Source organism: Lysinibacillus sp. BF-4 (genome assembly GCF_000743635.1).
Classification (GTDB): domain Bacteria; phylum Bacillota; class Bacilli; order Bacillales_A; family Planococcaceae; genus Metalysinibacillus; species Metalysinibacillus saudimassiliensis.
Genome location: NZ_JPUW01000024.1, coordinates 1 through 40,479, shown reverse-complemented (window position 1 = coordinate 40,479; position 40,479 = coordinate 1). Strand labels below are relative to the sequence as shown.

Here is a 40,479-nt window from a genome sequence, read left to right as displayed (position 1 = left end):
AGTCGTGGTTTTTTAATTTGCCAGCATGGCTTTGAGCGTTTTCTTTTTCCAACCAAAGTGGAAGTAAGCAAACTGCATAATGAAGTTAACACAAAATGCGATAGGGTATGCCCACCAAACGCCATTTAGTTCAAGCGTAGTAAAGTGTGAAAGCCCATAAGCAATTGGTACTTCAAATACCCAAATTGTAATAACTAAGAAAATAGTTGGCCATAACACTACACCTGTAGCGCGCATAGTAGCAGAGACAGTTTGCGTATGTCCAAAAACAATATAGCTCCAAAACGAAATATATAAATAATTTTTAGCAATTTCAAGCGTTGCCGCCTCATCAATAAATAGACCAAGCAATGGTTCTGCAAAAATATACATTAGCGCAATAATGATACCACCAAGTACGTAGTTAATGCGTACACCCATTTGACGAATTTTTTTAATCATTTCGGTAGAGTTAGCGCCAAGTGCCTGTGCCACAAAAACAGAAGTAGCAATGGCAATACTCATCGCAGGGATTTGAGCATAGCTTGCGACTTGGTTAACGACACCATAGGCAGCCGTTGCATTAGAGCCGTACACATTGACGAAGCCAATAACTGCAATTTCGGCAACCGAAATTGCGACCATACTAATGCTTGCAGGAATGGCTAGCTTTAATAGCGATGCTAAAATATCTTTTTGTAACGAGAAGTGCTTTAATACCGTTTTATCCAAGCGTAATACATGATTGGTTTTATGCAAATAAGCGAGCAATAAAACAAGTGTTATAAAGTTAGAAAGCACTGAAGCATAAGCTGCACCGTTTAAACCAAAGGCAGGTAAGCCAAACCAACCAAATAATAAGGGTGGAATAAAGCTAATATTTAAAATCACACTCACAAGTAAAAATAAAAAGGGTGTTTTTGAGTCGCCCACACCACGTAAAAAAGTAGTGTAAACAAAATACCAAAACATAATTGGTAATGTAAAAAATAAAATACGCGCATAACTAACACTCATATCAAAAATATTAGCTGGCGTATGCATAAAGCGTAAAATATGTTCAATAAAAAAGCCGCCAAAAATTGCTACAGCAATTGATAGCACAGTTGTGAAGGCAAGTGTCACTCCTACAACCTGCTTCATTTTGTCGAAATCTTTTGCCCCGTAGGTTTGCCCAACTAAAATAGAGCTACCTGAGCCAATGCCAATAGCAAAAGCCATTAGGAAAAAGAAGAAAGGAAAGAAGGCAGAGATTGCGGCTAGTGCATCTACGCCTAAATTTTTACCAACTAAAAACATCGCAAAGATTTGCCCAAGCGACTGTAGGACGTTGGCAAGCATAACGGGCATCAAAAAGGCAAAGAATGCTTTTTTTAGTGCCTGTTCATCCTGTAGTAAGTTATCGTTCATATTAGTAGCCCATTTCTTTTAAAATACGAGAGAGCGTGCGCAGACGTTCGCCAATTAACTCGCCGTCCTCGTTTAATGCTTGTTGAAATAATTGAATGTCTTCTTTAATCTGTTCGTTCTCTGTACAAACTTCAACCGTCATAGCATCGCCTTGTAGACCAACGCGCTCAATTACAGGATTTGCTGGGTCATATAAATCTTTATAGCGATAGGCATCCTTAAAATAAAGCTCTGATTGGCAAACTAAAATGGTTAAATCAAGGACGCGATGAAGCGGTAATTCTTCTGATTGACGTGACCATTTGCCACCAGTATGTCGCCAAACTTTTGCTGAAATATCCACCTTACCGCGATCATTCCACTGTGCTAGACCTAGTGACAACCCTTCAGCATCGCCCTCATAAGCCGTGCGACCATCAATATTTTTATAGTTTTCCGCTACAATAACAGGTTTGTGTTTTAAATGTGTTGGGATTTTCATTGTAATTACTCCTTTACTAATTTACTAAATTACTGCGTTAGTAAATATACTGCGCACAAAGATTAATGTCAACAAAAAATAGTACTACACTAACGAAGGAAATGACATGAAGAAAGTTTGAAGTCGAGATAACTTGGAAAAATACTAAGTAGGACAAAAATTTTAGGAGGCATTTATTATGAATATCGCAATTATTGGAGCAACAGGTCATTCAGGACAAAAAATTTTAGCTGAGGCAATAGAGCGTGGGCATATTGTGACGGCAATTGTGCGCGATGAAACAAAGCTAGAGCAAGATGTCAAAGTAATAGAAAAAGATTTATTTGATTTAACTACAGCAGACATCGAGCCATTTGATGTTGTAATTAGTACATTTAATGCGCCTGCTGGTAAAGAAGAAATGCACGTTAGCGCAAATCAACATTTAATTAGCATCTTTGAGGATGCACCACAAGTACGTTTAGTAGTAGTTGGTGGGGCAGGTAGTTTATTTATGGATGATAGTAAAACAACACGTCTAAGCGAAACAAAGGATTTTCCTGCAGCTTATTTACCAACAGCAACTAATATGTGTAAAAGTTTAGAGGACTACAAAAAATCTAGTGCGACGTGGACATATATTAGCCCAGCAGCAATGTTTGATTTAGCAGGTGAACGTACAGGTCATTATACGCTAGGTGGCGACGTCTTCCATACGAATGCTAAAGGTGAGAGTTATATTAGCTACGCTGATTATGCTATTGCGTTAATGGATGAAGTAGAGAGCGGCAAACATGTGGGCGAGCGTATCTCTGTAGTGAATTAAACGTAAAAATTCGGTACAATGAAGTCAAATTGTAACGATAAAGGATGAGCAAAATGGCTTCAGCAACAATTACACGAAAGCAAGTAACAGAGCTACGCGAAGAACTGACACGTTTTTCGATGGCATATAAATTTGCACTAGACGAAATTACGACACGCGTTAATATTTTACAGGAGGAGTTTCGTTTAACTCATGAAAATAGCCCAATTGAGCATGTGAGCGCACGCGTTAAATCGCCTGAGAGTTTATTTAAAAAAGTGTATCGTCAAGGCGTGCCACTTAATTTACAGCAAATTCGTGAGAGCATTCGCGATATTGCGGGCATACGTTTAGTATGCTCATTTGTATCAGACATTTATCGTGTCATGGAGATGTTTGCGCGTCAAAGTGATATTGAAATTGTTGAGGTAAAGGACTATATAAAAAATCCGAAGCCAAATGGCTACCAAAGCCTCCATATTATTATGAAGGTGCCTGTCTTTATGTCAGCACATACCGAAAAAGTATATGTAGAAATGCAAATCCGTACCATTGCGATGGATTTTTGGGCAAGCTTAGAGCATAAAATTTATTATAAATACAATAAGCAAGTACCAGAGGCGTTGACCAATGAGCTACACGAGGCAGCTATTGCAGCAGCGCATTTAGATAAAAAGATGGAGCGTTTAAATAATGAGGTTAATGTATTAAAGGCGCATGACCGAGAAGATGATTTATTAGTTGGACGCGAGGACCTTGGGCAAGTAATGGTGGAGCTGATGGAAAACATCGGCATGTATACAAAGTAGGCGGGGCTAGTTCCCCGTCTTTTTGTATGCGCATTTTTTTTCGTGTTATACTAAAGGACGTGAAAAAAGCAACTTGTTAGCAAAACAAACGTTAGCATAATAGACATATTTATAAAAAGGATAGGTGAAATCGTGGAAATTATTGAATTAGTTAAGGCCCTCATACTTGGCTTTGTTGAGGGGATGACAGAGTTTGCCCCAGTATCTTCTACAGGGCATATGATTATTGTGGATGATATGTGGTTAAAATCCGAAGAATTTTTAGGAAAGTACTCAGCTAATACATTTAAAATTGTAGTACAGCTTGGCTCGATACTTGCAGTAGTCGTAGTCATGTGGAAGCGCTTGTTTAGCTTGATTGGTCTTTATAAAATTGATGGTAAACCAATGATGCAACGCTTTAACTTAGCACATGTAATTATTGGTATGTTACCAGCAACTGTAATTGGTTTTGCTTTAAAAGATTTTATTGATGATAATTTATTTTCAGTAGAAACCGTAGTCTATGCTTTAGTAGCAGGTGCCATTTTAATGTTAGTGGCTGATAAATTTGGACCTAAAAAACCAAAGATTACATCGCTTGACCAAATGTCATATGGTTTAGCCTTTAAAGTAGGCTTAGTACAATGTTTATCATTATGGCCAGGCTTTTCACGTTCAGGCGCAACGATTTCAGGAGGCGTGCTGTTTGGCATGAACCATAAAACAGCCGCAGACTTTACCTTTATTATGGCTGTACCAATTATGGCAGGAGCTAGTTTAGTGTCTGTGTTAAAAAACTGGGATCAAATTTCAATGGATCATATGAGCTTTTATATTGTTGGCTTTATTAGTTCATTTGTATTTGCTTTAATTTCAATTAAATTTTTCCTTGCTTTAATTGATAAAGTGAAATTGACACCATTTGCAATTTATCGTTTAGTGCTAGCCGCAGTCCTTGCATTTGTTTTATTCTTTTAATGAACAGGCAGTTGAGTTTTTATACTCAGCTGTCTTTTTATTTTTTGAAAAATTAAATAATTGTGCGTATTGTAGAAAAAATGGGTTATAATAAGGGGGAATATGTCATGAGTAGTTTTGAAGGGAGATGGAAACAATGAAAGTTATTTTATTAGGTGCAGGTTTCATGGGTAAAGCAATTGCGAAAGACTTGGTACGCAGCGAAGGGGTTAATGACATTGTGCTAGTGGATGCAGATTGTGTCAAAGCACAGCAAGTTGCGGCAAGTATTGCGAGTGATAAGCTTCGTTCGGTGGAGCTTCGTTTTGAAAATGACGAAGCACTTAAAGAAGTACTACAGCAGGGTGACGTTATTATTAACGCCATGTTCTATTCTCACAATGAACGTATCGCACGCTTAGCTATTGCAGCAGGTGTGCATAGTATTGACTTAGGTGGCTCTATGGCAGGAGCAACGGATGCAGTATTTGCATTACATGAGGAGGCCAAGGCAGCAGGTATTACAATTATTCCAGAGCTCGGTGTTACCCCTGGGATGACAAATATTTTAACAGGTTATGGTGCCTCAAAATTAGATAAGGTAGAAGAAATTAAATTATATGCTGGTGACATCCCTGTAGAACCAATCCCGCCAATTGATTATATTGAGGTATTTTCGATTGAACGTATGTTTGACTATTACAGTGGTGAGGCGAAGGGCATTTATAAATGGAAGGAACAAGAGTATCCTTCTATGTCAGGCTGTGAACCTATTTATTTTGACGAGTTTGGTGTACTTGAAGCATTTTACACAGCCGGTGGGATTTCGACATTAGCTGCTAGTTACCCAGATGTAAAAACATTAACGTATAAAACAGTACGATATAAAGGACATGCCGAAAAAATGAAACTGTTAGTGGACTTAGGCTTGTTTGATATTGCGAATAGTGTAAAAATTGATGGTAAAACCATTAATGTAAGGAAGGTTATTCGCGAGGCATTAAGTAAAAAGCTAGAGGCTGGTAAAAAAGCAGATGTATTATTAGTACGTGTACTAGTGTCTGGTGACCAAGCGGAGCAACAAGTGACAAATGAGTATGAGCTTGTACTAAAACGTAGCGCAGAAAGTGAAGAAACAGCCATGGCTAAGGCAACAGCAAGCTCTGTTTCGATTGTGGCTCAAATGGTAGCTAATGGTACGATTACAACACGTGGTGTATCAGCACCAGAACAGGTTGTACCAGGTGAAGTATATATTGAGGAGATGGCGAAGCGTAACATTCGTATTAAAGAAACAATTCACCGCTCGTCAATGATTGTTAAAGGGTAAAATAAAAAGCCTGCATTCAGCCGAATGCAGGCTTTTCTATGTTATTTTTGACTTGTTAGTTTTTCCATTTCAGATACTGTAATAAATTCATAACCTTCAGCACTCAAATAAGCAAGTACGCCATCTAAACCATCAGCTGTTGATTGGTGGATGTCATGCATTAAAATAGTAGCGTGGTTATGCATTGCTTTTTGCACCATTGGCAATAGTTGACTTGCATTGCGGTGCTTCCAGTCTAGTGTATCAATTGACCATAAAATTACAGGTGTCGGAATTTGTGCCTTCACTGTATCATTTACAGCACCATAAGGTGGGCGGAAAACAGTCGCGCCTTGACCAATAGCATTGCGGATGGCTTCCTCTGTACGATTAACCTCTTGTTGAACTTGTGCCACACTTAGGTTCGTGAGTACAGGGTGACTCCATGAGTGGTTACCAATCTCATGTCCACGTTTTAATTCCTCTTGTACTAATTCAGGGTAATATTGTACACGATTACCTAGTAAGAAGAAGGTTGCTTTGGCATTATATTTATCCAATACATCTAAGATTTTTTCAGTTGAGCCAGGCTCAGGACCATCATCAAATGTAAGAGCTACATATTTACCGTTTGGATCAAGCTCACGTACAGGTGGTGATAAAATGTTTTTAGCACTTGTATTTTCTACTTGATAAGCTTCAGCTAAAATTGGGTTAATAAAGTTAAGTGGTACAGCAACGACAGGTGTTGAAGCTGCGCTCGCTGTTACCTCATAATCATCGAAGTAAAATTCAATTGCGTCACCACGAATAGCAAAGCGTTCGAAATTTTCGAATTTAGGTGTAGTAGCTGCCATAACATTGTCTGTAATAATAGAAGCTTGTAGCTCCTCGTTTGTTAATAAATCATTTTGTACATATTCTGCTAATTTATTTAGGTATTCTTTATTATTACCTAATAGCTCAGCAGCTGTTACTTGTTGTTTGTTAACATTGTCGTAAAAGTACGTTTTTACCATTGATTTTTCATCCGCGCCACCTGTATATGTAGTGTTTGTTAACACGAAAGAAAAATAATGTTCTTTAAACGGCACAGTTTCTAAATCAATATTTAATGAAGGTACAATATCTTCATCCTGTTGATCTAGTGACTCTAACTCTGCTAAATAAGCCTTTTTAGCTGTTGTTACATATGCACGAACCTCTTTATTAAAGGCATCGTTCTCTGTTTTAGGGTAGTGTAAGGCATAGGGTACTTTAGGGTTGTTTGATGTGTCCGTTGCAATACTTATACCTTCGAAGGCAGAGTTTTCTGTGGAAATATGGTTGGCTTTTTCTTTCGGTTCATTGGCTTGATTTTTACTGCTGTCAGATAATACGAAAAATACAACAGCTGCTGTTAGAGACGCCAAAACAGCAATTAAAATAAAGTCAATCATGGGCTTGCGTCTACGTTTTCTAGGTTGCATAATGGGTGAAACTCCTTCCTTCTCAAATCGTTATATAAGGTTAGACGTGAGTACTATAAAAAAAGTTGTGAAAAACATAAAATAGGAGGTTAGGTCAAAATAATGAATGAAGCAAAAACCAATGAATTTGCCTTGGAATGCTTGTTACTAGCGGGTCGCATTATGATTGAAAGTGGTGCGGAGATTTATCGTGTAGACGATACGATGCAACGTATGGCAAAATCACAAAATATTATGAATGTACAAAGCTATGTTACATCTACTGGTATTATTTTATCGTTAGGGCCTACACAACCGACACGTATCACATCTATAGCTAGACGCAGTACTGATTTAAAAAAAGTCGCGTTAGTTAATGCTGTTTCCCGAAAATTATCCAATCAAATCATAACACTAACAGAGGCATATGACGAGTTGCAAAAGATACAATCTACCAATTATTTTTTGCCTACGTACATACAGGTAATTGCTGCGGCGATTGCTAGTGGTAGCTTTTTAATTATGTTTAATGGGCAATGGTCAGATTTTGTTGCAGCAATGATTGCAGGTGGCATGGGCTACCTTACGTATTTAATTGCACATGATTTAACGCGTGTACGATTTTTCTCTGAATTTACGGCATCGCTAATTGTTGGGATATTAGCTTTTGCGGCAGTGCGCTATGGTTTTGGTACTCAACTGGATAAAATTATTATTGGCTCTGTGATGCCGCTTGTGCCAGGTTTGCCTATTACCATTGCGGTACGTGATTTAATGTCAGGGCATTTACTTTCGGGTCTCGCTAAAGGAGCTGAAGCGTTTTTAACAGCTTTTGCGATTGGCTCAGGTATTGCCATTGTTTTATCATTTTAAGGAGGCACAATTATGGATTATGCAGTTCAATTACTTGTTAGCTTTGTAGCAACAGCTTGTTTTGGCATTATTTTTAATGTGCCTTTAAACCGTGTGATTTATTGTGGTGTTGTTGGGGCGATGGGCTGGCTCGTTTACTATGAATGCACGTTACGCGAGATTGATCCTGTGCAGGCATCCTTTTTAGGCGCCTTTGCAGTTGCGATTGCTGCACATGCCTTAGCACGTAAGTATAAAACGCCAATGATTGTATTTAATGTGTCTGGTATTATTCCATTAGTTCCTGGGGGCATTGCTTATAATGCGATGCGTAGTGCCGTCGAAAATGATTATTTAATGAGCTTACAGTACGGCTCAAAAGCATTTATGATTTCAGGTGCGATTGCTATGGGGTTAGTTTTTGCTGAGGTGCTGATGCAATTAGTTTTTCGCGCGTTACGCGCAATGCGCTATAAAAAAATTACCTAATAAAAACGAGAAACCAGCGCTGGTTTCTCGTTTTGTCATTTATAGTAGTTCACTCACTGCTTGTGCTGTAATTGGTTTGCTAATCACATAGCCCTGAAGTACATCACAATCAATGGATTGTAGATAGGCTTGTTGTTCATGTGTTTCTACACCTTCAGCAACAACACGTAGACCTAAGTTTTTGCCGAGTTGCACCATACTGTGTACAAGTCGATTAGCCTTCTCTGATTTATTAATAGTATGGATGAATGTTTCATCCACTTTAAATGAATTTACAGGAAGGATCTGCATATATCTAAATGAAGCATAACCTGTGCCAAAATCATCAAGTACAAATGATACGCCTGCTTGCTCTAATTGTTCAAGTTGCATTTGAATCGACTTAGCAAACTCCGCTTCAAGCGCAAATTTTTCGGTTACTTCAAAATGCAATAAGGATGCTGGGCAATTTGTTTCCTTTAATATAGATAGAACACTCGTCGCCATGTTTTTATCACGGAACTCGCGGACAGAGCTATTTACGCTAACATTAATTGGTGTACCAGCAGCTGACCATTTTACTGCTTGTAAACAAGCTTCACGTAAAACAAATAAACCAATTTGGTGGATGAGCCCTGTTTCTTCTGCTAACGGAATTAGCTCACCTGGAGATACTGTACCCACGACTTCATCATGCCAGCGTACGAGCGCCTCTACACCTACAACTTTTTGTGAGGTACTGTCGATTTGTGGTTGATAAAGTACTTGTAAGTTTTTTTCGTCGAGAGCTTTTAATAAGCGTGTTTCTAGTAAAGATTTTCGATTTAATTGTCGGTGATGTGCGGGTGTTAATGATACAATTTTATTGCCGCCTTCACTACGCACCTTAGCGACTGTTGCTGTTGACGTTCTCATCAGCTGAGTATAGGTCGTAAAGGCTGACGGGAAGCGTGTGATGCCACCGCTAATTGAGATAGGCAATGCAATGCGCTCGTAGTAGATTGGGTTTTTTTCGAGGTAATGTAAAAAACCTTCGATAAACCAATCACTTAATGAAGTGAGTAAGGCAAAATCAATTTCATTAACGCGAACGATAATACTATCTTGGAAATACGTCTCTAAGCGCTTTTTAAACATAGAACCTAATGATTCATGCAATTCGGAGCTATGTAATTCTTTGATGGTATAAAATTTATCAATGCTTAAATAAACAAAGGAAAATTCTCGTTGCTCCTCCATTAATTTAGGTAGTTCATTTTCTAACCAATAAGAATTATGTAAGCCCGTTTCGGCATCAACATATGCATATTTTTGCAATTTCATTAGCTCATTTTTTGTGCTTGAAATATCCTTGCATACTAAAATCGTATGCTGTACTTTACGGATAGGGCAGTAGGTTGGGATGGCTGTTAAATCTGTCCAGTAGGTTGTGCCAGCTTTTGTTAGCTGTTCGACCTCGCCATGCCACACATGACCTTGTTGAAGTGTGCGCCAAATTTGTTCAGGAATAGATTGACTGACATCTTTTTCAGGAAATAGCTGCCAAAAAGATTTACCAATGATGCGTTTTGGTGTCCAAAGGCTGGCTTTTAAAAATGCTTCATTTGCGGCTAGTATAAAGCCTTCACTATCTAAAGTTACGAGCATTTGTGTTTCTTCTAAGGCTAAACGAATATCCACAAGCTCTTTTAATAAAATAGCGCCATCTACGCTAGTATTATCAAAGATTAATGCACATAGTAAACTCTTTTGTTGCTGGTATGTACAAGGTTGCGTTACTAGTTCAGCCATTTGTAAAGTATGGTCAGCCATTTGTACAGAAATAGCCGTAAACTGTTCTGTTTTAGGCTTAGCAATTAAATCTGCAAAGGCAGAAGGTGAGAAATCACCTGATAAAAGTGTTGTTACTGTAGATGCAGGCTGTGCCAGCATCGTGTTTTTTTTGTATCCCAATACAGCTTCAGCTGTCGATGACCAACTGATTATAGTACCATCCTCACTTATTATGAAGGTAGGGAATGGGAGTAATTCCGCATAACTAGCGTCTATAATGTTGTTATTTTGATTTCTACTCATTGTAGTGGCTCCTTAAATTAATAGCGATAGATTCATTATAAAGAATAATTATAAGTTCGTCATTATTTTCGATTTAATAGTTTGAATAACTATTCATAAGTATAGGAAGGAAGGGAGATAATTGCAAAGACTAAAAGGGATTTTAATGATTGTTACAGGCGCTATGCTATGGGGGGCCACAGGTCCATTGATGGAGTGGCTTCTTAGTGAAACCCCATTAACAGTTCCGTTTTTATTAACGATTAGATTGACGGTTGCAGGCGTTTTGTTGCTGTTATTTTTGCGTGTAGGGTTAAAGAAACAAGTTTCAACTATTTGGAAACAAAAGATATGGCTAAAGCAATTATTTATTTTTAGTATTTTTGGTATGTTAGGACTACAATACTCTTTTGTAGCAACAATTGATGCGAGTAATGCTATCGTAGCAACTCTACTGCAATTTTTAGCACCAATCTTTGTTGTGCTATATGTTTCATTAAGTATGAAAAAATTTCCACCTCGTTATCAAGTACTTGGTATTTTAGGGACCTTAGTCGGCTTATTTTTATTATTGACGAATGCTTCTTTTGATACATTACTCGTTAGTCGTAAAGCGTTAATTTGGGGCGTTACTGTAGGGTTATCTTTTGCCTTTTATACCCTGTACCCTGCTCGTTTAATGAAGGAATGGGGCGTGTTAGTTGTTGTTGGTTGGGGAATGTTTATAGGAGGCACGGTTTTAGGTATTGCTACAGGTGTATGGCGCTCAGATGAATGGGGATTATTAAAAGATGGTACAATGATAATACTTCTCATTTTACTAATTTTATTTGGTACAGCAGCCTTTGTTTTATTTTTAAGTAGTATGAAATACATTTCGCCTGTTGAAACCAGCGTACTCTCAAGTATTGAGCCACTAACTGCTATGCTTATTTCGGTATTAATGTTCGGTGCGACATTAGGCATGTGGCAGTTGATTGGTATTGTAGTGATGCTTGTTTGTGTAACTTGGCTGTCAATTGCAGGTGACAAATAGGTGGTGGATTAATGAAAACGGTTTTTGCTTATGTTAAGCCTTATAAATGGTTTGCTTTTATTGCCATTGCCCTTATGCTTTTTGAACTATGCGTAGAGCTAATTCAACCATTGATCATGGCTAAGATTATTGATGAGGGTGTTGTAGTAAAAGATGTTACAACGATTTATCAGTGGGCAGCCATTTTAGTAGGGCTGACAATCATAACTTTTATTGCAGGTATTATTAATTCTTATTTTTCGGCACATGTTGCGCAAAGCTTTGCTTTTGATTTGCGTAGCGCGTTATTTTCTAAAATACAGTCGTTTACCATGGCAACGTATATTAAATACCCTAGTTCAGCATTAATTACGCGTTTAACTAATGATGTGGGTAATGTGCAACAAGTTGTATTTATGTTGCTACGTATTATGTTGCGTGCGCCACTTGCCATTATCGGTAGTTTTATTATGGCGTTTTACGTAAATGCAAAGCTTGCTTCTATTTTATTAATTGCTACACCAGTGCTCGCTATTTTTTTAGTGGTAATGGTAACGAAGGGCATTAAGTTATTTAGTAAGGTACAAAAAAGCTTAGATGGTGTAAACCGCAAGCTTCAAGAAAACTTACAAGCGATTCGTTTAGTAAAGGCGTATATGCGTGGTGAATATGAAACTAATCGCTTTGCCGAGGTTGCAGGTAAGTTAAAGTTTGACTCTGTTAAGGCAATGCGCACAATGGAGTATATTATGCCAGTGTTATTATTTGTGATGAATGTTAGTATGCTTGGTGTAATTTGGTTTGGTGCAAGCTACGTTGGTGCTGGTGATATGAAGTTGGGCGAAGCTGTAGCTGTTATTAATTACACGATGCGAATTACGATGATTTTTTCGATGTTTGTTTTTATTATTATTTTATTTGCTCGTGCCAAATCGTCAGCAGAACGCATGGAAGAAGTTTTGTTGGTGGAGGGTGGTACTGAGCAGATTGGTGAACCACAGGCAGTTCTTCAAGGTGCGATTACATTTCATAATGTGTCGTTTAGATATAGCGAGCAAACTGCTTATGTAGTAAAGGACGTATCATTTACTTTACAAGAAGGCGAAAAGCTAGCGATTTTAGGTGCAACAGGCTCAGGGAAATCTACACTACTACAATTATTATTACGCTTTTATACACCAACAACGGGTGAAATTTATATTGGTGAGCAAAATATAGCAGATGTAGATGTAGCAACGCTGCGTAGCTCTATTGGCTATGTACCACAACAATCAGTATTATTTAGCGGTAGCATTGAAGATAATATTCGTTGGGGTAAAGAAGATGCCCTAGCAGAGGAAGCGGAGCGTGCGGCAAGTCAGGCGCAAATCCATACATCTATCGAGAGTTTTGAGGATGGCTATGCCACAATTGTTGGACAAAAGGGCGTTAACTTATCAGGTGGGCAAAAGCAACGTCTATCTATTGCGCGTGCTTTAATGCGTAAAGCACCTATTTTAGTGCTAGATGATAGCACGAGTGCGCTTGATGTTAAAACGGAAAGTGCACTGTGGCAAGCATTGGAAGAAGAACATGCGACAATGTTGGTTGTTACGCAAAAAATCCAAACTGCGCGTGGCGCTGATAAGATAGCGCTCCTACATGAAGGTGAGCTTGTTGCCTTTGGTACACATGAAGCGCTAAGTGAGAGCTCAGAGTTGTATCAACAAATTGCCGCTTCACAGCAGGAGGTGACGTTATGAGTATCCGCAAACCTTTTGGCTACGAGCCACTACTAACGAAAGAGGATATTAAAAACGCTGCACCAAAAAAGAAAAAGCAACGTGCCAATGATTGGAAGAAAACGCTTGGACGCATTTGGCATATTGTTGATGAGCAACGTGTACTGTTAATTATTGTGTTACTTATGGTCGTTGTTAGCTCAGCATTATCATTACTCGGACCATTTTTAATCGGTAAAATGATTGATACGTTTGTTAAAGCGGGTACAACGACGGGGATGATAACGTGGGTGATTGCGTTAGTAGTAATTTACGCGGTATTATCGCTATCATTATTTTTTCAAAACTATTGGATGATTGGCATTGCGCAGCAAACGGTCTATCGCTTACGTACCTCACTGTTTGCGCATTTTCAACAGTTGCCGATCTCATTTTTTGATAAGCGTCAGCATGGTGAGTTAATGAGCCGTGCAACTAATGATATTGAAGCGGTAAATGCTACGCTTAATACGGCGTTTATCCAAGTTTTTTCGAGTGTTATTACGTTAACGGGTACTGTAGCAGTTATGCTATATTTGAGCCCGTTGCTAACATTACTAACGATGATTATTATACCTACGATGTTTTATGGTATGCGCTGGGTAACAAGACGTACAGGTAAGTTATTTAAAGAACAGCAACAAGCTGTTGGCGCATTAAACGGTATGATAGAAGAAACGATTTCAGGCCAGCGTATTGTTAAGGCATTTTCGCAGGAGACACGTATGCAAGCGGAGTTTGAAGAAAAAAGTAGAGCACTACGCCGTGCAAGTTTTTGGGCGCAGTCCTACTCAGGGTACATCCCTAAAATCATGAACGTGCTAAATAACTTTAGCTTTACAATTGTAGCGGGTGTTGGGGGCTTACTAGCCGTGAATGGGCAAATTACTGTCGGGGTCATTGTTATCTTTACAGAGTATGCGCGCCAATTTACACGCCCATTAAATGATTTGGCTAACCAGTTTAACACAGTGCTTTCTGCCATTGCAGGTGCGGAGCGTGTATTTATGATTATGGATGAGCCTATTGAGCAAGATACACCAACTGCCGCAACAGATGTTGTGCTACAAGGCGCTGTGAGTTTTGAGAATGTTGTATTTTCGTATACAAAAGATGCCCAAATACCAACGTTACAGCATGTAAGTTTTGCTGTACAACCTGGCGAAACTGTAGCACTCGTTGGCGCAACAGGCGCAGGTAAAACAACGATTATGCAATTAATTGCGCGCTTTTATGATGCGGATTACGGAGCGGTTACCTTTGATGGTAAAAATGTTAAAGAAATTGCTCGCAGTACATTGCGTAGCCAGCTAGCATTTGTTTTACAAGACCCATTTTTATTCGAGATGTCGGTTATGGATAATATTCGTTATGGGCGTTTAGATGCGACAGAAGACGAAGTTATAGCTGCGGCTGTAAAGGCCAATGCTCATGATTTTGTCACAGCGTTGCCGCAAGGATATCAAACCATTTTAACTGCTGATGGTAGTGAAATCTCACAAGGGCAAAAGCAATTGCTGTCAATTGCGCGTGCGCTACTTGCCGACCCAAAGATTTTATTACTCGATGAGGCAACGAGCAGTATTGATACGATTACAGAGATGAAAATTCAAGAGGCACTAGAGTATTTAATGCAAGGACGTACGAGTTTTGTTATTGCGCACCGCTTAAATACTGTGCGTAATGCAGATACGATTTTTGTCATGCAAGCGGGTAAGCTTATTGAAGCAGGGCCACAGCAACAATTAATTGAGCAAGGTGGCGTTTATGCTACAATGCTTGCTAACAGTAAACAATAAGGAGTTAAGGTATGAACATATCAATCATTACAGCATCATTTCCGCTAGATCAACAAACGTATGAAGAGGTAGGCGAGCTTTTACAAACAGCCTACGAGGCGGATGGGAAACATTATGAGGAAGTAGTAAAGTATGCGCTCATGCCAAGTTATGACGTTAAGGGCTTTGTTGTTATTGCCTATGATGATACAACAGATAAGGTAGTTGCGATTGCAAGTGCCGCAGATATTATTGGCTTTAATACGTATGAGTGGTCGGCGCTTGTTGCGCCCATGTACCGCTCTGTAGGGATTGGTAGTTTTGTAATTGAAGCATTACGTGAAGGATTAGCTAAGCGCGACTGCGAAGGCGAACTTGCATTAGTAGTAAAGGGCGAAGGTAAGGAGCAACGCTTTTTACAGCGCCTTGGTTATTATTATAGTTTTTCAGAAGCAGTTTTAGAGTCACCTGCTGTCGCAGCTATGCCAAGTTATGAGATGCGTGAATATTATAATGAACAACAAGATATTGCCGCGATTTATGCAGAGGCTTTTGGTGATTTACCAGAGGAAGCAATTGAGCTAATTGCTTACAGTACCGAAGCAGATGGCTGTAAATTATGGGTGGCTTATGATGGTGATGAGGTGGTTGGTACAATTACTACAACACGTCAAGGTAATGTACAGTGGATTACAGCACTTGCCACTAAAGCTACAGCGCGTGGTAAAGGTGTAGCCTCAGCTATGTTGGCATGGGCAAAATATTATACCTTACATGAGGGCGGCACTAAAGTTATGATTGAAGTCGAAATGGAAAACGAAGAAGCGCTAAGTGTTTATAAAAAGAATCACTTCCTATTATCACAGCAAACGGATTACTATGTTCGTAAATTAGGGTAAAGCAATTAAAAGGAGTGATTGGATGGAAATTTATGCACATCGAGGTGCGTCAAGTACGCATCCCGAAAATACAATGGCCGCTTTTCAACAGGCTGCTGAGCTAGCGATTACAGGTGTAGAGTTAGATGTTCATATGACTAAGGACGGCGAGGTTGTAGTCATTCATGACGAAAAAATCGACCGCACCTCTAATGGTCAAGGATTTGTGAAAGATTATACGCTGGCACAATTACGTGAGTTTGATTTTGGTTCATGGTTTGACGAACGTTTTACGGGCGAAAAAATCCCAACACTTACTGAGGTGTTGGCACTTTTTGCGGCTACAACACAGCGTGTGAATATCGAATTAAAATCAGATGTATTTATGTATGAAGGGCTAGAGCAAAAAGTGCTTGCGATTGTAAAACAGCATCATATGGCGACACGCGTAATTATTTCTTCATTTGACCATGAGGCATTACAGCGTGTTTATGCATTAGACAAAGATATTGAAATCGCAGCATTATTTGGTGCTGTGGTAATTGATATTGAGGCGTATACAAAACGTATCCCAGCACAAGCGATGCACGTTACGTTACCATCTGCTTTCCGTAATTCAATTGCGCAAGCATTACGTCATGATAATACGGTTCGTGTGTATACAGTAAATGATGTACTTTATGCACAAGAGCTTGCGCTGCTTGGTGTGGATAGTATTTTTACAGACCAACCAGCAGAAATGGCAGCATTTTTTGCTTAAGCAAAAGGCGGTAGGACAATTTGTCCTGCCGCCTTTTATAATTTGGTTATCGTAGTTGTACCTTGTAATAACGTATAGTAAAAATCATCATCGCCTAAGCTAATAATGCGGTGACACACATTGCGTAGTTCATCTAGGTCATGTGAAATATATAAAATCATTGTACCCTTTGCCGCAAGCATTTTAAGTGCCTCAGCAATGTCTAGCTTAGATTTTAAATCAATGCCAACCGTAGGCTCATCTAATAATAACAAGCGTGGCTTTTGGATAAGAGCAATAGCTAGGTTGAGTTTTCGTTTCATACCACCTGACAGTGTGTGTACAGGCTCTTCCCATGCAGTAAGTGCCATGCTCTCGCAAATACTACGGAGTTGCGCTGTATCGTGTTGTTGCCAGCTTAGACGTTCAAAAAATTGCATATTTTCTTTTACAGATAAATCGTCCCACAGTGCCAATTGCTGAGGGACAAAGCCAATATGCTTACGCAATGTAGCCTTAGTTGTTTGGCCATCTAAGCTTACTACACCACTATCAGGTTGTAAGAGAGTAGCTAAAATATGCAGAAGTGTAGATTTTCCTGCACCGTTTTTGCCAACCAACCCAACAATTTCGCCATCTGTTAGTGTTAATGAAACATTATCGAGCACACATTTTTGTTTGTAGTGTTTTGTAATGTTAGTAGCTTCAAACATAGCGTACCTCCTTTCGTAATAACAATAAAAACCAAGCAGGTGCAAGTATAAGCCATACGCTAACGCTAGTTGTATCAAGTGCAACGAGTGGGTGTAAGTAACGTACACTATCAGGTACAGCAAGCAATAGCCCACTTGTGAAAAATAACAAACTCATACATAGCAAACTAAGTTGATACAAGCCAAGTGCAGATTTACTTAAGAGCGCAAAGGTATAGCCTATTGTTACAAGCGTTAACCTAAATGCTATTAACGCTAGTACAGTTTTAGCCGAAAACGTAGCAAATAGTAATAAAGCTATACCATCTACTAATAAAAAGAACAGTGTATAGCTTAGTGCTAACGTTAAAATATAGCGGGTAACGGATAACTTGCTAAAGGGTAAGCGTAACTTTAGCGTAGGTGTTAACTCTTTGCGTAACCATTCACTTTGCATAAAGGTCGCTAGAGATGTAAAAAGTGCCCAAATTATTAAGGCATGTCGATGTTCGTCGGGCGCTACGGGAGCGCTAGCATCTGTGTAATGAATTGCGGTTGATAAAATAGGGTGTTCTTTAAAGTAAGCATTACTGCCTGCAATAATTGTAGTAGCATCAGGTGCATCTTTTGTCATTTGTTGAATGGTTGCTACGGTATGATATTGCCCAATAAGTTGCAGGGTGCGAGAGCTTACAAGCTCACTCGCTACTTCATACATTAATGACATATTGGAGCGGTAACCTTCGACAATAGTGCGACGTTCATTAGCTAAAATAGTCGCTTCAAACCCCTCATTAATAATAAATACACTATCAACTTCATGGGTTTCTACTTGTTGCAATGCTTGTTTTTTAGTAACAAGCTGTAAGCTAAGTACAGGGCTTTCTTGTAATGTAGTAACGAGCATATTAGCTAAGGCTGTTTGTTCTTCCATAACTAAAGCAACAGGGATGCGTAGCTCTGCTTTTGGCAAGAGCGCAAGTACCATATATGTTAGTAAAATAGGTAAAAGTAGTGCTAGCATCAGACGAGGCCATTGTTTTTTTAATCGAATGCTCATGCTGCTCGCTCCCTTCTGTACAATAATACGCTACAAACAGCAAGGCTAATACCAAGTGTAAGTAGAAGAGGGAGGTAATTTGTATACAGTCGCTCATATAAAATAAGTGCTACAAGCTGTGTAAAAGCTTCGGTAGTAAAAAATGGCAGTGTAAACGGCAAGTAACTACTTGGCAATAATGCACCGCTCATCGCAATTATAAGTAGTGTATATGCTACTTGTGCTAATAATGTAAGTTTAGTTGATGGTAGCACTAGCTCTAAGATGGCAAGATGACTCGCATAAATAAAAAGTGTAAGTGTTAATACTAATAAAACACGAACATAATCAATAGGCAGCCAGTATAAATCACTGTTTAGTTTAGCTAGTATGCTACTACCAAAGCTCAGCACTACAGCCAAGCTCGTTGCGACGAGTAGTCGTGCAAGTAGTGGTTTAGTAATGCCAACGCCAAACATACGCATGCGAGTTTGTAGGCTGTTAGGTGTTTCGTTAACAAGCCTTTGATTAAGTAGCAATAGCCAAAGTAATGCTGTAATAAATACAATACTTGTGGCGTAATAATAGAGTGGTTTGGCTGTAGCAATATTTTCTATCGTTGTAGTTGAAATAAATTGCTCACGGCTAAACAGCAACATAAAGTAAGCTGTAAATTCACGTTGGATTAGTGAGCGACGTGCATCATCTGCCATGTGCATCGTATGTGCCGTATCATTAATCATGGATAAATTCGCCTGCGCATAATTCATATAGCTAGCAATTGTGTCGCTGACTTGTTTTACAAGAGCAGCATCCTGTTTATATGCAGGGTTAGCAATGATAGTAAGCGTGGCAGGCTCGCCTTCATATAGCGTTTGTGTAAAATTAGTGGGGAAGATAATATAACTGCGAATGATCTCATTTGTCAGTTGTTCTTCAGCTTGCTCACGTGTAACGAGCTTCATAGAAATGTGCTCAGCAATGACAGGAGCATCCACTAATAAATTGGTTAGTAGTTTCGTTTCTTCGGATTGGTTTTCATCCACAATACCAATAGTGACAGGCGCTTTGGCGCTAGGTGTCAAAGCAATAAACAGTAGAAGTGCGATGATACCGACTAATAAAAACGGAAAAAGCAGAAGAAGCGGCAAGGATAGCCATTGCCGCTTCAACTGCTTTAGGTTGTTGTTAATAAATAGTAACATAAAACGTCACCTTCTCTTACATACCGCCTAAAAGTGAGCCAAATAAATTGCCCATTACTTCTTCAAGGTAAGCATCAATTTCTTCTGGTGTTTTAGTTGATAAATCAACTACAGTGCCTTCTGTTTTCATAGGCTCTACTTTTTTCACTAATTTTGTTTTTGAGTCAATTACCATACGACCTAATTCATTATCGTCTGTTGAAACAACAAAATTATGGACACCGTCAAATGCATCTTTTTCGTAGCTTGTTTCGCCTTCCCAAGCGATAGCACCGTTTGTTGCAGGTAAGCCAAGCTCACCAGATTTATCAGTAGCTGTGATTTTACGTTCAAAAATGCGGTTTTTATCTGTTACATCTTCATTAGCTGTGTAAGTAACTGTTGCTTGGTCTACAGTGAATTCAATCATATCGTTCACTTTTTTACCGTCAAATACTAGTTCACCTAGTAATGTTGCTTCTTCACCTGTTGGTGCTGTAAATACATATTTAAAGTTAGCGTTATCTTTTTTAGCATCGCGCATACCTTTAATTGTAAATGTATCATCTTTATCTGTAATCGCGAAGTCGCGGCTTACGATAACTTTGTTATTTACCCAAATGCTTGATTTTACTTCATCAGGTAGCTCTGCTGACTCAATATCTTCACGAGCTTTATCGATTTCAGCATAGATGTCTTCGATTGAAGGTTGCTCTACGCCTTCCATGCCAAAGCTTTGAGATTTGATGTTGCGCTCAATGATTGTTTTTGTTTTTTCATCTTTTGCTACTTCATCTAATAATGCTTTTGCTGTTTTACGGATTTGTGCTTCGTCTAATGTCATGACAATATTTTCAGCTTTGACTTTTGAGCCATAAACCTCAACATCGCCTTTTTTTGTTGTGAAGTTTTTATCATCTAAGCTTTTGAAGAATACTTCAAAGTAATGCTTAGCTAAATATTCAGCGTCTTCTTGTTGTTGTTTAACGCCTTCTGGTGAAAATACTTCAGTGAAATCAATATCTGCATCTTCCATACCTTGTGTAGCTAGGTACTCAGAAAGTTTTTTGTCATCAATTTTCATCGTATCTGTTAATGAGCTACCTACTGTTAGTTCGTGCTTGTTTAAGCCAACTAAAATACTGCCCATTGCATTGCCCATCATACTAATATCAATTTTATTATTGCTAAGTCCTTCTTTTAAATCATTTTGTGAATTTAATGCTAGTGTAAATGAGTTAAGCATCGCTAGCATACCAAATTCGTCGTTTGTGTTTTCAGGTACTTTAAAGCTAATTGTTGCATCACTTTCTGATTTCTCAGTTTGTGTTTTGTTATACCAGTCTAGTTCTTTGTCGTAACGTGCTTCAAACAGTGATTGCCAGTTTTCAGCGTTTTCTTTTTCTGCAAGCATGTAAGCTTGCTTAGGAGATTTATTTAGTAGGGCAAATGCTGCGCCACCGCCGATTAAAACGACTGCCGCAATAATAATGCCAATAATCCCTTTTTTACTCATAGTATCGCCTCCAAGTTAAAGTTTAAGGTAAAGCATAAGTCTCGTATTGTGTTTCGCCAATCAGTTATACTACATATAGTACATAATAAAGGAGTAGGATAAAGATGGCTTTAACCGTACGAGAAGCAATAAAAAATCGTCGTTCAATAAAAAAAATGAACGGTCAAGCAGTTGAAGAACAAGCAATTATGGAAGTGCTTGAAGATGCAGTATGGGCACCCAACCATGGTATGCGTAACCCATGGCGTTTTGTTGTAGCGGGTGGTGAGCGTTATCAAAAAGTGGTAACACTACTGCGTGATATTACATTACCTAACTGGGCACAGCTCACTGAACAAGAAGTTACAACACATATGCAAAAGTTTACGTTAGCTGGTGGTGTTGTATTTGTAATTACGCCCGAAGATATGCGTCAAAAACAACGTCTTGAAGATTTTGCGGCTGCTAGTGCTATGGTACAAAACGCGCAACTTCTTGCGTTAGACAAGGGTATTGGTACTTGCTGGAAGACACCTATATTTTTAGATAACCCTAAATTTCGAGAAGCTATTGGTGCAGCTTCAGGTGAGCGCGTTATGTGCATGCTTCAGTTTGGTCATTGGGATGAGCTACCTGTAGCGCGTGAACGCAAGCCAGTAGCAGACATCACAACATTATTTGGTGAATAACATCTCTGTATAGTTTACGGTAAACTAGACGAGAAGTTTCAAAAAAAGAAGAATTGCCTGTAAATTAGGCAATTCTTCTTTTTGTATAAATAAAAATAAGTAAAATTAGACTAAGCACAAGTGTGCCGAATGGATAAAGTATAGGGAAAAATATCGAAGGCCAGCGGTAATTGAGCGTAGTGACGTAGCCTTCGTAGCTAATACCAGCGACGTGTAATAAATACTTATCTTTAAACGTGCGTTCTTTATCTATCACGTGCGTTGTTTGATCGCCATCTTTTGTAAAGGTTGTAACTTGTACAATTGTTTTTTCTTCCAAAGGCTCATCGAGTGTTTTATTAATTAGTACGTGTAGGGCATCTTCATTACTTACAAAAGCAAGTAAACCATAATAGCGATCACTTGTAGCATTATCAATCCGAACAGGAAGTTCAACTTCTTGAAAAACTTCGCCATTATGTTTGAGTTGCAGTGTGCCTTTTTGAATTTTATTTTGCCAATTATCAAGATAAATATCGGCATCAAGTTGTTCTTCGATACTAAAACTTTGACCTTGCCAATTGAGCGCCATCGCTGTTACATCTTCGAGATTATTTTTAAGCATATCGTTGCTAATATAGCTCTCGACTGCCATTAGACCAACTGGTATTGCACTTAAGATAAAAAGTAACCAACTGACAACACGCATTATTTTAAGTCAGCAGGCTTAAAATTACTTAGTGAAGTATAGTAATCACCAATGACACGAAGCCCCTTATCAAAGTTTTCGAGATGGAAGTGCTCGTTAGGTGCATGGAAGTTTTCGCTTGAAAGACCAAAGCCCATTAAAACAACAGGTACCTGTAAAATTTCATCGAAGGACGCTACAATCGGAATTGAGCCACCTCCACGTGTAAACGCTGTTGGCACTTGATACACTTTTTCGTAAGATGCACTAGCTGCTTGAATAACAGGGTGATCAAACGGTGTAAGGTAAGGTTTGCCCTTATCAAACTCTGAGATTGTAATGTCCACGCCCGTAGGCTTATGTTTTTCAATGTGTGCACGAAGTAACGCTACAATTTCCTCGGGGTCTTGGTTAGGTACTAGGCGGCACGAAATTTTTGCGCCTGCTTGAGCTGGTAACACGGTTTTAATGCCTTCACCAGAAAAGCCCCCAAATACACCGTTAACTTCTAGCGTTGGGCGTGCCCATGTTTGTTCTAGGTAAGAGTAGCCTGCCTCACCAAATAATTCAGTTACGCCAACTTCTTCCTTAATATCATTTTCATTAAAGTTAAGTGCCGCATAAGCAGCGCGTTCTTCTTCAGTTAATGGTAAAACATTATCGTAAAAACCTTCTACTTGAATTGTGCCATGCTCATCACGGAAGGATGCTAAAATCTCGGTTAAAGCATGGATGGCATTTTGTACGCCACCACCATAAAGACCAGAGTGAAGGTCACCCTTAGCCCCGCGTACATCAATTTGCACGCCTGTTAAACCACGAAGCCCGTAGCAAATTGCTGGTTTACCAGGTGCATATAATCCTGTATCTGAAATAACAATTAAATCTGAAGCAAGCTTGTCTTTATTTTCTTCAATAAAAGCAGTTAAGCTTGGGCTACCGATTTCTTCTTCGCCCTCAATTAAAAATTTAATATTTACAGGTAGCTCACCATCAATCGCAAATAATGCCTCAATTGTTTTAAGGTGCATATAAACTTGTCCCTTATCATCACTTGCGCCACGTGCAAATAATTTATTGTCACGAATGGTAGGTTCAAACGGTGCGCTATCCCATAAATTGAGTGGATCTACGGGCTGCACATCATAATGTCCGTAAAATAATACAGTTGGTTTGTCTTTAGCATGTAGCCAGTCACCATATACGACAGGGTGTCCCTTTGTTGGTAATACAGCAACATTATCCATTTGGATTGCAGTAAGTGCTTTTGCTAAAAAATCTGCTGCGGTTGTCATATCAGCCTTATGCTCAGATAATGAGCTAATGCTTGGGATGCGTAAAAAATCTTGCACTTCTTGTAAATGTTGTGCGCGATGCTCAGCAAAGTAAGCATCAAGCTGTTGTAAATTTGCCATGAATGAAACCTCTTTTCCTTAGTTGCGTCTTATAAAATAAGTATAACATGACAAATCATATCCCCTAACCTTACAGCATTGTAATGTAATTGAAAGCCAATACGATAGAGCGTAAGGTTCGTTTTTGCGAGAATGAGAGTAACAAAGAAAACGAACGGGGGCGTTACAGATGAATGAACAAGTAACAGCAATTTATGAGGAGTACAATCGCTACATTTATCACCTATGCCTAAAATTAACACGTAATACGGCAGAGGCAGAAGATTTAATGCAAGAAGTTTGGGTGAAAGTAGTACGCTACGAGGAAAGCCTAAAAAATGTTGAACATGAAAAAGCATGGTTAACAACCATTTGTATGAATACATTCCGTGATCGTTACCGCAAAAAAATGCGTCGTAGCAAACACGTTACAATACAACAAGATACAGAGGATTTTTCGATGTTAGACTTAGTGCCAAGTGGCGAGGAGTTAACAGAAGAAAAGGTCGAGAAAGATATGATTCGTACTTTAGTACAAACTAAAATGAAGCAACTTGATGCCATTTATGAAAAAACACTATGGTATTTCTATATTGAGCAGTATTCGCTAATTGAAATTTCAACTGTTATGAAGGTTTCGATTGGTACGGTAAAATCACGTTTATTCCGCGCAAAAGCACGTTTAAAAGAAATGCTAATGGCAGACAATGTGGCAGCAGAGGTTGTCATGCCTGTATAATAAATGGTAGCTTACATTCATGTAGGCTACTTTTTTTATTGGGGGATGATAATCATGAAAGATGTTTTACAAACCGAGCGTTTACGTTTACGCAAAATGCACGATGATGACGCACAAAGTTTATATCAAATTTGGGCTAATCCACGTGTTGCAAAATATATGAATATTGAGCCGTTTACTACATCTGCTCAAGCGCTTGCTATGATTCGTGTAATCAATGATGCACCGTATGCGCTACGTTATAGCGTACTACTTGAAAATGAAATCATTGGCTCAGCAGGTTTTAATGATATGAACGGGGCAAGTGGAGTAGTGGAGATTGGCTATGATTTAGCGGAGCACTATTGGCGTCGTGGTTTTGGTACAGAAATTGTACGAGCATTATTAACAGAGGCCACACATCATCATTACACAGAAGTTCATGCTAAAATTGCGCCTCATAATGAAGGCTCAATTAAATTAGTAGAAAAGTTAGCCTTTGCTTACCAAGCGACATTTGAAGAAGAAGGACAGCAAGTTGCGCTGTACACAAAAAAGCTACAATAATCTGCGGATTATTGTAGCTTTTATTTGGTTAAACATTTTGTAAAGATTGTTTGTAGTGTTGCAAGCTCTTCATGAGAAAGCATACCAAACATATTACTTACTAATGCCTCAATTTGTTGCTGTGATTGGTCGAGTAACTCTTTACCTTTGTCAGTAATCGCAATTTGCGAAGCACGACGGTCAGTTGTTTGCTGTGTTTTTTCAATGAAGCCAGATTTTAATAGCTTAGTTGTCAACACAGTAACACCACCAGATGTAACTTGAAGGTGTTCTGCGATTGCTGAAGGGCGCTTAGGTCCTTCAATGGCAAGAAACTCTAATAATAAAATATGGGTTTTTGAAAACCCTAACGTATTGTGCGTATTCCAATCATTTGTCCATTTACGCTCTAGTGAAGCAGCAATGGCAAATAATGAGGAAACCGTTTCACGTTGTTGTTTATCCACTACAATCAGCTCCAACTACTTAACTCTCTTGCGCTAAACGTTGCATAGCATGTAGCTCAAATGCACGTACTTTACGCGGAATGAAACGACGGATGTCCATTTCATTGTAGCCGACTTGAATGCGTTTTTCATCAATTAGGATTGGGCTACGTAGCATGCGCGGATGCTCTTGGATTACATCATATAGTTCTTGGATTGAAAGTTGCTCGATATCTAAATTTAAATTTTTATAGTCATTTGAGTTAGTTGCGATAATTTCATCTGTACCATCTTCAGTCATACTTAAGATTTCTTTAAATTCAGCTAAAGTAAGAGGCTGTGATGTAATACGTTTTTCTTTAAAAGGAATTTCGTTTTCTTTTAACCATTTTAATGCTTTTCTGGATGAAGAACAGCTCGCTTGAGAATATATAGTTACTGTCATTCTTCATTCCTCCTATTTGTTTTAGATTTTAACTTTGTTAGTAGCTTATTTATACTATACATATATCTTACCACTAAACTACTTATAAGTCAATGGGGAATTTCAATTGCTTGTACTACTTATCTATTCCCACTTTTCACTAATATATACGCATTTGCAGACAAAATGTTTCTAAAAAATGGCTTACAATGCTGTAAGAAAAAAAGCTAGGCGCACCTTTAAAGGATACGCCTAGCTACTCAGTTATAAAGTTTGCTTACCATTTGTAAACCAATCTTGCACGTCCCATACTTTCGTTGCTAAACCCTCGTAAAACTCAGGTTCGTGGCTAACGAGTACGATTGTGCCCTTATAATTTTTCATTGCTTCTTTTAATGCTGCCTTAGCATCAACATCTAAGTGATTGGTTGGCTCATCAAAGATTAACCAGTTGCTTTCTTCCATTGTTAACTTACATAAACGTACCTTGGCTTGTTCGCCACCAGATAGTTGGTTCATGGCACGTGAGATATGCTCATTTTTTAAGCCGGCGTGTGCAAGTGCACCGCGTACTTCGTTTTGCGTCATGCTAGGGAAGGCACCCCAAACATCGTCAATTGGTGTAATGTGTGGTGCTTTTACTTCCTGTTCAAAATAGGCAGGGAATAAAAAATCACCGCGTGCTACTGAGCCGTTAAGGGGCTTGATTTTACCCATCATGGTTTTAAGTAGTGTGGATTTACCCACACCATTCATCCCAACTAATGCGATTTTTTCGCCGCGTTCAATTTCAAATGTTAACGGTGGCAGTAGCGGCTTATCGTAGCCAATAACTAAATCTTTTGCTTCTACAACGAAACGTCCTGATGAGCGTGATTGTTTAAACTCAAACTCAGGTTTCATTGCTGTTTCTGGTCGATCAATTAGCTCCATGCGGTCCAATTGTTTTTGACGTGATTTGGCGCGACCAGTTGTAGAGTAACGCGCTTTGTTTTTGGCAATGAAGTCTTCTTGCTTTTTAATAAAGTCGCGTTGTTTTTCGTAAGCATCAATATGTTGACGTTTATTAATCTCAGCTAGCTCAGTAAATTTTTCATAGGTTGCTGTGTAGCGTGTTAGTTTTGAAAACTCTAAGTGGAAGATGACATCAACTACACCATTCATAAACTCTGTATCATGTGAGATTAATAAGAAGGCATGTGGATAGTTTTTTAAATAGTTAGCTAGCCACGAAATATGTTCTTCGTCTAAATAGTTGGTTGGCTCATCAAGTAGTAGTACCTTTGGTTTTTCTAAAAGTAGTTTAGCAAGTAATACCTTAGTGCGCTGACCACCTGATAATGCAGCTACATCACGTTCAAGCCCAATAGCATCTAAGCCAAGGCGCGCGCAATTTCTTCGATTTTCATATCTAATGTATAAAAATCGCCTGCGTCTAATGCGTCTTGAATTTCTGCCATATCTTCTAATAATTTTTCGAGTTCTTCTGGTGTAGCATCAGCCATTTGATTCGTAATTTCATTTAGCTCTTCTTCTTTTTTGTATAAAGGAAGGAAGGCGTCACGAAGTACTTCTCGCATAGTGCGACCTGCTTCGAGTACGGTGTGTTGATCTAAATAGCCGTAGTGTGTATTAGGTAGCCATTCTACTTTGCCTGTATCGTGAATGGCTTGCCCTGTAATAATGCTCATTAAAGTTGATTTACCGACACCATTTGCACCCACAAGCCCAATATGGTCGCCTTCAACTAAACGAAATGATACATCTTTAAATAATGTACGGTCACCAAATGAGTGACCAAGTTTTTCAACTGTTAAAATTGCCATGAAACGTTCCTCTTCTCTTTAAAGTGCCGCAAGCTGTTTGTTTAGCTCCGCTAGGCGAGCTTCCATATCTGAAAGACGCTGTTCTGCTTTTGTAACCATATCGTTATGTCCTGTTGACTCTAGTTTTTCGATATCACCCTGTAAATTCATGTAATCCATTTTAAGCTCAGTAATTTGATATTGAATTTGACTTTTCGTTTGCATACGTAACTTCCTTCCTATGATAAAAGTGTAACCTGTTTTGAAATATAGCATGTGGAAATTGGAAAATCAAACGCGATATGCCGAAACTATATAGTGAAATAGTAGCTTAGCTATGTAAAGATAAAGATAGAAAGAAGGGGTGACGAGCATGAAGTTACGTTCGGCGATTGTTGTGGGTGCAACGGGGCTTGTAGGGAGCGAGTTAGTAAAGCAATTATGTGCGTGTGATGAGTATGTGTCTGTCACAGTCATTGTGCGCAAAAAAATAGATTTTACCCACGATAAATTAATGGTTAAGGTACGTGATTTTGATCGTTTAGAGGAGCGCGATATTGATTTTGCCCACGAGGTGTATTGCTGTTTGGGTACAACAATTAAAAAGGCAGGCTCACGCCAGGCTTTTGAAAAGGTGGATTTTTCGTACCCTTTACACATCGCATCACTCGCAAAGAAAAAGGGCATACCGCATTTTATTGTAATTACCGCAATGAATGCTAATGCAAAATCTTTTGTTTATTATAGTAGGGTAAAAGGTATGTTAGAGCGTGATTTGATTGAGCTTGATTTGCCACAGCTGTCCATTGTGCGTCCTTCGTTATTAACAGGTGCGCGTGAGGAGTTTCGTTTTGGTGAGCGCGTTGGAGCAGTAATGCTTGCACTTTTACGACCTGTGTTAGTAGGCCCGCTTAAACGTTTTAAATCTATTGAAGCTCGGCAAGTAGCGCAGGCTATGCTCTGTATTGCTTTATACGAAAAAAAACAAAAGGTAGCCATCTATCAATCTCATCAGCTACAGCAATTACAGCCGCCAGCAGTGCATGAGCAAGAAGAAGAAATTATATTTAATTGGAAAGAACGCGAGTAAAACATAACGAAAAAGGTAAGAAAAGAAGAAAGGAAGTGAAAAGTTTATGTTAGATTCTTTATTATTTCAAATCACACTCATTGTATTTTTAGGGATTTTATCGCAATGGCTAGCATGGCGCTTTAATATCCCAGCCATTGTTATTATGTCGTTTGCGGGGTTACTTGTTGGTCCGTTTTTAGGCTTAATTGATCCATCGCAAAGTTTCGGGGCTATTTTTAATCCGCTCATCTCATTAGCTGTAGCGATTATTTTATTCGAAGGTAGTTTAAGTCTCGACTTTAGGGAGATTAAAGGATTTCGTAAACCGATTTTTAGAATCTCGACAATCGGAGCCTTTGTAGCTTGGATTGCGGGTTCACTTGCGGCGCATTATGTTGCAGGGCTGTCACTACAGGTAGCCTTTGTTATTGGGGGCTTGTTTATTGTAACGGGGCCAACGGTTATTTTACCGCTCTTACGTCAAGCAAAATTAAAAGAGCGCCCTGCTTCCATTTTAAAATGGGAAGGGATTGTTGTTGACCCATTTGGTGCATTGCTTGCATTATTTGCCTTCAATGTTGTGCTTTTTATTGATGCACAAACAACAGGTGTAGCATTACTGGAGTTCTTTGCAGCAGCCTTATTTGCTGTTGTGCTAGGGCTAGGTATTGGTTTTGGTCTAGGGATTTTACTTGAGCGTGGTTTTGTACCAGAGTATTTAAAATCACCTGTCGTATTTGCCTTTGTACTCGTAGCTTTTGGTATTAGCGATGCAGTTATGCACGAAACAGGGTTACTTGCTGTTACAGCTATGGGTATGATTATGGCTAATATGCATTTAAGCTCAATTCGCGATATGCGTCACTTTAAAGAAAATGTTTCGGTACTATTAATTTCAAGCGTCTTTGTAATGTTAACTGCCTCATTATCGCTTGATACGTTAAAAAGTATTTTAGATATTCGTATGTTGCTGTTTGTATTAGCGATGATGTTTATCGTGCGCCCACTGTCTATCTTTATTGCGACAATTAATACAGGTGTACCCTTAAACGAAAAAATCCTGCTAGGTTGGATTGCGCCGCGTGGTATCGTAGCTTTAACAGTTTCTGGTTACTTTGCAACAGTGTTAGTGGATGCAGGCTATGAGGATGGGCAAGTATTAACCGCTTTAACACTAGCCTTAGTGTTTGCTACTGTACTTGCGCATGGGTTTTCAATTAGCTGGTTGGCAGATAAACTTGGTTTAACAGCCACGAAAGAGTCGGGCGTATTAATTATTGGTGGCTCACCATTTGCAGCCGCACTTGCACAAGAGCTCCAAGAGTTAAATAAGCCAGTTTTAATTATGGATCGCAACTGGCAAGATTTACGCGATGCTCGTCGAACGGGTATACCAAGTTTAGCGGGGGATGTATTATCTGAACAAACGGAGTATAGCGTGGATTTATCACCATACGAAAAAATGATTGCTGCAACGACAGATGATTCCTATAATGCATTGATTTGTGCAAGTTTTGTACCCGATTTAGGTCGTGAAAACTTGTACCAAACAACGATGCATATGAATGACCCGCAAAATTACCGTAAGTCTCTTGGTGGTAAAATGTTATTTGAACCAACACAGGACATTCATAAATTAAATGATTTATTAGAGCAAGGCTTTGTTATGCGTCGCACATCAATTACAGATAAGTATACGTATAATCAGTTTATGCGTTCGAAAGCACCTGATAGTATTCCATTATTTGTTGTGCGTGAGGAAGGGGATATTTCCTTCTTTGTTAATGGTAAAGTACGTAATGTTGAGTCAGGCGCAACCATTGTAAGCTTGGTATCACCTGCAGTTAAAGAAGCACGCGTACAAGAGCGATTAGAGCAAGAACGACGTAAGCAAGCTACGTCAAAAGACTGAATTTATCCGAATTATTACGCAGGTCAAGGATGTTTTGCTACAATGGAATAACATTATTAACTAAGTGGAGGGTATTAGGACATGAAGATTTTACTTGTTGACGGCACAGTATTAGGCCGTAAAACAGGCGCGATTTTACAACAAATTGAAGAGTACATTCAAGACCTTGCGCCAAACTTTGAATTAGAAATTATGTACTTTAGTGAGTATGAGCACCAAATTGTTGATGGCACACCGTTAAATGATTCGATGAAGGCGATGGTAGCAAAATTTGAGGAAGCGGATGCTTATATTATTGCAACGCCAATCTTCCAAGCCTCTATCCCTGGTGTGTTAAAAAATGCGTTTGATATGTTACACCCTAAAACAATGCGCTATAAGCCAGTTTCGATTGTCGCAAACGGTGGCACATACCAGCATCACCTTGTGGTGGAAAACCAGCTAAAACCAATTTTAGATTATTTCCGTGCATTAGTGACACCTAACTACGTGTACACACATACAACGCATTTTAATGCGGATAATAAGATTATTGATGAAGGCGTACAAGATCGCCTACGTGAACTAGCGCGCGTTTTCGTGCAATATTGTGCGATGAGCGACACACTATGTAAAGAAGCAATCGACGAATAAATCTACTATGCCGCAGCGTGAGCTACAAATACGCTGCGGCATTTTTTTGTGCTAAAATGAGAGGATATGTGTAAATCGGAGGGAGTGAGTGTGTGCGACAAGAATGTAGTTTGATTTTAACAAAAACAGCGCGAGCAAAGATGGAGGCGCATTACGAAAAGGCCGAGCAGTTATTTAATAAGCAATCCTTTTATCATGTTCATATTGAGCGTGAAGCGGCACAAGAAGTAGATGAGCTAAAGGTTAAATTAATTATTAGCCCCACAGAAAATAAAGCATTACAAGGCGATGTCATTGTTATGCATTGTTTATGTAAAGAGGATGGCTTTGTAGTAGTTAACTATCAGCTTGAGCAACAACGCTACCATCAGCACCTCGCAACCAACTACCGTCTATCACTCGACATTAAATTTATTACAGAAACATTCCGTAAAGGGATTTTTGCTAAGCCATTTCGAACAAAGATTGCAAACTTGCCGATTGCTAAAGAGCGCTCAGCTTATGTACAAAAACGTATTGCTGGTTGGGAAGGCTATTTACAAATTCAGGAGAGCAAGGAAACACAAAATGATATTGAAGCAAGTTATCGCAATGCCTATTTTAATGACAGTTTTACTAAGCTCACATTACAACTTTCGTTAACTAGCAAACAGCTACAACAAATCGAAAACTACGGTGTATCTTTTACAGGGCATGCTGAAGCAGGCAGTGTAAGCAAGATCAACAAGCAGGATAAAACGATTACTGTTGAGTTGCGTGGCAAAGCCCAGCGTGCGGCACGTAAACGTGAGTTACTACATAGTGATAAACTTGTGACTTTTAGTAATCGCGCTACGCTTATTCAATTACAACGTTTGCGTGGCGGTTTTAAAGCGTTAGCTAATGGTTTAGCGGTAAACCCTAACCTTGAGCAAATTTTATTTGATAAAAAACCAACACTTGAGCCCCCGCAGGAGCTAGCACCTATTACCTTTCACAACACGCTAAATGAGTACCAGCAAGATGCAGTAAGAGGTGCACTTGCGGCTTCAGACATTTTTACTATACAAGGCCCACCAGGTACAGGTAAGACAACAGTTATCTCCGAAATTTGTTTGCAAAATGTCCGAGCAGGTAAACGTACCCTCATTGCTTCGCAGTCTAACTTAGCTGTAGATAATGCACTTGGCCGTTTATTAAAAGACGTGGATACGCGTATTTTACGTTTTGGACGTACAGAGAGTATTGAGGAGGAGGGGCGTCCTTTTATTGAGGATAATGTTGGCTATTACTGGTTGGAGCAAACGCTCGCAGCAGTACAAGCAGATATTGTACAGCAACCTACTGTAGCGCAAGAGCAGGCGGCAAAAATCACAGCACTTCAAACAGAGCAGCAACAATTGCAACAAGCGATAATACAATCAGAAGCAGACATTGTACAAAAAAACGAAGCAGAGCAAGCACTACCTAAGCTACGCGAACAAATGCTAGCGTGTAAGGCGCAAATTGATGAGGCTGACGAAAAGAAACAAGCGCTTCTTAAACAACAGCAAGCGCTAAATGAACAACTGATTGCACAGTTAAATCAGCTTGAACAGCTTTTTGAACAACAACAGCGTGAGCCAACAGTAGCGGAGTTAACTGAGCGTATGGCACGCTATGCCAAGCAACAACAAACGTATAAAACTGAGCTTGCCTACCAACACGTAGCACAACAACTTACCGTGACGCATTCACAAAAAGTATATGACCAAGCGCATTACGACGATGCCGAACGCTTTATTGCTACGTTAACAACGGCTGAGCGTGTAGCACGCTACTTTAAACATTATGGGCTTTCAGTTCGACATTTTCCTAGAGGGCTTGGTGATACACTACGAAGCTACGGGCAGTTAACTAAGCATCAGCAACTACAAGTTGAGCTAAAGCAAATCATTAGTGAGTTAGCCACCCATCTAACAGAAGAACAGTATGCAATGTGTAAGCAACAAGCTATTGCTAAACAGGGGCATTTTTCAATGACTAAAATACAGCAAGGCTTGCATAGTTTACAGGATAAAATCGCTCTAGTGCCTTTAGCACAGTGGCAAGAGCAGGAGCTTCTAACATGGTTACAAGCCTTTATGGTGATGAGTATGTATGTGCATCGCAAGTGCCAACAGCTTGCGGTGAGTGAGCAAACATTAACGCAGGAGTTACCTTACCTACGTTCATTGCTACCAAATGTGCTACGCCAAGAGCGTTTTATGAATGATTTTATTCGTCAAACGGCAACGAATCATAGTCAGCAACAGCAAGCATTAACAGAGCAGCTACAAGCTTTTACTATAACTGCACCTACAGCCTCAATAGCAACACTAAATAACCAATTGCAACAAGTAGCACAAGCACAACTCGATGTTGAGCTTCAATTAATTCAATTACAACGCCTTGAGCAGCAATTAGTTGATGTGCAAAAACTTATAAAGCAAATTGAACAACAACAGCAACAAGTCGAAGCGGCAATTACAGAGCAAACCGAGCTGAGCCGCGAAAAAAATAAAGAAGGTAGCGAACTTCAACGTCAGGCTAAGGCATTAAAACAGCTTCAACAAACAACACCAGAACACACGAAAAAAGAGCTGCAAGAAGCATTACAGCAAATTGTAGCGCAGTGTGAAGTGTTAGAAGAACAGCAACGCCAACAGCCCCTTATTGATGAATTACGTCAAACTTGGACAGGCTTATTAGCAGAGGCAACGGATGAGGATGTTAGTAAAATACGAGAGATGTATGTACGCCATGCAAATGTAGTAGGCACAACTTGTGTAGCTTCGGCGCGTGCAGAGTTTACCAATAGCTTTGACACATTTGATACAGTAATTATTGATGAAGTATCGAAGGCTACACCGCCTGAGTTATTATTACCAATGTTAAAAGGTAAGCAAATTATTTTAGTGGGAGACCACCATCAACTACCACCATTACTTGGTGACGATACACTTGAGGAAACAATGGCGCAAATTTTACAAAACAACCCTACTTTTGAAGGTAAGCAAGAGCTAGCACAATTATTAAAAGAGTCGCTATTTGAGCGCTTATTTAAACAATTGCCAGCTGCCAATAAACAAATGCTTGCCATTCAGTACCGTATGCATGAGCAAATAATGCAAAGTATTGCACCGTTTTATGCTGACGAAGCAGGCGGTTTGCAGTGTGGGTTAGGTGATTCGGATGCGCTACGCGATCACTACTTACAAACCTCTTATTTTACGCGAGCTAATCATTTAGTGTGGTTAGATACGCCCACTACAAGCGAGTTTGAGGAGCAACGGATGCCAAACGGTACAAGTCGTTTTAATGAAGGAGAGCTAACTACAATTGCTAATTTACTACGAGAAACAAACGAAGCGGTTGCAACAGCTAAACAAGCTGGCTTGCTACCTCAAGCGTCGCAAAAAAGCGTAGGTGTGATTAGTTTTTACGGTGAGCAAGTGAAGCGCTTAACACGTTTAGTAACGCAGGAGCTTAACCTACCTCATCTACTTATTCGTACAGGAACGGTAGATAAGTTTCAAGGTATGGAGATGGATATTGTCGTCGTTAGTATGGTGCGTAATGCACAAAAAGGGGGCGACGTTGGTTTTGCTAAGGACTATCGCCGCTTAAATGTTGCTTTATCACGTGCGCGTCAGCTATTAGTGCTCGTGGGGAGTAGTGATATGTTTGCTAATAAAGCACGCCAAGCACCTACACGCAGTATGTACCAAACTTTAAAACAAACCGTTCAGCAGGCGGGAGGGCTTCAACAAGTAGAGGCAGTAGGAGTGATGTAATGGAGCAATTAAAAGAGCGTTTAGCACGCGAGCTATTACAGGATTTACATGTTCAGATTGTAGAGCGTGGTGACTTTAGTGTGCCTGTACAAGCAATTGAGGTACAGTACACGCCAATTTCACGAGCGCCTATGGATGTACTAATGAAAATGATTTTACTCGTTATCAAAAAAATGCCAATTAAAAGCCCGACACAAATTAGTGAGTTGCTACATGTCGAAATTTTATTCATTACGGATATTTTACAAGCACTTATGCGTGAGCGCATGCTGACACAGGATACGAGTTATCACCTAACAGAAAAAGGCGAGCAACAACTAGCACTTGGGATTTTTGAGCAACAGCTCGAAACAACAATAGATACCTTGCTCTATAGTACATTGCACGAAGCTTTTGTAGCGAGTAGTTTAGAAGACATTGAGACTAATGTATATTTGCCAGAGCCACTTGAGGACGTCCCTGAAACGATTAATATTGAAGACGAGATTTACTGTGCCCAACTTACGCAGTCAACAGCGCAACTTGTCACCACAATTGAGCAGGTGAGTCATCAGCAAGTATATGATGTGCCTTGCTTGTATTTTGTGCTTTATAATAAAGAGGAAGACAGCTACTATGCACGCGTTTGGCATGTGCTAGATGCACAGTGGGACGCGCAAGTAGAGGCGAAATTAAATCAACAGCAGCGCTTAATATGGCGCGAAAAATATACCACTAAAGAGGAGCTAAACCATGGCTAAAAAAGTAGTAATTGCAGAAAAACCCTCAGTAGCACGTGATATTGCGCGTGTGCTAAATTGTTCGAAAAAAGGTAACGGTTATTTAGAGGGCAATGAATATATTGTGACGTGGGCGCTTGGTCACCTAGTAACACTTGCTGACCCAGAGGCTTATGATCAAAAGTATAAAACATGGAATCTAGAAGACTTACCAATGTTGCCTAATGACCTGAAAACGACGGTTATTCGTCAAACAACTAAACAATACAATGCTGTAAAATCACAGCTTGTACGCAAAGATGTTAATGAAATTATTATCGCAACAGATGCAGGGCGTGAAGGTGAGCTAGTAGCGCGTTGGATTATTGATAAAGCACGCGTCAACAAGCCAACAAAGCGTTTGTGGATTTCGTCTGTAACGGATAAGGCAATTAAGCAAGGCTTTGCTAGTCTAAAACCAGGCAAAGCCTACGAAAATTTATATGATGCAGCTGTAGCACGCTCTGAGGCTGATTGGTATGTAGGGCTTAACGCTACGCGCGCTTTAACAACAAAACATAATGCGCAACTATCAGCAGGGCGTGTACAAACACCAACGGTTGCCATTATCGCAGCTCGTGAGCAAGAGATTATGACGTTTAAACCAAAAACCTTTTATGGTATCGAAGCTAAAACACCAACAGTTAAGTTAACATGGCAAGATAGCCAAACAAAGGACACGAAAACATTTGATCGTGCAAAAACAGAAGCAGTAATGAAAAAAATTAACAACCAACAAGCGGTTATTACACAGCTCGATATCAAACAAAAGAAAGCCTACGCACCTGGCTTATACGATTTAACAGAACTACAACGTGATGCAAATAAAATTTTCGGTTACTCTGCGAAAGAAACATTAAACATCATGCAAAAGCTTTATGAGCAGCATAAGGTATTAACTTACCCACGTACAGACTCACGCTATTTATCAAGTGATATTGTAGCAACATTACCAGAACGTATTAAATCATGTGGTGTTGGCGAATATCGTACATTAGCTAATAAAGTATTAACCAAACCGATTAAAGCCAATAAATCTTTTGTAGATGATAGTAAGGTGAGTGACCACCATGCCATCATTCCAACAGAGGAGTATGTTAACCAATCAGCATTTAATGATAAGGAGCGCAAAATTTATGATTTAGTAGTAAAGCGCTTTTTAGCCGTGCTATATCCACCACATGAGTATGAGCAATTAACTATCCATGCAGCCATTGCGGATGAAAATTTTATTGCGCGTGGTAAAACCGTAACAGTGCAAGGTTTTAAAGAGGTATACAATCATGCAGAGGAAGACGATAGTGATGTAAAAGAGCAGTTACTACCAAAGCTTGCGAAGGGCGATAAGTTAGATGTAACGGTAGTGCATGAAACAACAGGACAAACTAAAGCACCAGCACGCTTTAATGAAGCTACATTACTATCAGCTATGGAAAACCCAACGCGCTACTTACAAGCGAGTGATAAACAGTTAGCTGCTACATTAAAATCAACTGGTGGTTTAGGTACAGTAGCTACCCGTGCTGATATTATCGAAAAGCTCTTTAACTCTTTCCTTATCGAAAAACGCGGAGGAAAAGAAATTTATGTAACGTCAAAGGGTAAACAATTATTAGATTTAGTCCCTGAAGGATTACGTTCACCTGAGCTTACAGGTGAGTGGGAGTTAAAACTTGAGCAAATTGCCCAAGGTAAATTGAAAAAGGCTGATTTTATTGCGGAAATGAAACAATATACGAAGGAAATTGTGCGTGAGATTAAAGCGGATGACACGAAGTTTAAGCATGATAATATTTCGACTAAATCATGCCCAGATTGCGGTAAGCCAATGCTTGAGGTAAATGGTAAGCGCGGTAAGATGTTAGTGTGCCAAGACCGAGAATGTGGACATCGTAAAAATGTATCGCGCACAACGAATGCACGTTGCCCTGAGTGTAAAAAGAAATTAGAGCTACGTGGTGAGGGAGATGGTCAAATCTTTACATGTCGCTGTGGCTATCGTGAAAAAATGTCGTCATTCCAAAAGCGTCGCCAGCAAAATAATAAGGGTAAAGTTAGTAAGCATGAAGTACAAAAATTTATGAAACAGCAAGATGAAGAGCCAGTAAATGATGCCTTAGCGAATGCACTTAAAGGCTTGAAATTTGATTAATGTAACGTAAAAATTGTGGGTGATGGCACAGGCAACCAAGTAGATAGCCAAAACCAAATAATTAAAAATAAAATCGGGACAGCACTGCGCCAAAGCAATTTGGGCGGTGCTGTTTTTTGTAAGGTATAAATTTTTCGCATGCTATCCGCCTCCATTTACTGTAATGTAACGAGCATAAATTTAAATACCTTAGTTGTCAACTAGGATTAGTGTTGTTTTGTTTTTCAAGCTGTGCTAATATGATGAACAATACATATCCCAACTTATTTAGTTGGTTTAATAAAGGGAGCTGTGATGGATGGTTAGTGATATGCGAGCGCTCGTTGGTAATACACCTTTATACGAGCTAAAAAAAATAGCACCGCGTGAAAACGTTAAAATTTACGCTAAGCTAGAGTTTTTAAATTTAGGCGGTAGCATTAAAGATCGTTTAGGTTTTCATATTATTGAGCAAGCTTTAGCAAGCGGTAAATTACAGCAGGGCGGTACAGTTATTGAGCCTACTGCAGGTAATACAGCAATTGGCTTAGCTCTCGCAGGCATTTATTTTGGTGTTAACGTTATGGTTGTTGTGCCTGATGGCTTTAGTGTAGAAAAACAAGTAACTGCAGCCGCATTGGGTGCAGAAATTGTACTAACACCTAAAGCACAGGGAATGAAGGGAGCTATTGCTAAGGCGCAAGCACTTCACCAACAACTTGAGGATAGTTATTTTCCTAATCAGTTTGCGAATGAATGGAATCCAGCTACGTATTACCACACGCTCGGACCAGAGATTAGCAATGAGCTAGATGCGCTTGATTACTTTGTAGCAGGTGCAGGAACAGCAGGTACATTTATGGGGACTTCACGCTATTTAAAAGAGCAATTCTCGCATATTAAAACCGCTATTGTAGAGCCAGAGGGCTCAATTATTAATGGTGGTTTAGCAGGGCCACACCGTACAGAGGGCATTGGTATGGAATTATTTCCACCATTTTTTACTACTGATTTATTTGATGAGGTATATACAATTTCGGATGATGCAGCCTTTTTGCGTGTGAAACAATTGGCTTCACAGGAAGGGTTACTTGTTGGTAGTTCTTCAGGTGCGGCGCTAGATGCCTGTTTGCAAATTGCCGAACAGACAACAGGGCCATTAACAATTGTGACAATTTTTCCGGACAGCAGTGATCGTTACTTAACAAAAAATATATTTGGGGGTCAAAGCAATGCGTAAAAAAACAGCGTTAATTCATGGTGGTATTACAACAGATGCACAAACAGGTGCCGTATCTTTACCAATTTTTCAGGCAAGTACATTTAAACAAAAAAGTGTAGGAGATTTTACGTATGAGTATGGACGTACGGGCAACCCTACACGAGAAGGTGTAGAGAGCTTTATTGCAGCAATTGAACAAGGTACACATGGCTTTGCTTTTGCTTCTGGTATGGCCGCAATCCATGCGGTAATGCAATTGTTTGAAGCGGGCGACCATTTACTTATTACAGATGATGTGTACGGTGGTACATATCGCTTAATGACAAAGATTTTAGCAAAAAATAATATTAGTGTAAGCTTTGTAGATACAGCAGACCATGCGGCAATTGAAGCTGCAATTACCTCTGCAACAAAGGCAATTTTTATCGAAACGCCAACCAATCCTTTATTAAAGGTGACGGATATACGTGCAGTCGCACAACTTGCGCAACAACATAATTTAACGCTAATTGTGGATAATACGTTTAGTACGCCTTACTGGCAAAATCCTTTAGTACTGGGTGCTGATATTGTAGTGCATAGTGCAACAAAATATTTAGGTGGACATAGTGATGTAGTAGCAGGTTTAGTAGCTGTTAAAGATGAGCAGTTGGCAGAGCAACTACATTTTATTCAAAACGGGGCTGGTGCTGTCCTAAGCCCACATGATAGTTGGCTTTTAATTCGTGGCATGAAAACATTAGGCGTACGTATGGAAGAAATCGAGCATAACGCCAATAAGTTAGCCGCATTTTTGGTAGCACATCCTAAAGTAGAGAAGGTGTATTACCCAGGTTTGAGCTCGCATAAAGGTCATACTATTCATGAGGCTCAAGCGAGTGGTTTTGGCGGTATTATTTCTTTTACGGTTGCGACAGAAGAACAAGCGCTAGCATTATTGCAACGTACAAAATTCTTTACTTTAGCAGAGAGCTTAGGCGCAGTCGAAAGTTTGATTTCTTTGCCAGCAAAAATGACGCATGCTTCTATTCCGCGTGAACGTCGTTTGGCGTTAGGCATTGAGGATGGGCTTATTCGTATATCCGTAGGACTTGAGGATATTGAAGACTTAATTGAAGACTTAACACAGGCATTACAATAAAAAGAGGCTGGGA

At 39.4% G+C, this 40,479-nt stretch carries 36 protein-coding genes and 1 pseudogene; 22 read left to right on the top strand and 15 right to left on the bottom strand.

What is annotated here, in order from left to right; genetic code table 11:
• Positions 1-12: 12 nt before the first annotated feature.
• Both CH76_RS08835 and CH76_RS08830 read right to left on the bottom strand, forming a co-directional pair.
• Positions 13-1,389, bottom strand: coding sequence for an MATE family efflux transporter (locus tag CH76_RS08835; protein ID WP_036145153.1), 1,377 nt, complete (start codon positions 1,387-1,389; stop codon positions 13-15).
• Between the two features lies 1 nt (position 1,390).
• Positions 1,391-1,870 (bottom strand): DUF6530 family protein, encoded by a 480-nt coding sequence (locus CH76_RS08830; RefSeq protein ID WP_036145152.1) that lies wholly within the window; start codon positions 1,868-1,870, stop codon positions 1,391-1,393.
• Between the two features lie 178 nt (positions 1,871-2,048).
• On the opposite strand from CH76_RS08830, the gene CH76_RS08825 reads away from it, so the two are divergent.
• The 4 genes from CH76_RS08825 (at position 2,049) to CH76_RS08810 (ending at position 5,732) form a co-directional block, all read left to right on the top strand.
• A complete protein-coding gene (locus CH76_RS08825; protein WP_036145151.1) occupies positions 2,049-2,675 on the top strand; it encodes an NAD(P)-dependent oxidoreductase in 627 nt (208 codons plus the stop codon).
• 53 nt (positions 2,676-2,728) lie between these two features.
• Positions 2,729-3,463 carry a GTP pyrophosphokinase family protein gene (locus tag CH76_RS08820; protein ID WP_036145150.1) on the top strand — a complete coding sequence of 245 codons (735 nt, stop codon included), beginning with the start codon at positions 2,729-2,731 and terminating at the stop codon, positions 3,461-3,463.
• Positions 3,464-3,595: 132 nt separating this feature from the next.
• Positions 3,596-4,423, top strand: coding sequence for an undecaprenyl-diphosphate phosphatase (locus tag CH76_RS08815; protein WP_036145149.1), 828 nt, complete (start codon positions 3,596-3,598; stop codon positions 4,421-4,423).
• 136 nt (positions 4,424-4,559) lie between these two features.
• A complete protein-coding gene (locus CH76_RS08810) occupies positions 4,560-5,732 on the top strand; it encodes a saccharopine dehydrogenase family protein (RefSeq protein WP_036145156.1) in 1,173 nt (390 codons plus the stop codon).
• A gap of 41 nt (positions 5,733-5,773) precedes the next feature.
• Here CH76_RS08810 and CH76_RS08805 read toward each other — a convergent pair whose 3' ends face one another.
• Positions 5,774-7,180 carry a polysaccharide deacetylase family protein gene (locus CH76_RS08805; RefSeq protein ID WP_036145148.1) on the bottom strand — a complete coding sequence of 469 codons (1,407 nt, stop codon included), beginning with the start codon at positions 7,178-7,180 and terminating at the stop codon, positions 5,774-5,776.
• A gap of 102 nt (positions 7,181-7,282) precedes the next feature.
• Between CH76_RS08805 and CH76_RS08800 the strand changes: the two genes are divergently transcribed.
• Both CH76_RS08800 and CH76_RS08795 read left to right on the top strand, forming a co-directional pair.
• Positions 7,283-8,032: a threonine/serine exporter family protein gene (locus CH76_RS08800; protein WP_036145147.1), complete on the top strand. Its 750-nt coding sequence runs from the start codon at positions 7,283-7,285 to the stop codon at positions 8,030-8,032.
• A gap of 12 nt (positions 8,033-8,044) precedes the next feature.
• Positions 8,045-8,500, top strand: coding sequence for a threonine/serine exporter family protein (locus tag CH76_RS08795; RefSeq protein WP_036145146.1), 456 nt, complete (start codon positions 8,045-8,047; stop codon positions 8,498-8,500).
• A gap of 39 nt (positions 8,501-8,539) precedes the next feature.
• On the opposite strand, the gene CH76_RS08790 is transcribed toward CH76_RS08795, so the two are convergent.
• Entirely contained in the window at positions 8,540-10,555 is a 2,016-nt protein-coding gene (locus CH76_RS08790) for an EAL domain-containing protein (protein ID WP_036145145.1), read from the bottom strand.
• Positions 10,556-10,676: 121 nt separating this feature from the next.
• Here CH76_RS08790 and CH76_RS08785 point away from each other — a divergent pair, with 121 nt between their 5' ends.
• Genes CH76_RS08785 through CH76_RS08765 form a run of 5 tightly spaced genes read left to right on the top strand, consistent with a single transcriptional unit; the run spans position 10,677 to position 16,725 of the window.
• Positions 10,677-11,570, top strand: a complete 894-nt coding sequence (locus CH76_RS08785) for a DMT family transporter (RefSeq protein WP_036145144.1) — start codon at positions 10,677-10,679, stop codon at positions 11,568-11,570.
• Between the two features lie 11 nt (positions 11,571-11,581).
• Complete coding sequence (locus CH76_RS08780) at positions 11,582-13,291, top strand: ABC transporter ATP-binding protein (RefSeq protein WP_036145143.1); 1,710 nt, start codon at positions 11,582-11,584, stop codon at positions 13,289-13,291.
• Positions 13,288-15,108 carry an ABC transporter ATP-binding protein gene (locus CH76_RS08775; RefSeq protein ID WP_036145142.1) on the top strand — a complete coding sequence of 607 codons (1,821 nt, stop codon included), beginning with the start codon at positions 13,288-13,290 and terminating at the stop codon, positions 15,106-15,108. The genes CH76_RS08780 and CH76_RS08775 overlap by 4 nt, the downstream gene beginning before the upstream one ends.
• An 11-nt stretch (positions 15,109-15,119) precedes the next feature.
• Complete coding sequence (locus CH76_RS08770; protein ID WP_036145141.1) at positions 15,120-15,986, top strand: GNAT family N-acetyltransferase; 867 nt, start codon at positions 15,120-15,122, stop codon at positions 15,984-15,986.
• 22 nt (positions 15,987-16,008) lie between these two features.
• Positions 16,009-16,725 carry a glycerophosphodiester phosphodiesterase gene (locus tag CH76_RS08765; RefSeq protein WP_036145140.1) on the top strand — a complete coding sequence of 239 codons (717 nt, stop codon included), beginning with the start codon at positions 16,009-16,011 and terminating at the stop codon, positions 16,723-16,725.
• A gap of 35 nt (positions 16,726-16,760) precedes the next feature.
• Here CH76_RS08765 and CH76_RS08760 read toward each other — a convergent pair whose 3' ends face one another.
• Genes CH76_RS08760 through CH76_RS08745 form a run of 4 tightly spaced genes read right to left on the bottom strand, consistent with a single transcriptional unit; the run spans position 16,761 to position 21,135 of the window.
• Positions 16,761-17,417: an ABC transporter ATP-binding protein gene (locus tag CH76_RS08760; RefSeq protein WP_036145139.1), complete on the bottom strand. Its 657-nt coding sequence runs from the start codon at positions 17,415-17,417 to the stop codon at positions 16,761-16,763.
• A complete protein-coding gene (locus CH76_RS08755) occupies positions 17,410-18,456 on the bottom strand; it encodes an ABC transporter permease (RefSeq protein WP_036145138.1) in 1,047 nt (348 codons plus the stop codon). The genes CH76_RS08760 and CH76_RS08755 overlap by 8 nt, the downstream gene beginning before the upstream one ends.
• Positions 18,453-19,640, bottom strand: coding sequence for an ABC transporter permease (locus tag CH76_RS08750; RefSeq protein WP_036145137.1), 1,188 nt, complete (start codon positions 19,638-19,640; stop codon positions 18,453-18,455). The genes CH76_RS08755 and CH76_RS08750 overlap by 4 nt, the downstream gene beginning before the upstream one ends.
• A 16-nt stretch (positions 19,641-19,656) precedes the next feature.
• Entirely contained in the window at positions 19,657-21,135 is a 1,479-nt protein-coding gene (locus CH76_RS08745) for a hypothetical protein (protein ID WP_036145136.1), read from the bottom strand.
• 104 nt (positions 21,136-21,239) lie between these two features.
• On the opposite strand from CH76_RS08745, the gene CH76_RS08740 reads away from it, so the two are divergent.
• Positions 21,240-21,803 (top strand): nitroreductase, encoded by a 564-nt coding sequence (locus CH76_RS08740; protein WP_036145135.1) that lies wholly within the window; start codon positions 21,240-21,242, stop codon positions 21,801-21,803.
• A gap of 64 nt (positions 21,804-21,867) precedes the next feature.
• Here the strand turns inward: CH76_RS08740 and CH76_RS08735 are convergent, their stop codons facing one another.
• Both CH76_RS08735 and CH76_RS08730 read right to left on the bottom strand, forming a co-directional pair.
• Positions 21,868-22,437, bottom strand: coding sequence for a hypothetical protein (locus CH76_RS08735; RefSeq protein WP_152553318.1), 570 nt, complete (start codon positions 22,435-22,437; stop codon positions 21,868-21,870).
• Between the two features lie 53 nt (positions 22,438-22,490).
• Positions 22,491-23,885, bottom strand: a complete 1,395-nt coding sequence (locus tag CH76_RS08730; protein WP_036145133.1) for a dipeptidase — start codon at positions 23,883-23,885, stop codon at positions 22,491-22,493.
• A gap of 169 nt (positions 23,886-24,054) precedes the next feature.
• Between CH76_RS08730 and CH76_RS08725 the strand changes: the two genes are divergently transcribed.
• Together CH76_RS08725 and CH76_RS08720 are read left to right on the top strand one after the other, a co-directional pair.
• The gene (locus CH76_RS08725) at positions 24,055-24,603 is read left to right on the top strand and encodes an RNA polymerase sigma factor (RefSeq protein WP_036145132.1); all 549 of its coding nucleotides are present in this window, start codon (positions 24,055-24,057) and stop codon (positions 24,601-24,603) included.
• A gap of 54 nt (positions 24,604-24,657) precedes the next feature.
• Positions 24,658-25,149, top strand: a complete 492-nt coding sequence (locus tag CH76_RS08720; protein WP_036145131.1) for a GNAT family N-acetyltransferase — start codon at positions 24,658-24,660, stop codon at positions 25,147-25,149.
• Between the two features lie 20 nt (positions 25,150-25,169).
• On the opposite strand, the gene CH76_RS08715 is transcribed toward CH76_RS08720, so the two are convergent.
• The 4 genes and pseudogenes from CH76_RS08715 to CH76_RS08700 form a co-directional block, all read right to left on the bottom strand.
• On the bottom strand, positions 25,170-25,595 hold the full coding sequence (locus tag CH76_RS08715; protein ID WP_036145155.1) for a MarR family winged helix-turn-helix transcriptional regulator: 426 nt from the start codon (positions 25,593-25,595) through the stop codon (positions 25,170-25,172).
• A 19-nt stretch (positions 25,596-25,614) separates the two neighbouring features.
• Entirely contained in the window at positions 25,615-26,019 is a 405-nt protein-coding gene (spx, locus tag CH76_RS08710; RefSeq protein WP_036145130.1) for a transcriptional regulator Spx, read from the bottom strand.
• 243 nt (positions 26,020-26,262) lie between these two features.
• Positions 26,263-27,824 (bottom strand): annotated as a pseudogene (locus tag CH76_RS08705) (ABC-F family ATP-binding cassette domain-containing protein).
• Positions 27,825-27,842: 18 nt separating this feature from the next.
• Entirely contained in the window at positions 27,843-28,028 is a 186-nt protein-coding gene (locus CH76_RS08700) for an SE1832 family protein (protein ID WP_036145129.1), read from the bottom strand.
• Positions 28,029-28,176: 148 nt separating this feature from the next.
• Here CH76_RS08700 and CH76_RS08695 point away from each other — a divergent pair, with 148 nt between their 5' ends.
• From CH76_RS08695 to CH76_RS08670, 6 genes are all read left to right on the top strand, one after another.
• Positions 28,177-28,893, top strand: a complete 717-nt coding sequence (locus tag CH76_RS08695) for an NAD(P)H-binding protein (protein ID WP_036145154.1) — start codon at positions 28,177-28,179, stop codon at positions 28,891-28,893.
• 46 nt (positions 28,894-28,939) lie between these two features.
• Positions 28,940-30,787: a sodium:proton antiporter gene (locus CH76_RS08690; RefSeq protein ID WP_036145128.1), complete on the top strand. Its 1,848-nt coding sequence runs from the start codon at positions 28,940-28,942 to the stop codon at positions 30,785-30,787.
• A gap of 81 nt (positions 30,788-30,868) precedes the next feature.
• On the top strand, positions 30,869-31,420 hold the full coding sequence (locus CH76_RS08685; RefSeq protein WP_036145127.1) for an NADPH-dependent FMN reductase: 552 nt from the start codon (positions 30,869-30,871) through the stop codon (positions 31,418-31,420).
• A gap of 92 nt (positions 31,421-31,512) precedes the next feature.
• A complete protein-coding gene (locus tag CH76_RS08680; RefSeq protein ID WP_051910296.1) occupies positions 31,513-35,214 on the top strand; it encodes an AAA domain-containing protein in 3,702 nt (1,233 codons plus the stop codon).
• Positions 35,214-35,954, top strand: coding sequence for a hypothetical protein (locus CH76_RS08675; protein WP_036145125.1), 741 nt, complete (start codon positions 35,214-35,216; stop codon positions 35,952-35,954). Before CH76_RS08680 ends, CH76_RS08675 begins: the two co-directional genes overlap by 1 nt.
• A complete protein-coding gene (locus tag CH76_RS08670; protein ID WP_036145124.1) occupies positions 35,947-38,124 on the top strand; it encodes a DNA topoisomerase III in 2,178 nt (725 codons plus the stop codon). The genes CH76_RS08675 and CH76_RS08670 overlap by 8 nt, the downstream gene beginning before the upstream one ends.
• Here the strand turns inward: CH76_RS08670 and CH76_RS13920 are convergent.
• On the bottom strand, positions 38,121-38,264 hold the full coding sequence (locus CH76_RS13920; RefSeq protein WP_161769884.1) for a hypothetical protein: 144 nt from the start codon (positions 38,262-38,264) through the stop codon (positions 38,121-38,123). The two genes, CH76_RS08670 and CH76_RS13920, sit on opposite strands and share 4 nt — an antisense overlap.
• Positions 38,265-38,422: 158 nt before the next feature.
• Between CH76_RS13920 and CH76_RS08665 the strand changes: the two genes are divergently transcribed.
• Positions 38,423-39,343 (top strand): PLP-dependent cysteine synthase family protein, encoded by a 921-nt coding sequence (locus CH76_RS08665; protein WP_036145123.1) that lies wholly within the window; start codon positions 38,423-38,425, stop codon positions 39,341-39,343.
• The gene (locus CH76_RS08660) at positions 39,336-40,466 is read left to right on the top strand and encodes a bifunctional cystathionine gamma-lyase/homocysteine desulfhydrase (RefSeq protein ID WP_036145122.1); all 1,131 of its coding nucleotides are present in this window, start codon (positions 39,336-39,338) and stop codon (positions 40,464-40,466) included. The genes CH76_RS08665 and CH76_RS08660 overlap by 8 nt, the downstream gene beginning before the upstream one ends.
• Positions 40,467-40,479: the final 13 nt, after the last annotated feature.

Excerpts from the sequence above, each read along its gene's own strand:
- CH76_RS08835 (WP_036145153.1), bottom strand. The coding sequence starts at position 1,389 with ATGAACGATAACTTACTACAGGATGAACAGGCACTAAAAAAAGCATTC.
- CH76_RS08830 (WP_036145152.1), bottom strand. The coding sequence starts at position 1,870 with ATGAAAATCCCAACACATTTAAAACACAAACCTGTTATTGTAGCGGAA.
- CH76_RS08825 (WP_036145151.1), top strand. The coding sequence starts at position 2,049 with ATGAATATCGCAATTATTGGAGCAACAGGTCATTCAGGACAAAAAATT.
- CH76_RS08820 (WP_036145150.1), top strand. The coding sequence starts at position 2,729 with ATGGCTTCAGCAACAATTACACGAAAGCAAGTAACAGAGCTACGCGAA.
- CH76_RS08810 (WP_036145156.1), top strand. The coding sequence starts at position 4,560 with ATGAAAGTTATTTTATTAGGTGCAGGTTTCATGGGTAAAGCAATTGCG.
- CH76_RS08805 (WP_036145148.1), bottom strand. The coding sequence starts at position 7,180 with ATGCAACCTAGAAAACGTAGACGCAAGCCCATGATTGACTTTATTTTA.
- CH76_RS08800 (WP_036145147.1), top strand. The coding sequence starts at position 7,283 with ATGAATGAAGCAAAAACCAATGAATTTGCCTTGGAATGCTTGTTACTA.
- CH76_RS08795 (WP_036145146.1), top strand. The coding sequence starts at position 8,045 with ATGGATTATGCAGTTCAATTACTTGTTAGCTTTGTAGCAACAGCTTGT.
- CH76_RS08790 (WP_036145145.1), bottom strand. The coding sequence starts at position 10,555 with ATGAGTAGAAATCAAAATAACAACATTATAGACGCTAGTTATGCGGAA.
- CH76_RS08780 (WP_036145143.1), top strand. The coding sequence starts at position 11,582 with ATGAAAACGGTTTTTGCTTATGTTAAGCCTTATAAATGGTTTGCTTTT.
- CH76_RS08775 (WP_036145142.1), top strand. The coding sequence starts at position 13,288 with ATGAGTATCCGCAAACCTTTTGGCTACGAGCCACTACTAACGAAAGAG.
- CH76_RS08770 (WP_036145141.1), top strand. The coding sequence starts at position 15,120 with ATGAACATATCAATCATTACAGCATCATTTCCGCTAGATCAACAAACG.
- CH76_RS08765 (WP_036145140.1), top strand. The coding sequence starts at position 16,009 with ATGGAAATTTATGCACATCGAGGTGCGTCAAGTACGCATCCCGAAAAT.
- CH76_RS08760 (WP_036145139.1), bottom strand. The coding sequence starts at position 17,417 with ATGTTTGAAGCTACTAACATTACAAAACACTACAAACAAAAATGTGTG.
- CH76_RS08755 (WP_036145138.1), bottom strand. The coding sequence starts at position 18,456 with ATGAGCATTCGATTAAAAAAACAATGGCCTCGTCTGATGCTAGCACTA.
- CH76_RS08750 (WP_036145137.1), bottom strand. The coding sequence starts at position 19,640 with ATGTTACTATTTATTAACAACAACCTAAAGCAGTTGAAGCGGCAATGG.
- CH76_RS08745 (WP_036145136.1), bottom strand. The coding sequence starts at position 21,135 with ATGAGTAAAAAAGGGATTATTGGCATTATTATTGCGGCAGTCGTTTTA.
- CH76_RS08740 (WP_036145135.1), top strand. The coding sequence starts at position 21,240 with ATGGCTTTAACCGTACGAGAAGCAATAAAAAATCGTCGTTCAATAAAA.
- CH76_RS08735 (WP_152553318.1), bottom strand. The coding sequence starts at position 22,437 with ATGGCAGTCGAGAGCTATATTAGCAACGATATGCTTAAAAATAATCTC.
- CH76_RS08730 (WP_036145133.1), bottom strand. The coding sequence starts at position 23,885 with ATGGCAAATTTACAACAGCTTGATGCTTACTTTGCTGAGCATCGCGCA.
- CH76_RS08725 (WP_036145132.1), top strand. The coding sequence starts at position 24,055 with ATGAATGAACAAGTAACAGCAATTTATGAGGAGTACAATCGCTACATT.
- CH76_RS08720 (WP_036145131.1), top strand. The coding sequence starts at position 24,658 with ATGAAAGATGTTTTACAAACCGAGCGTTTACGTTTACGCAAAATGCAC.
- spx (WP_036145130.1), bottom strand. The coding sequence starts at position 26,019 with ATGACAGTAACTATATATTCTCAAGCGAGCTGTTCTTCATCCAGAAAA.
- CH76_RS08700 (WP_036145129.1), bottom strand. The coding sequence starts at position 28,028 with ATGCAAACGAAAAGTCAAATTCAATATCAAATTACTGAGCTTAAAATG.
- CH76_RS08695 (WP_036145154.1), top strand. The coding sequence starts at position 28,177 with ATGAAGTTACGTTCGGCGATTGTTGTGGGTGCAACGGGGCTTGTAGGG.
- CH76_RS08690 (WP_036145128.1), top strand. The coding sequence starts at position 28,940 with ATGTTAGATTCTTTATTATTTCAAATCACACTCATTGTATTTTTAGGG.
- CH76_RS08685 (WP_036145127.1), top strand. The coding sequence starts at position 30,869 with ATGAAGATTTTACTTGTTGACGGCACAGTATTAGGCCGTAAAACAGGC.
- CH76_RS08675 (WP_036145125.1), top strand. The coding sequence starts at position 35,214 with ATGGAGCAATTAAAAGAGCGTTTAGCACGCGAGCTATTACAGGATTTA.
- CH76_RS08670 (WP_036145124.1), top strand. The coding sequence starts at position 35,947 with ATGGCTAAAAAAGTAGTAATTGCAGAAAAACCCTCAGTAGCACGTGAT.
- CH76_RS13920 (WP_161769884.1), bottom strand. The coding sequence starts at position 38,264 with ATGCGAAAAATTTATACCTTACAAAAAACAGCACCGCCCAAATTGCTT.
- CH76_RS08665 (WP_036145123.1), top strand. The coding sequence starts at position 38,423 with ATGGTTAGTGATATGCGAGCGCTCGTTGGTAATACACCTTTATACGAG.
- CH76_RS08660 (WP_036145122.1), top strand. The coding sequence starts at position 39,336 with ATGCGTAAAAAAACAGCGTTAATTCATGGTGGTATTACAACAGATGCA.